Source organism: Brevibacillus sp. HB2.2, assembly GCF_013284275.1.
In the GTDB taxonomy this organism is placed as follows: domain Bacteria; phylum Bacillota; class Bacilli; order Brevibacillales; family Brevibacillaceae; genus Brevibacillus; species Brevibacillus brevis_D.
Map to the genome: position 1 here is coordinate 57,672 of NZ_JABSUV010000014.1, position 57,671 is coordinate 115,342.

The window sequence follows — 57,671 nt, forward strand, 5'->3', positions numbered from 1 at the left end:
CCCAAGCACCAGCCATCCATAATAATATGGTGGAAGCTCCACACCATCTTGTATTTCGACTCACTCAATTTCATAACGGTCATCCGAAACAACAAATCTTTTTCCAGATCAAATCTTTTGCTCCGATCCCGTACAAGAAATTGCTCCACAAATGCTTCTTGTTCATTCTGAGTCAGGTCAGAGATGTCCTCGATCTGAATAGCTGCTTCTCTTTGCTTCAACACGATTTGCAGCGGCTTTTTACTATCTTTATAGTGAAAGACTGTTCGCAGGATATCGAATCTTTCGACCAAGTCGCGAAAGCTCTGATCAAGGAGATCAAGCCGCAACGACTCCTCCATCGTAATCACCGTTTGTTCGAAGTGGACCTCTGATTCAGGATGAAGGATAAAGTGATATAGCATGCCTTCTTGCATTGGTGTCAAGCGGTATATATTTTTAATTTGAACACCATTCAAACCTCATCACCAGCTATCATTGAATTTTTTCACCCAGCAGTTGGGAAAGATGATCTAATTCCTCAATGGACATCTCATCGTATGTGAAATCTGTTGGGCTTTGCTCGACTGTCTCTTTCGATAAGCAGTGCGTTATGATTTCTACGATCTTTTCTCGGTAGGCATCCACGAGGCGCTGAATGGTTCCTTCTTCAAACTCTTCACGATGATACGTAAAAGTGAGAGTTAGCTTGCGATTCACAACCATGCCATTCACATCAAGCGCAAAGGAACGAATGGCGGTCGGACTGATTTCTCGGCCCGGTGACAGGGAAGAAGTCGTTATGCTCCCTGATTCCAAGTCTGTATCAAATTGTCCCAAGTAGTTAAAACTGATCTCGGGCTTTACCTGGAATGTTAACGGAACATCGGCTTGTCCCGCAGACAGGTATTGTAAAATGCTGTATCCAACACCTTTGTTCGGCACACGCCTCAGGCTATCTTTTACCATTTTGATTTGATAGCCGAGGGATTCCGATCGGCTCATATCCAGTACGAATGGATACTGGGCTGTAAACCATCCGACAGTGCGTGAAATATCGATCCCCTTCACGATCTCTTCTCTTCCATGTCCCTCCAGATTCACGAGCACATGCTCTATCCCCGCCCACTCTTTTACCGCCGAACCCAACGCCGTAAGCAACAAATCATTCACTTCCGTGTTATAAGCCTGGTGGCTCTGCTTCAGCAGCTTTTCTGTGAAGGCTTCATCAAGCTCGATGGTGACATCTGTTGTATCTTGCATAAGCAGTGCCCCATTCGTTTCCGCCTTTGCCAGTGGAGAGAATGGCATTTCCTCGACCTGCTTCCAATATCCGATTTCCTGTTGAATTTCGCTTCCCTGTGCATATTTTTGCAATTCTTCTGACCAGGTTTGATAGGAATCGGTTTTCATAGGCAAAGCAGGCTCTTCTTTCTGCAACAATGCGTCATACACTGTATGGAAATCTTCTAGAAGAATCCGCCATGAGACACCATCGACAACCAGATGATGAATCACGATTAACAAGTGATCTCCAGCTTCTGTTCGGAAAAGGCCGAGATTTACCAACGCGGTATCCGTCAAATCGATCCCTTCCTGTATAAGCTGAGCAGCTTGCTCCATCTCCTCTACGTTTTGCGCCGAAAACTCCTTGACCATAATGGGAACCAGACACTCCTCCAGTTTCCGATGCTCCTGGACAATGTCTGACTCATTCATTTGGAATTTCATTCGCAAAGCATCATGATGCTCAATGAGCTTCGTAAATGCTTGTTGAACCAGTTCTGGATCGAAGCCAGCTTCTCTGAACAACATGACCGATTGATTGTAATGATGAGGGTTCTGATGGTTTTGTTCAAAGAAGTTCATCTGGATTGGTGTCAACGCGACTGCTCCCATTACAGGCCCTTGATCAATTTGTCTGGTCAACGTCTGGAGATATCTAGCTGCACTGCGAATACGCGGATTTTGGAACAAGTCTTTCAATCGGAGCTCATACCCATGACTCCTCAATCTCGCAATCATCTGAAGAGCTTTAATGGAGTCTCCCCCAAGCTCAAAGAAGTTGTGGGTCACACTTACTTGCGCAAGCCCCAGCACATCCTGCCAGATGGTGACCATGATTTGTTCCTGTTCATCGGACGGTTCAACGATGTGTTCCTCCACCAAGAGAGAGCGATCAGGAAGAGGGAGTTTTTTCCGATCTACTTTTCCAACAGCCGTAATCGGCATAGCGTCTAGTCGAACGAAGAAAGACGGGATCATGTAATCCGGCAAATCTTTCGCGAGCAGGTCTCTCCACTCATCAGCCGTAAGCTCATGCTCTGTCACAATATAAGCGCATAAGTACTTGCTACCATTTTCCTCTTCTCTGGCGATAACGATTGCTTCCTTTACCTGCTCCAGAGAAAGCAGCTTGCTTTCAATTTCACCCGGCTCGATTCGATATCCCCTGATTTTGATCTGGAAATCCTTCCTGCCCAGGAAATGGATATTCCCATCCGGTAAATAGACAGCCAGATCTCCTGTCTTATACATTTTTTCGTAGCCCGGTTCCGCATATGGATTATCGACAAAGCTCTGTCTCGTTAGCTCCTCGTTATGCAAATAACCTAATCCAAGCGGCATACCTGAGATGTAGATTTCTCCTGGGACACCTATCGGCACTCGTTTTCCGTATGGATCGAGTAGAAGGATTTTCGTGTTAAAGATCGGTTTTCCAATCGGGATGCGATCTTCCTCTCCCGTAATTTGATAGGCAATGCATCCGATACTTGCTTCTGTCGGACCATACAAATTCGTCGGAGATACATACTGGTATATTTTCAGGAATTTGGAAACAGCAGACGGAACAATTTCCTCGCCACCGATAATGATCTTTTTGAGCGATTGTAATTTGCCCTGAAGTTCGAGATTTTCGGCTAACTGATTAACGATCACATTAAAAACAGATGGGACGAAATCAGTTAAAGTAATCTGTTCGTCTTCAATGATTCCAGCCATGTAATCAGCCGAGACAGTCATCCCCGTTGTAGGCAAGACTGTTTTTCCACCATTGGTCAGCGGCCAGAAGAATTGCCAAATGGCACTGTCATATACATGGTTGGTGGTCTGAAGGACAGATTGCGCTGCCTCTTGTCCAAAATAATCATTCATCCAGTTAAAGCGGTTGACGATCCCTCTATGCGGAACGACGACACCTTTTGGTTTGCCTGTTGAGCCAGAAGTAAAAATGACATAGATGGGGTCTTCCGGCGATACGGACAGATTATGATTTTCCACTTCCGTTGTCAGCTGCCCCAGATCAATCTCGACCAATTTCGCTCCCAAATCCGTTTCCGTAAAGGCATGTCCAGATTCTACGAATACGAACTCGCTACCCAGCTCGGCAATAACAGACTGGAGTCGATCGACAGGCCACTGAATGTCCAATGGTGAAAACGCAGCTCCCGTCTTCATTACACCTAATAACGATACGACCAATTCCAGACTTCTTTCCATAAGCACTGGAACATACTTGCCTTTTCCTATCCCGCGCTTCAGCAGATCCGATGCGACTGCGTTGGCTTTCTCGTTCAATTGTTGGTAAGTGATTGTCGAGCCTTGATAGGAAACGGCAATTCGATTTGGATAAAGTCTGGCTGATTCCTCGATGGCAACATGGATCGGGTGTACCACAGGATACTCTCGCTTCGTATCATTACTGAGCTTCTCTAAAAACTGCACTTCTTCCAAAGACATGAGGTCAATCTCGCCCACAAGAATATCCATGTTCGTAGCTATCTGCCGCAGGACGTTTGTAAAATGGCTAATAAAGCGCTCCATCGTGTCAGGCTTGAATAGGCTCGTGCTATATTCGCACTCCACGAAAAAGCCTTCATTTCTCATCTCGACATTCATGACGATGTCTAACTTGGATATTTTCGTTTGGAATGGATAAAGCCTGACCTCTACCCTGTTCCAGTCAAAGGCCGTATCTGCCACATTGTCATAGGAGAACATGGTGTCAAACAACGGATTCCTGCTTGGGTCACGTCGAACCTGAAGCTTTTCTACCAGGTCTTCCAATGGATAATCCTGATGTTCAATCGCCAATAGTGACTTCTCACTTAGCTCTTGAACAAACTCGCGGAACGTCTTGTTGCCTGCTGGATAGTTTCGCAGAGCAAGCGTATTTACAAACATTCCCACTACTTTTTGAATATCGGTGTGGTTTCTTCCTGCCACCGGGGTCCCAACGACAATATCCTCTTGCCCGGTATATTTGGACAGCAAAACGTTGTACGCCGCCAATAGAATCGAAAAGACCGTTACGTTTGCTTCCTTCGCCAAGGACTGCAATCTGCGGGATACATCCACATCAATCTCGCTTTCGACCGTACCCCCTTCAAAACTTTGAAACTGCGGTCGCGGATAGTCCGTAGGCAGATTCATAACAGGTAATTCCCCGCTGAATTCATCTATCCAGAACTTCTCCTGCTTATGCGACTGCCCCGTCGTCTTGATCTGTTTCAACCAAGACGAATAATCCTTGTACTGAACGGTGAGTGGTTCTGGATTTTGCCCGTTATACAGTTTATTTAACTCATCAATCACAATGCTCACCGATGTTCCATCTGCAATGATGTGGTGCATGTCAATCAGGAGTAAATGCTTGTCCCCCGCCAATTTGACCAATTTAACGCGCAGTAATGGTGCCTGGCTCAGTTCGAATGGCTGAATGAACGTCCGAATGAGAGCTTCTATACGTTCAGGACTGTCCTCTTCGCTAGCATGATCGATGGCAAAATGGACAGAGTCATGGACAAATTGTTTCGGCTCACCATTTACGTAGTCGAAGGATGTACGGAACGCCTCATGCCTTTGGATAAGAGATTGGAATGCGTTTTCCAATGCCACAGAATCCAGCTGCCCGGAAAGAACCAAAGCGCCTGCCATGTTATAGGCCACACTCGTTTCATCGAGTGATTGAACGGTGAAAATCCTTTTTTGTGAAGGAGAGAGCTCATAATGCTCTTGTTTTCCAACCGCCTGAATCAACGGCATTTCTGCTTGGGTCGCTTCGGAAATGACGTGGGCAAAGCTCCTGACGGTAGGATTTTGGAAAACAGCTCGCAGCGGAATCTCTACCTGCCACTCCTTGTTCACTTTGGCAAGAAGAATGGCAGCATGCAGCGAATGTCCACCGATCTCAAAGAATCGATCCAGAACGCCAACTCGCTCGATCCCCAAGACCTCTTGCCATATTTCTGCAAGTTTTCTCTCATTTTCTGTCGCTGGCGCTACGTATTCCTCGGATACCAGCTTAGACAGATCGGGTTCTGGCAAAGCATTTCGATCGATTTTGCCGTTTGGCGTCACAGGCAGCTCTGCCAATTGGATGATAAAGGTCGGTACCATGAACTCAGGAAGGGACTCGGCTAAGAACCCCTTGATTTCGGATGGACTTACTCCCTCATCCGTCGTGTAATACGCGCACAACACAACGGATTCATCTCCCTTTGTCTTCGGGAGCACAATGGCATTGCGAACCTTTTCATGACGTAACAGCTGATTTTCGACTTCACCTAGCTCCACACGGTAACCACGTATCTTCAATTGGTAGTCCGAACGACCAACAAACTCCATATTTCCATCTGCCATCCAGCGTACAATATCGCCGGTCTTATACATGTTCTCACCAGGACGGAAAGGATTTTGGATGAAGCGCTCACGGGTTAATTCTTCTCGGTTCAGATAACCCCGCGCAACACCTGCTCCCCCGATATATAGTTCACCGTACACACCTACCGGCTGTGGCCGCAATTGGGAATCCAACACATAAAATTCTGTGTTTTGCAGCGGTTTTCCGATCGGAACATTTCCGGTTGTCATTTCAGTATCGCCAGCGATTTCGAAGTAGCTGGAATCAATAGCAGCCTCAGTGACCCCATAGCTATTGATGATTTTGATCTGCCCGAAACGCTCGACCAAACGGACAAACGCCTCGCTTTGGCATGTATCTGAACCAAGAATCAGCAGTTTCAGATGGTTGAGCGGCAATCCATTTTGATAAACGTACTCCATAAAAGGAAGAACAAGAGCAGGTGTCGATTCAAATAAGGAAATTTCATACCGGGTCAACCACTGGTAAAGAACCGGAAGATCAATCCTTACCTCACTTGGACAAATCACCAAATGTCCACCATGCAACAAAGCCCTGCACAAATCCCCTGCGAACACGTCAAAAGAGAAACTCGCCATCTGCAAGAGATTCACATTCATCTGATCTAATTCGTATTCGTACCGCCATGTATTGGCGACACTCACCAGATTGCGATGCTCGATCATGACCCCTTTGGGTTTGCCAGTAGTACCCGAGGTATAAATGATATAGGCGAGATCGTTCGGCCCGGAGATGGCGTCGAGATTGGACGAATCCTCCCTGTAGCTGGTCTCTGCGTCCAGATCGATAATGGCGCCGCTGAAATCTACTCCGCTCTGCCCATTTTGGTTGACCAGCATGACCTTTGCGTAACTGTCTTCCAGCATGAACGAAATGCGGTCCTTTGGATACTGCGGATCAATCGGAACATAGGCTCCTCCCGCCTTCATGACTGCCAGAACAGCGACGACCATGTTAATCGAGCGTTCGGCCAAAATTGCAACGGAGCTATTTGGTTTTACACCCTGATCACGCAGAGTCCGTGCCAAGCGGTTTGCTCTCGCATTCAGCTCCTGATAGCTGATCTGCTCTTCCCCGTAAGAAACAGCGACTTTCTCTGCATGGCGGATTGCTTCTGCTTCAAACCATTCATAGAACGTTGGATGGAGAGGAGCAGGTATTTGCCTTCTCGCTTGATTAAAGTCGGCAACCACCTGATTGATATCTTCACTGGACAAGTACTCCAAATCAGCTAAGCAGCTCTCATTAGACTGCAGAATGAAGTGAAGAATCTTGGCAAAGTGTTTTGCCATTCGCTCAACCGTATCGCGTTTAAACAGATGCGTGCTGTAATCAAATTGGCAAGTGAGCGTTGTCCCATCGTCATGGACATCAAGACTGAGATCAAAGAGGGACACGCCTTTCGGATATTCATACGTCGTCACTTTGAAATCATCTGAGGCCACGTCGTCAAAGGATTCATAATGGTAATCAAACATGGTATCAAATAGCGGATTCCTGCTCAAATCTTTGTTTAGTTGAAGAGCATCAACCAGTTTTTCAAATGGGTACTCCTGATTTTCAAATGCAAGGAGGGCTTGATTTTTCACTTCTTTCAGGAAGTCCTTAAAGGTCTTGCTTCCTGTTGGATAGTTACGGATAGCCAACGTATTTACAAACATGCCGATCATTCGTTCCAAATCAGGGTGTTGTCTTCCCGCCACAGCAGAACCGACAATCAGCTCCCCCTGTCCGGTGTATCGGTAAAGCATGACATTGTAAGCAGCCAGCAGTACCATATACAAGGTCGTGTCAGTTTCCCTAGCCAATTGGAGCAACTGTTTTCTGACTTCCTCACCGATTCCCATAGTCAAGCGGTCACCTTCAAAGGATTGAACCGGGGGTCTTTGGTAATCGACGGGGAGCTTCAGCACGGGGAGTTCTCCTTGGCTAAATTGCTCAAGCCAGTACTCCTTTTGAGCCAAGAGCTGTTCTGACTGTTCCCTCTCTTGCTCCCATGCCACGAAATCTTTATACGTCACGCTAAGCTCAGGCAGTGATTCTCCTCTATACGTATGGAGTAGCTCACGAATAAACAGAGAAACGGAATAGCCGTCCGAAATAATGTGGTGCATGTCCACAGCCACAATGAAGCGTTTGGCTGACACTTGGAAAATTTTTGTTCGGATAAGCGGTGCTTTGCTCAGATCAAATGGCTGGATAAAGGTCCGAATCGCCTCATTGACGTCCTCTTCGGCCAATTGTTCGACCTCAATATCCAATGGCAGATCGTCATGTAAAACTTGCACGACCTCATTATCCTTGATGACAAAGTTGGTCCGGAAAGAATCATGTCTGTGTACAACCTGTTGCAAAGAGTGGATCAGACGATCAAGCTCCAGCTCCCCATCCAATTGTAAGTAGCCGGATAGGTTGTAGGCAGTTCCTCCATCCAAACCTTGGAGGATGTACATTCTTTTCTGTGCGGAAGAAGACTGATAGTAAGGCTGCAACTCGCATGAACGAATGGGTGTAAAAGCTTGATGCTTTGACGAGTCTACATATTTGGCTAATTCACGTATCGTCTGCGATTGGAAAATTTGATGCAAAGGAATTTGCACGTGGCATTCCTTGTAGATTCTACTGAGCATGACAGTCGCTTGTAAGGAGTTCCCGCCTTGTTCAAAAAAATTATCATCCAGATACATCGGGGAGCTGCCCAAGATTTCCTGCCATATGACTCTGATAGTCTCTTCGGTCGGCGTTCCAGCCGGCTCTACTTCTCTGCCGCTCATGCTTCTTTGCCTAGCAAGCCGATCGGATGAATGGATAATTTGGATTTCTCCATTTCCTAGCGGAACAGCAGATTTCGTTGTTCGCTGCCAATGAGACGGGTTTGCATGCTCGAATCCCCCATCTGCCAAATACACCTGTCCGACCGCACCCACAGGGGCCAATTGCTGATACTGATCCAGGACATAGAGAGAAGCTCGTCCCACCTGATCATCTGGCATATCCTGCAAAAGTTCTGTCCATTCCGCTGTATATTTGCCCAGGTTGCCATTGGATTCGCGTTTCATTTTTTCCATCTCGTCTGGCTGTAAAAGTGATAGTGAACGAATTCTTTCCTGATCGTCTTCTGCGATACGATGCAAAAGATTGGCAAAGTAGACTCCCCACTGGCGAAGAATCTCCGTGGTTACTACCCCACTTCGTGCATCCAGATCAACAACAAGCTCTCCGCCCACTTCTGTCACGTTTACAAAAAGATCGTACTTGCTGTAAATGATCCGATTGGGCAGCAGCGTAGCCTTCATTTGAGCGAAAGTCAGATTGTGAAGCGGTCGATCCATATTGAACAACACAGAGAGCTCTGGCAAGTTCTGATGCGGCAAATTTTCAGCTAATGCTGCAAAGGAGTAGGCTTGATGCTTTTCCATCTCCGCAACCGCTTGTTTTACTCGGGACAAATATTCCGCAGCCGTATCATCGCCATCCATTTCCGTGCAAATCGGCAAAAGATTAACGCAGTTTCCGATCAAGGACATTTTGCCGATATGGGATTGACCCGCAGTAGGAATCGCAACCACCATTTTTCTATTGCCAAGAATACGATGAAGGAAGAGGTTAAAAGAAGCGAGCAAGGTAATAAACAGACTGTTCTTGTTTTGAATGCTTCTTTTTCTTGCCTTCCTTGTGATGCTGCTGTCGATCTTGAAAGTAATTCTCTCGCCAGTAAAAGATGGTTTTCCCGTACCTCGTTTCTCCAAAGGAAAAACGAGCTTGGGGATTGGATCAGCGAATTTTTCGTTCCAGTACGCGAGCGCTTCCTGAAACGCTGGTTTCTGCATCTGATCTTCTTGCCAGTTTCGGTAAGCAGAAAACGGTGTAGAAGGCTCGAGCGCTATTGGTAGTTTCTGTATAAGGGCCGAGTAGATATCATCTAGCTCTTTGATAAATACAGCCATGGACCACCCATCCGCAATCATGTGATGGAAGGTATAGGAAGTTAGGAATTTGGCGGGAGCCAGCTTGATGACACTTACCCGATACAGAGGGTCCTCAGAAGACAGCTCAAATGGCGTGCCTGTTTGTTCCTCCAGCAGCTGATTCTTTTTTTCTTCCTGTTCCCCAGACGAAAGGTGGCTCACATCCACGAATCGAACACGTACATCCCTTTTGGGCAGAATCACCTGATACTCTCCGTTGGAATCAATGATGGTTCGCAATGCTTCATGACGATCCACCATGGCTTGGACAGCCTGCTCAAACACAGGAATATCAAGCTCTCCCTCGACCTGTAGTGAGGCTGTCTCGTTAAAAGCCGCCGATGCTTCCACGCGATATTTGACTGCAAACCACATTTGTTTCTGTTCTGGGCTAAGGGGAAGCCTTAGTTCTTCCCCCACCCTTTCCACAAGCGTTGCCTCGGGCTTTTGCCCATCGCGTCTCGTAAAGCTTGTCATTTCGACAACTTGATTTTGTTTGCGTCCTCCATTCGGAGAAGTTGGTGGTGGCTCCGGCAAAAAGCCTCCTCGACGCAGATCATCAATAGTTTCCTTCACTGCTTGGATCAGTCTCTCGATATCCTCATCAGTATGAGCAGTGGAAAGGAAGCAATTTCTGCCCTCCCATATATAAATGCCCTTGCTGATCAGATGATAGAAGAACAATTCGATATCGGTAAACGATACGAAGCGGAACAAGGAACCACAATTAATCATCTGGATTGGAATCTGCTCGTTCTTAAAATACGCGTTAAGCGTTTCTACCAAGTAGAGGGTCTTTTGCGTGATCGCTTCCTGAAGCTGCGGGCCCTGCTCCTTCAAATATTCCAGCGTTGCGATCGCAGCATGCATCGTCAGTGGATGCGTGCAAAACGTTCCGCCCACAAACGTCTTTTTCTCAGCGTTTACCGGGTAAGATTGGTCTCCAAAATTCCAGATTCCCCCATCCACTGCATCCATAAACGCAGCTTTCCCGGCTACAACACCGATCGGCATGCCGCCACCCGGAACTTTTCCATAGGTAACGAGGTCTGCTTCTATTCCATACCATGCCTGTGCGCCACCAAGATGTATGCGGAATCCCGTAATGATCTCGTCAAAAATAAGGGCAGTGCCTGATTGGCTTGTAATCTCTCTGACTTCCTTCAAGAATTCCACCGGCTGCAAATCTGGACGGCGGCTTTGAACAGGCTCGACTAATACTGCGGCCAGTTCATGAGCATGTTTCTTGATCAGCTCAATTGATTTTGGATGGTTGTAGTTTAAGACCAGGACGTCATCCACCGTATGCTGGGTAATACCTGGTGCCATCGGTATGGCCTTCCCATCTTGGGACTCAGGATCAGCAACAGTCAGAATGCCGTCAAATGTACCGTGATAGGAGCCGGAGAATAAGGCGATTTTCGAGCGGCCTGTAACAGCCCTGGCCAAGCGCAGTGCCACCATTACTGCCTCTGTCCCCGAATTGTAAAACGCGACACGCTGCACTCCGGTTAACTCGCTGATTAATTCCGCTACCCTTCCAGCTACATCCGACATTGGACCCAGCGGAGGCAAATCAGATTGAATCTGCTCCTCCAGCTTTTTCATGATAAATGCTGGATTATGACCAAGCAGGTTTACACCGAATCCCATCGTCAGATCGAGATATTCATTTCCATCCAGATCCCACATTTTGGAACCAGCTGATGCTTGCGTAATGATTGGGTAAACCATTTCCTTCCAATAGGAACGGAATCCAGACACATTGCGATTGTTGGCATGCACAAATCGGTGCTCTTGTGTATACTGCTTGGATTTCTTTGTCTTTTCCGTATAGCTTTGAATAAATGCGTTCAGATACTCTCTTTGTTTTGGTGTAAAATTGCCTCGTTCACCGATCATCAGTGGCTGATACGGTATAAATGGCTTCTGACGTTCCTCTTCATTCCCCTTGACCTTGATCGGTGGTTTTGCCTCAGGTTTCTTGATCTCGGGAGCAACAGTCACAGATTCAGCGCTTTGTTTTGGTACAAAGCTTTGTTCCTGATTCAACAGCTCCAATTGCTTTTGTAACAGCGTAGCCATTTGGTTTTGGTGTTCAGATAAGAGCGAAATCTGCTTTTCGATAATGGTTTCAACCGCCCCTGTGCTGATTGGGACTGGCATTTTCGTGGATTGCTCTCTCGGCTCTGATTGTTGAATAGGCTGAACGTCATTCTGTTCCTGTTCCACAACTACATTTGCTTTCGGTTGCTCGATTGCCATCCATTCCATTTGTTTGGCAGAAGCCACAGCCGGGCTACTGGATAGCTCCAGTGCGATATGCGCTGCTAGCTTATCAACGCTGGTAATGGTTTCAAACAACTCTTGAGCCGGAATGACTACTCCAAACTTTTCCTGTATTTCACGATTGATTTGTACGAGCATAATAGAATCTAAGCCTAGCTCAAGAAAATGAAGGGATGGATCAATTTCTTCTACAGCAAAACCCGAAGCTTGATGAACCAACTCTTTCAGAACTTTTGCGATTGGCGCAGTTCCTATCTCTGACACAGTAGCACCTCTATTTCCGCTAATAGTATTCGGCTGTTCCGGAATGATACTGCTCATATCATCTGTAATCCAAGAGCGATGCTGATCGAAAGGATACACCGGCAATGGCATTTTTCTTCTCTTTTTGCCATCCCTGTAGAACGCATCCCAGTCAACCGTGGCGCCCTGTACATACAAATCGCATAAAGTCGTTGCATAGGAATACTTCATCTCGGTACTCGCCGTGTGGTACTTTTCCTGTACATCCCGCGCGGATTGACTCAACAGATGAACGGTTTCTTCTGGAACGCGCTTTTTCCCAGGTGAGTAGACAAATACATCTCGATCATTTTCAAGCCGGACCGCCAATCGGTCGAGCTTTTGTTCGAAATCGCTTCGGCTATGCAAAATGAGCGCAATCCGATAAGGAAGCGTTTCTCTCCCAGTATTTGCCGTATAGCACAAATCAGACAGAGAAAGCGGTCCGCAAGAAGATAGAAACTCCCGATAATTTTGAATCAGATGTTGAAGGGCTGACTCGGATTTGGCCGACAAAGTAAACATTTGCACCTCGTCTGAGACTGTCAGCTCCGCTTCATTTACCGGCACATACTCTTCCAAAATGACGTGGCTATTCGTCCCGCTAAACCCAAACGAGCTAACCCCGCATCTCCGTGGATGTCCATCTGTTTCCCATTTTTCCAGTCTGTTTTGCACATAGACTGGCGACTTTTCAAATGAGAAATTCCGATTGGGCTTCTGGAAATGAACGAGGGCTGGCAGCTCTTTGTGTTTCAATTGCAAAGCAGCCTTAATCAAGCCAGCGATTCCCGCTGCTTCATATAGATGTCCAATATTCGCTTTGACAGTGCCGATTCCACAAAACTGTTTCTTCTGTGTATATTGTCGGAATGCTCGTTGAATTCCGTCCAGCTCAACAGGGTCCCCCAGCTTTGTACCTGTTCCATGCGCTTCTATATAGCTAATCGTTTCTGGGTCTACTTGCGCATCCTTCCAAGCGTCTACGATTAATTCTGCCTGGGCCTGTGAGTTCGGAGCGGTAATCCCGACTGTAACACCGTCTTGATTAACAGCGCTTCCCTTAATCACAGCATAGATGTGATCCCCATCCTCGATGGCTTTTTCCAAAGGTTTTAACAGAACAGAAGCTACTCCCTCACCCCAGCCCGTTCCATCCGATTGATCGTCAAACGCCCTTGAACGGTTGTCAGAGGATTCCATTCCAATTCCAGCCTTCAGCGCTAGCAGGATTGTTTTGACTCCCCCTGCCAAAGCCATCTCACAATCACCGTTTTGGATAGCCTTGCACGCCATATGAACCGCAACTAAGGAAGAAGAGCAGGCTGTATCCACGGTGACAGCAGGGCCGCGCAAATCAAGCAAGTGTGAAATGCGGCTCGCAATGATCGAAGGAAGGTTGCCTACTGCATAAGAGGGCAAATCCTTGGGACTTACCACTGACAAAAGCCGTTCGTAATCGTATCCCAGCTTGGAGAAGCCGACATACACCCCTACTTTTTCCCCTGAAAGCTTGTGGCCTCCATAGCCTGCATCCTCTAGTGTATTCCAAGCATTTTGAAGGAACAGCCTTTGGTTGGGGTCCATTAGCTTCGCTTCTTTTGGGGTGATCGAGAAGAACGAATGGTCAAACTTGTCAATCTCCTCTAAATAACCGCCCTCCACAAGGGTAGGATTGCCCAGCTCGCCTCTTATCAGCGATACATATTGTTCCGTGTCCTTTCGTCTCTGACCATGAAGCTCATGGATACAATCTTTTCCTTCCCGGATGTTTTGCCAAAATTGATCCACATCCTGAGCCTGCGGGAACTTACAAGAAATCCCGATAATCGCGATATCCTTTTGTTTCTGTTGGCTCGTTTCTGTCTCTTTTATGTGATCAGTCGCTTGATCGTCGGGGAAGAGACTGCGAGAAAGCCTGGAGATTGTCGGATAAGCAAACAAATCTGTTACCGCCAACGTAATCCCCATCTCCTCTTCAATCCGCCCTGCTAACTGGGTCAACTGCATAGAGGAAGCGCCTACGTCAAAATAACTATCGTTTGGTCCCAATTTATCGGATTGAAGCACCTCGCGGCAAATGGCTAGCAGTTGTTTTTCCAATTCTTCGCGCAAGAGAGGTGATTTATCGGTTCTTTCCTCTTTTACCTGTTCGGTGGTTCGGCTTTGCATTTCCTCGGAAACCTCGCGAAATGCTCCGGACTGATACTCCCTAGCCACTCTATATCGTTCAACTTTTCCACTCGTTGTTTTGGGGATGCGCTGAATCGGCAAGACCTCGCTTATTCTCCACCCTGTTCGCTCGTTCAAATGCGTTTTCACTTTCTTGGAAAGCTCCATGAAGTCTTCAACACTTTTCCGGTGAAGGATAAACACTAGAATGTCTTCCTCTTTGGTCTCCTCGTTAAATACCCCGCAGGCAACGACCTTCCCAAGCTCGACTCCTTCGACTTCCTCAGCAATCCGCTCAATATCATGCGGATAAACGTTTTGACCATTCACGAAGATGATGTCTTTTTCACGCCCCGTAATGACAAGACGTTCGTTTCGCATAAAACCCAGATCCCCTGTTCTGAGCCATCCATCAGCCGTCATTACATTTGCAGTGGCAGTAGGGTTGTTGTAGTATCCAGCGGTTACATTCTTTCCTCTAATGTGGATATGACCAACCGTATCGCTTGGCAGCTCATGATCCTCGTCATCACATATTCTTACCTCGCAAAAATCAATGGGGTAGCCGACTTCTACTAGGGTGAGCGCTTCTGGATTTGTTTGATCCGTCATCTTGATTGGCTTTCCTATCTGGATAAACCTACGATCCAGAGAAAGCGTTGTAAAATGTAAGTTTTGATCAGGTATGGATACTCCCACAGAGGCCTCAGCCAATCCATAGCATGGGACCATGCTTGTTTTCTTCAACCCATAGGGGCTCATCTGATCCAAAAAATGATGGATCAATTCTGAAGCAATGGGTTCTGCACCATTTAGAATCGAGCGAAGCGTAGACAAATCCCACTCTTCTGCCACTTCTGGTTTAAACCTGGACAACACATATTTATACCCAAAGTTCGGAGAAGAAGTAATTGTTGCCTTGTGCTCGCTTGCTTTCTTCAGCCATAGCGTAGGTCGCCTGATAAACAGTGAGGTATGAATAAAATAATGCTGAACTCCTGCGTACAACGGGGCTAAATGGAACGCGATCATCCCCATGTCATGAGTTAAGGGCATCCAACTTAGAAATGAGTCAGACTCAGTCGTTTCAAGTCTGTTATTAATCGCAAGCACATTATGGACAAGGTTTTCATGCGTCAGGGTAACCCCTTTTGGATCCCCCGTAGATCCAGATGAAAATTGAATAAAGGCCACATGATCAGCAGTAGGATAATAGATTGTGCCCTTCTCTTCTGTTTTCACGGTCTCATCAAGCAGGAAGGACTTCGACTTCAACGATTCCATTTCCGTCAGGTAGTTGTGTTTCCTAAAGAAATCCTCCAGTCGTTTCCAGACACTACCCGTTGTAATGAGATACGGATTGATTAATGTCCGCCAAACCTTTAACAGCTTAAGACGATGCTCTTCGTTATCCCCTACAGAAATAGGAACAGCAATCATTCCACCGAGTAAGCATCCCCAAAAAAGGCAGACAAAAGTTCGAAGATTACTATCTTCAATTTGAAAAACGACCTCATCACCAGGTTTGATTCCACTTTTTTGGAGGATAAATAAATAGCCGAGGGCTTCTTCATACAATTCTTTATAGGAAACAAACACCTCATTCTGGTCTCCCAAAATGAAGGTAACGCCTTTATGGTCCTCGTTCTTCCACAATTCCAGCGCCTCTACTAATGTCTGAACAAAATGCAAAGCGTTGTTCCTCCCTTGTCCCATGTTTGATAGTTTCTAGCTTGCCTGATGAGCATCACCACTCAAAATGCTCCCTCTAGCATTTGTAAAACCCAATACATCGAGCTCTACTTTGATCTCCCCACGTGATACAAGAGATGTGAATTTCCCCATTCTGTGACTCGTTGTACGAATCGCCTGTTTCCCGCTTTCTTTTCCGGGCAGCTCGTATGCTCGTACGGGAAATAAAAAAGTAGTTTTTCGTTCTGAATATTAGGAACCTTTTTCCGAAAACGATAGCGCCACTTACCCGGAAGAAAAAGCTCAGCCGCTTCTTTTTCTTTCAGCACTATGAAATGCAACGACCAGATACACGAGTTTTACTTATATTCCCTTTAATTGATTTTACTTGAAGTGTTAAACTGTAAGAAACCATCGCCATAATGAGATGGGTGATTCTTACCTTTTCCAGGAATGAATGTATCGATCAATGATTTTTTAAAAATGGCTGGTACTTTTGTCTTCTCTAGTAGTGGAATAAGGGCGACGATTAGTTTAACGGTCACGTTTTAGTGAGTATAGCAGGGGAAATTAGTCATTAATTTGCAAATATTCACGTGGGCTAATATGATAGTAAACAATAAGAATATGAGTGAGTTGGGAATATTTTACTATCCCAAATATTAGAAGACAAGCCTTTAATTATTAATTTTTGCAATTTATTTAAATTAATTTCATTACAATATTACTCTTAACTTATCTTGACGTATATCAAAAAGGCTTTCACCCGCTCTTTCTAAAGAGAAGTGAAAGCCTTTTGTTTTTGTTCGATTACTCTACCGAGTAAACCTTTCGGCTGGGAAGCTCCAAGCAATGCAGACGGCCGCCATATACGGCACCTCCGTCAATGCCGATGATTTTATTTTCTCCGTAAAACACATCATGTTTACCGTGCAAATAATTGGTTGGCGTGTGACCAAAAACTACGGTCTTCTCACCCTGGTAGCCTTTATGGAACTCATCACGTATCCACATCAGGAGATACGGGTCAGTCTCTGCAACTGGAGTCTCGGGATGGACACCCCCGTGAACAAAAATATAATCATCGGTTTCATAATAGCTGTCTAAGCCAGCCAAAAATTCCAGATGCTCATTGACTGAAGCAGTAATTTCCAAGGTTTCTGGTGCACCAGATTCCGTATCGGCTGCGGTATGACCATAGCTCGCCAAGGTCTTTTGTGCGCCGTTTCGGAACCATCGTTCGATAAAGACTGGGTCTTGCTCGAATGATTTAACCATCATATGATCATGGTTGCCCATTAACACAATTGCCCCTTGTGCATGGAGTTGTTTTACCTTTTCGACGACCCCCTTCGACTCTGGTCCACGGTCTATATAATCACCTAGCAGGATCAATTGATCGTTTTGTGGATCGTACTGAACTTGCTCTATCAACGATTCCAGTTTCTCCAATTCCCCATGAATATCGCTGATTGCCAACAATCTTTTCATCCTGCACCCTTCTTTCGCTGTCATGTCTTTCTATTGTACGCCCCATTTGACCTGATTGCCAGCATGTCTGCCCCTCGAAAGCTTGCAAACGTGAAAAAAGCCAAGGCCCAAAAATCAGATTAGGCCAAGGCTATTCCATTTCTTCATGCTTATTTATTCGGCAACTCATTCCAGAATGTAATCTCTTCTACGTCCAGACGAGTAGTCGGATGACCAGGCTCTGCCGCTTTACCAACTGCAATCAGCATGACCGTTTCATATTGATCCGGGATTTGGAAAGCTTCCTTGAATTTCTCGCTGTTATAGCCTCCCATTGGCACCGTGTCATACCCTCTTGCCTTGGCAACGAGCATCAATTGCATCGAGACGAGACCTCCGTCTACCAAAGCAATTTCCTTGATGATTGCTCGATCCCGATTTTCATAACGCTTGTTGATGTTGTCGATGAGTGTAGCCTTTACTTCCTCTGTCATGTAGCCTGCTTCTACCGCTTTTTTGTAAATGCTCCCGGCTTGCTTGTAGCCCTCATAATCGGCTAGAACTGCAATGATTGCCGCAGCCTCTACCACCTGCTTTTGGTTAAATGCGATGGGGAGCAGCTTCTCTTTCAATGGCTGTTCATCGATAATCAAAAACCGCCATGGCTGGAGGTTAGAGCTGGAAGGTGCCAAGGTTGCTTCCTTCAGCATTTCTTTTAGTTCATCCCGCGAGATTTTTGCTGTTGGATCGTAATGACGTACGGAACGACGCTCCCGAATGACGTCCTTAAAAGCCTTTTGATCGATGACTTTTTCCATGATTCCATCCTCCAGTGATATGGTTTCCGTTTAGTAAGTTACTAACTTTATTGCGCAATAACTCGTGTTCAAACTGTACCACATATTCCAATTCACTGGCAATCTTTTTGTATGCAAAAACGCTTTGGCGAATCACTCACATCCTGTTATGGATGCGAGCGCGTCACCAAAGCGTTTATTCGTTTATTTGTTAAACCGGAGAAAAGGCGGATAGAACGGCTGGCTGTCTCACGGTGTCTCCATTCGGGAGCTCGACAACGAGAAAGCCACTCGCTTCGTCCCCAGCTGTTTCCCATCTCAATGAAAAAGCTTTGCGGCTAAATGCTTCCTCTTCGTCCAAACAACCAAGCATCGCCTTCAATGTGTCTGACGTAATCGGCACAGGCACAGCTGCTCCTTGCTCTTGTGGAAGAGAGAGCAGCTTTGGCGCGTCTTCGAAATATTGCACAGTATCGAGGAGCAGAGAAACCTGCTGCCAGCTTAGCGGTGAAACAAAGGCTTCAAACGCCATCTATTCATCATTCCTTTTATTTACGATGATCTCCATCGAACAAATTAGCCTGGACATTCGACGTTTTCTGTTGTCCTGCTGTGCCAGATCCGTCTCCTGGGCCTTTTGCCGTCGCTTCGTCCTTCGGTTCATCCGTCGGCAAAATGGTTTCAAAAGCAACTGCTTTTACCCCACCCTCGATCAGTTGTCGGCCAATGCCACCTTGCTCGTTGACGATCACTTGCTCTGTCTCAACAAGGGTCCATTCGTTCTGCGACGTCCAGGCATAAACCGTTTCCTCGAGGAACATCGCAACAAGCTCATGCGGGTTATTTTTTCGTTTACGAATCAACTGTACCCCTTTGCCTGCGCGAGCCTGAAGTGGGATTGCACCAATGGCTGTGCGTTTTACAACCCCTTCAGCCGTCAACAAGCTAAAGGCACGAGAATCGACTTCCTCAATCGGAAGCATCGTGATGACATCGTCGCCAGGAGCAAGTGCGATTGCTTTTACCCCGCTCGACGCTCTACCCGTTGCGCTGACTTCACTTCGCTGGAATCGGATGCCCATTCCATCTTTTGTCGCACCGAGTATCGCTCCAACTTCGTCCGCCACGAATACATTCATAAACTCGTCATCGCCGCCTTTTAGCTTTGCAGCTACCAACGCACTCGAACGATTGGTTTCGTATTCGGACAACGCCGTCTTTTTCATCAAACCATTTTTACTTACATGGTATACATACAGCGGTTGTTTGAAGTTTTCTACGATCGTAAAGCCAACGATCCGCTGATTCTTCTCCAACGGGATGATATTGACGAGAGCCGAACCGATATCCTTCCACTTATCGTCCGGGAAGGCGTTAACCAGTGTGGCGAAGTATTTACCATCCTGGGTAAAGAAGAGAGCAGTGTGAGACGTATTCGTCTCCATGAAATAACGGACACGGTCGCCTTCTTTTACCCCACATGTCTCCAGCGTTCCCCCCACTGATTTGAAGGAGCGCGGGCTTGTCCGCTTGATATATCCTTCGTTCGTCAGGGTTACGATACAATCCTCTGCATTGATTTGCATGGCAATATCGATTTTGATTTCCTCGATCTCGCCCTGGATTTCTGTTAGACGCTCTTCTGCGTATTTTTTCTTGATCTCGTTCAGCTCGCCTGTAATGACTTGAATTAGCTTTTTCTCGCTTGCCAAAATCGATTTCAGTTCCTCGATTTCTTTTGCTAATGTAGCCAATTCTTTTTCCAGCTTGACGATATCCAAACGTGTCAAAGAAGCGAGCTGAATGCTCAAAATCGCATCTGCTTGGTTGTCGGTGAAGCCGTATTTCTCCATGATGTTTTTCTTGGCATCTGCACGGTCTTCCGAATCCATAATCGTATCGACAATCTGACGCAAAATGGACTTGGCGCGAATCAAGCCTTCCACGATATGCTCGCGGCTTTGCTTTCGATCCAGATCATATTGGCAGCGATTCGTGACGACTTCTTTTTGGTGGTCGATGTACGCCCCCAACAAAGCCTTGAGTCCCATCTGACGGATGGTCCCCTCATGAATCACGTTCATGTTGTAATTGTAATAGATTTGCAGATCGGTATTTTTGTACAGGTAGTTGAGAATCGCCTGCTCATCCGCTTCCTTACGAATATCCACTACGATGCGGACTTTTTTCTGCTCGGCCTCTTTGCGACCCGTTTCATCGCGAACCGCCAGTGCCCCCTCGATTTTGCGCTCCATTACAAGCTCATCGATTTGGCCAACGAGCTTTGACTTGACCACTTCGTAAGGGATTTCGGAAACGACGATTTTTTTGATCTTGCCGCCTTTTGGCTCCTCTACATGGGTCTTCCCGCGAATGATGAATTGTCCACGGCCTGTCTCAAACGCCTTGCGAATTCCGGACAGCCCTTGAACAATGCCGCCTGTCGGAAAATCTGGACCTTTGACATGCTGCATCAGCTCATCCAGCGAGATATTCGGGTTCTTCATCTGGGCCACAGCCGCATCGATGACTTCACCCAAATTGTGAGTAGGGATGTCCGTTGCAAAACCAACCGCGATCCCGGCAGCGCCATTCACGAGAAGATTGGGAAACCGTGAAGGCAATACTGCTGGTTGTTGAGCGGAGTTGTCGTAGTTCGGGATGAATGTAACCGTATCCTTTTCAATATCACGCAGTAGCTCATTGGCCAATGCTGACAGTCTGGATTCGGTATAACGCATAGCGGCTGGCGGGTCTGCATCCAAGCTACCAAAGTTTCCGTGGCCTTGAATGAGCACCTGGCGCATTTTCCACCATTGCGCCATCCGCACCATCGTTTCGTAAATCGCCGAGTCACCGTGCGGGTGATAGGTACCCATCACGTACCCGACTGTTTTCGCTGATTTCCGGTATGGTTTATCGTTCGTGTTGCCTTCTTGGTACATGGCATACAAAATACGGCGCTGTACCGGTTTTAGTCCATCGCGAGCATCTGGGATCGCGCGTGAGAGAATAACCAGATTGGCATAGTCCCCAAAGCGCTTTCCCATAATCTCCGCGAAGCTCTGATTAATAATTTGATTGGACAGCATGCTTATTCATCCTCCCCCACTTCAAAGGTGACGTGGTTCTCAATCCACTCACGCCGTGGTGGGACTTTATCACCCATCAAAACGGTTACCAGCTTCTCACAGTGAGCGAGGTCTTCCAGTTCAACCTTAATGAGCTTGCGCGTCTCAGGGTCCATGGTTGTTTCCCAGAGCTGATCGGCGTTCATCTCACCCAATCCTTTGTAGCGCTGCACTTCAGCACCGCGTCCAACCTTTTTCAACGCCTGTTCCAGCTCATAATCACTCCAACAGTAGATCGCCTCAGTCTGCTTGCCCTTGCTTTGCTTTTTCACCTGATACAAAGGCGGTTGCGCAATATACAAGTGACCAGCTGCAATCATCGGGCGCATGTAGCGGAAGAAGAAGGTCAAGAGCAGCGTTTGAATGTGCGAGCCGTCAACGTCCGCGTCAGACATGATGATGACTTTATCAAATGCACAGTTTTCGATGGAAAACTCTTCGCCAATATCGGTTTCAAGCACCTCGAGGATCGTACGGAACTCTTCATTCGCCAATACCTCGGATAGCTTTGCTTTTTCCGTGTTCAACGGCTTCCCACGCAGGCTGAACAAAGCTTGGAACTCTGAATTACGCGCCTGCTTTGCAGAGCCACCTGCGGAATCCCCCTCGACGAGGAAGAGCTCATTGCGTTTGGAGTCTCTGTATTGCGGCGGAGTGAACTTTTCCGAAATCGATTTGCGCTTTTTCGCGGTTTTGCCTTTCTTGTCGCCGCGCAGGGCTTCGCGTTGTTTGCGTAGCTCTTCGCGAATTTCAGCAGAACGCACTGCCTTGTCAATCAGCAGCTTGCCTATTTCCGGATTTTCCTCGAGGAAGAAGCCTAGCTTTTCGGAAACAATCTGTTCAACGATTGCCCGTGCTTCTTCGTTCCCCAGCTTGTCTTTTGTTTGGGACTCAAACTGGACGTCAGCCATTTGCAATGACAATACTCCGAGGAAACCTTCCCGCAAATCGTTTCCAGTCAAGTTCGGGTCCTTTTCTTTCAAGTACCCTTTTTTCCGGGCAAATTCGTTAAAAATCCGGGTCGTACCGTTGCGGAAGCCCGTGACATGTGTTCCGCCATCCGTTGTTACAATCGAGTTGACATAGGACACCAATGTCTCTGCATAGCCGTCATTGTACTGAAAAGCCAGTTCGACATAGATATTGTCCTTTTCTCCTTCGAAGTAAACGATCGGATGGAGTGAATTTTTTCCTTCGTTCAAGTAAGAAACGTATGATTTCAAGCCATCTTCGAAGTAAAACTCTTCCCGTTTCTTTTCAGGTCCACGTTCGTCAATCAAAACCATGCGCAGCTTTTTCAGAAGGAATGCCGTCTCACGAAAACGATCACGAATCGTCTCATAGTCAAAGCGAGCATTGCCAAACACCGCATCATCCGGCAAAAAACGTACCGTTGTTCCTGTGCGTTTGGTGTTCCCCGTGATTTCAAGACCGGTAACCGGTTTACCGACATGCTCCGTTCCATTTGCATCCACAACATATTCAAAGCGCTGCTTATGAATTTTGCCTTCGCGATGGATTTCGACCTCAAGCCATTTGGACAAAGCCACAACGACACTGGAGCCTACCCCGTGCAAGCCACCACTTTTTTTATATCCGCCACCGCCGAATTTCCCACCGGCATGGAGCGTCGTAAAAATAACTTCTGGTACAGGTCGGCCAGTCTTGTGCATACCCGTTGGAATTCCGCGTCCATGGTCCTCTACGCTGACACTGCCATCCTTGTACAAAGTGACGATGATGCTATCATTAACGCCTGCAAGCGCCTCGTCTTTGGCGTTATCTACAATTTCCCACAGCAGATGATGCAGGCCACGCGAGCCCGTGGAGCCTATGTACATTCCAGGCCGCTTTCGAACAGCAATCAAGCCTTCTAAGACCTGAATATCTTCTTCCGTATACGTTAATGTTTGCTGTGTTTCTGTTTCCTTCAATCGCGCTCTCCCCTCTACTCTTCGGACACGTAGAAAAAACGATCATGCCTTTTTTACTGATGGCTAGCGTCGTATTCACTTTTTTTGAGAAACGCCGAGATGATTCAATCCCCTTGAGAGGAACGTTTTCCTAATAAAAGCGAACACTTAATCGCTATTGTACCGTATGGTTCCCATAGTATTCAACGCTAGTAGCAAAATGGGGCAAAAAAGCCACCTCGCCCCTAGCGAGATGGCCGATTCTTCTCAGTATTCCTCGTTTCTCATTCGTTCTGTACATGACAAGCATATTCCATTAATTAGTGTAGCACTAATGGTGAAGATTGGTCAAAATGAAAAACCAAAACATTTGTTTCCCTTTCTCTATTTCTTCCCCCACTGCGTAAATCCTGCTACGATCAAGGAAAATATGTCAATGGGTTTCTTTCTTAGCGTTCACCGCCGTGCCTCAGGTATTTCCATTCATTCGCTCATAAGCTTTGGACATCCTAGTAAGGCATCGATTCCTGAGGCGAAAAAGGGGGGAATACTTTTGATCAGTGCTACCAAGCCGTTTGTCAAATTCCATAAGTATGATGCTGAGCTAGCTTCTGACGTTCATGCACTAAATTCTGCCGGATACAATAGTGATGATATCTGGGTTTTGAAATGGAATCCTGATAAAAATCACTCCAATCAACGAAACAATTTTTATAAATACAGCACCCATTTTGAAAGTGCCGTCGGTCACATTGACAGCATGGCGCATTTCTTTGACAATGGCGGTAAAGAACTCCGTACCCGTCTCGAAAAGCTAGGTCTTACAAAAGACGAATGCTCGGCATTGGTTCGGGAACTGCAAGATACCGACTATACATGCCTTCTCGTTGTACGAGACCTTAAGGATAACATTATTAAAATGAATGACTGATCGACCGCAAGAAAAAGCCACTGCTTGGGTTCTAACGCCAGCAGTGGCTTGTTTCATTCCTATCGGGATTACTTGTCTTCTTTAATCAGTTCGATGCCTTCCAGCACTTCGTTCAGCTTCGCGTAAACAGTGCTCTCCTCGTCCTCTTCCAATGGTACCATTTCGCCGCCGTCCACTTGGAATACGAAGATATCCACTTCTTCATCTTCTTCATCTTCTTCGCTTTCTTCATCTTCCACAGCTTCAGCCAAGGCAATATATTCTTTACCGTTCAGGTCGAACATAGCCAATACTTCGAAATCCCCCAACGGTTCACCATTTTCATCGTCCAATGTAATGATATCGCCCAACTCGAGGTCTTTGTTCTCTTCTGTCAATGTGTTCACGTCCTTATGCTGATATTCGTACTCTGTTCCATCATACCGTTTTTTTCCGGGAGAAGCAAACAGGCGAATAACTCTGCGCCTTTCCTGTCACTGAAAAACAACCTACCACTTGAGGCAGGTTGTTAGCTGATTACTCACTATACTCTTCAAGAACACCTTTTTCAAGCAAAAATGCTTCTTCTGCCTGAAGAATCGTCACGATCGCTTCGCGTTTGACATACATGCCAGCAGATGCAAGACGGCTCTCAATCGCACGAAGCAGTTCTTCAAAATCAATGATCTGCACTTGTTGATCGCTCACAAAAAAACCTCCCTTTTCCCACGCACCTTTTTCATTGTACACGAACAGGTCGTTTCTTCCAACTCCACCATTTTCGGCGAATTGGTTTTAACAAATAAGCGCTCCAGATGACGAGCACAAAAGAAAGAATCACGTACACACATGAGAAAAACAACCACGGTGCAAAAGTGATGTCATCGGAATGATCGAACGACTCGCCTAAAATATCGAACAACACGATGATAGGGTTCATCCCTGCCAACATCTGAAGCTCATACATGCTCCAAACATTCGAATTGACGTACCGTTCCGGATGCGCCTGTTGCAAGGACTCACCGATAAAAAAGAACAGCAAGCCAGTACCTACCACAAAAAAGAAGGCAATACCGTATGTGGTGACCGTCGAGATCGACGTTCGTTTAATCCAAGTAGAACAGAACAACCCCAGCGACCCGAGAAAAAACATATTCACCGCGAGAAAAAGGACAAGCTGGGCCATTTGTTCCGGGGAGACGCTTCCGTACAGCATCACGATACTGTACAAAGGCATCGAGGCAACCAACAGTAGCGTAGAGAACGCCAAAGACGTAATGAGCTTGCTTAAAATAATCGTGCGCGTCGACAATTGGGTCGTCAGCAAAATATGCAAGGTCTGGCGTTCTCTCTCCCCACTGATCGCTCCAGCAGTCAGGGCAGGTGCCACAAAGCAAACCATCGCGTAGTGTATCCCCGCAGATATCAGAAACAGATCCCGGTTATCCCCTAACGATTCGGCCTTTAAGGGATCCATGAGCAAAAAGCCCATCGGTATTCCCCCCATGACAAATAAGTAAATCGCTAAAATGAGCATGGTCTTTCTCGAGCGGAATCTTTCCCGCATTTCTTTTACCAAAAGAGGATTGAACAAGAAGTCGCTCACTCCATACCGACTCCTTCCGTAATCGCTAAGAAGACGTCTTCTAAATCTTTCTTGGAATCACCATAGTAGACGACTGCGACCTGCTCATCCAGCAGTTCTTGAAGCAATTCAGCTTTTTGTTGCTCCGTCCCTTGAAAGTAGAAGCGAAAGCCTCCCATATAATCCGTCAATTGATGCACATACGGAGAGCTCGCTAACAGAAGTCCCGCTTTGTCCAAATTCCGCAGGGCTCTTAGTTGCATACGGCTTTGGCCTGTGTCCCGATTACTGACCTCGTGCACGGAGCCATACGCAATTAATCTGCCTTTTTCAATGACACCAATATCATCACACAGCTCGGCTAGCTCCGGCAAAACATGGGAGCTGATAATAATCGTCTTACCCATTTCGCGTAGTTGCTTCATAATTTCGCGCAATTCGATACGAGCACGCGGATCCAGTCCTGACGCCGGTTCATCCAAAATCAGCACGGCCGGATCATGTACGAGACAACGCGCTAACCCTAGACGCTGTTGCATGCCTCGAGATAATGAGTCGACGAAAGCGTCTGCTTTGTGAGACAAATTCACTAGTTCTAAAAGATCACTTACGAGTGCCCGTCTTTTGGAGGCAGGAATTTTGTACGCTCCGGCATAAAACTCCAAATACTCCACCGCTGTCAAATTGTCATATACACCAAAAAAATCGGGCATGTATCCCACTGACTGGCGCACACTGGCAGGGTCTTTTCTTACATTGTAGCCACAGACAAATGCTTCCCCTTCACTCTGTTCCAGAAGGGTAGACAAAATGAGCATCGTGGTAGATTTCCCAGCGCCATTTGGACCAATAAAGCCAAACACCTTTCCTGGTTCGATGGAAAGGTTCAAATCCGTCAACGCTTGCAAATTGCCGTATCTCTTTCCTAAATGAACGGTTTCGATTACCATTTCCGCACCCCCTCTACCTGGAAAATTGGCTCTGGTAGAGCTAATCGTGACGTTCCATTATGGGAAAAACGAAGCAATAACGATTGATTTGGCGTCAACACTTGTTGGAGTTCTTTGTCGAGGACAAGTCTAGTCCCACGCTCAACAGGTATCCACCTACCACTCTTTTGGTGGAAGTATTCTATCCGGAAAGGCTTAAATGAACTGTGATTCAGTGGTACCGTAATTCGCTTCATATTGATCGCGGCTTTGTCTGCACGTAGCTCAAACGTAATGCTGCCCTTTCCAATCTGCCAAATGTATCCAGTACTATCGAAGTCCCCTGTCGTTTCATACATCTCTGCATCAAGCAAGCCATATGGAAAAGTCACGATGCCTTGTTCATTCGGCTGGAATTGAATTGGCTGCTGAATGACATTCCAGTAATGTGCTTGGTGAGGCACCTGCATTGTCATCAGAGGAAGAGGCTCTGTCGTTGTACCGATGATACTTACCTGATTTCCCTCTTCGTACTCAACGACTCTTTCCCTCATTTCTTTGATTCGCTCTTCCAACGTTTGCAATTCGTTTGATGCTTGTGGTTTTCTTGGCATAAACAGGGGCTCAAGCACACTGTCAATCTGCTTTTCTTCTCCCTTTTTCAAAGGCCCAAGAGGAATTCGCTGAAAACCAATTTCAATATAAGTTTGATCGTAGGCAAACTCCGTATTGTTTTTCACGTGCCCTTGCACACGATTCTCATTGATTCGCAAGGAAGCATCAAAAGCCCCCATGTCGTGCTTTACCCCGATACCGATTGCCTGTTTGGGTGTCAAATAGGGTAGATTACGGAAAGAGAGAAGCTCCTCGCCATTCATTAGTCCCTCTGGTCGATAATCATTTCGTCCTACTGTCAAGGGCAGAGCAACGATCGAAGGTTCAAGCTGAACATCATAGTCGTTCTGATCCACCCCTAAAAACGTTGCGGCTGAGCGAACATGAGCCAAAGACTCATCTAATATATCGATCTTGGTTACGGCGTAGCTAGAACTCGTTTTCACAACAGCAGGCTTTCCAATCGCGAATATAGCGACGGTCAAGAAAATTCCTCCCAACGGGATGACTCCCCACGCCCATTCAGGTTTTCTCATTCTTCTTAGAATGAAGTATGTCAATGGTGCGAGTACAATTACGTATCCGCCCCATAACGCTACCATCCAGGTTGGCGGAGGAGTTTGCACTTCAGGAATCTTCTTGCTCAAGTCTAGAAAAGGCCGGGTCATTTGATCCATAAAAAGCTTCTCTTCAAAAATCTTCTTGGCGCCATGCTGGGTCATTGCATTCTGCCACAGCTGTGGATTGAATTGCCACGATGCCAACGGCTCTGCTGTCACATCATAGTTGACAAATAGTAGCAACCCTCTGCCGTATGGTTTTGACACAAATAAGGGCAAGTCACGGTTGTATACACCAATACTGCCTTTTGGCGCAACTTTTGCAATGTCATACTCACTAAGTGCTTGCTGCAGATCGATATTACCAGCTTTTCCGGCTTCCACAGGGAGAATATCAGCAAACCGCTGGATCATCCCATCTTGATTGGGACCTGCGGAAACAACTACGATTCCTCCCAGCTGGATCCACTCCTTGATCGCAGCCATCTGCTGATCATTTATTGTAGAGCCACTATTGCCTGCCAGCGCTAACATGTCTATGTTTTCGTAAATCCATGATTGGTCAGGTAACATTTGTTCCGTTAGATTTTGTACGGACAAGGGACGATTCATTTTGGATTGAGACTGATTGACGGCAAGGAAATGAAACGCATTGCCCTCCTCGCTAATCACCCCAATTGTGCGTCCGTCTGTTGGATATGAGATACGCAGCTTTTCACTTTTGACAACTTGACCGTTTTGCGTAACCTGAACGTACCAATCATCGAGCAATATTTGGGTAGGCATATCAAAGTATACGGTTGTACTCTTTCCTTGCTCTAGCTTTATCGGACGCCGAAGTTTCAATTCATTATTTTTTTTGACTTGTCGCTGCGATAACTCTACAGATCCTGTGAAATCCTTTTCCTGGCTGGTTACCTTTACGTTTAGTCTCATCCATGATTCATATTTGACGATACCACTTAAGGGTATTTCGAATTGTATGTCTACGTTGCTCTCTGCCATAGCTGGGCGTATCGAAAAGCTAAGCCATGTGATGACAAAGATTAACACCCATTTCCATCTCATGCTTGTTCCTCCGCTCATTTTCGTGACGCCAAAGAGATAACCAGTTGTTGCAGTTGATCATGGCGTGAGATAAGCAGTAAGTGCTTACCTTTGTTTGCCCAGTTTCCTTTGATCAGCTCTTCCGATGACTGGTTTCGCAATGGTAGCTCGCGTGTCACAAAAGGCTCTACACCCACGTTTACTTCCATCAGTGTTCCATCGGGGTGTGTATAGGTCAATCTCGTATCGGAGCTCCACGATGCCCACTGTCCCACTGCAAGCAAGGTAACTTTCCCTGTTCGCATTTCCATCAGCTGTACTTCACCGGCTTTATTGAAGGCAAGCAAGCTTCCATCTGGTGACCATTCAGGCTGAGAGCCTTCTACAAGCTTCCACTCTTGGAACGAAACTGTGCTGCTCACCCAAATTTCGTCGACGCCATTTTTCGAGCGAGTAAAGGCAAGCGAATCATCGTGTTCAGACCAGCTTGGTGAAGAATACACGACCCCTTCTTCTTCCTTCAGCAATCGGCTGCTTCCTATGCTGTAGCTTGTCGGCATCTCCACAATCCATATTCGCGATAATTTTTTATCTTGCTCGACGACAGCGATTTTCTTCCCGGAATTAGACCACGCAACCCCCGTATATTTGCCTTCGGTTGGCGGCAATTTGATCGTGACTGGCTTTAGTTCCGCGTCGATTGGAATGGTTTTCAGCTCTGTATTGTTATGGATATAAGCGAGCTGAGTGGCTTTGCTATCAATATCAACAAGCTCCACGGCCGCTTGTGCTGGCAGCGTAAGTACTTCATGCTCTCGAACGGCAAGAGAGGAATTGTTCCACCACACAAATCCGCCTATGGCAAGGATGAGAGCAGCAACAGCGATTCCACTCCAAACCAACTTCCCAAGCTTTTTAGGAGCGGCATTTGGGGCCTTAGTCTGTTTGGCTTCGAGATCTCTCATTTTCTGGAGCAATTGTTTTTTCAGGTCTGATTTCAGCTGATAATTGACTGGAACCGAACCTCGCATCTGCTTCAAATGGGCTAGGAGCTGGGTTACGGTCTGATCATCCGATTGATGATCCTGGGGGTGCTTCTCCTCTTCTCTCATTCGGAGTCCCCCCTCTCATACATCTTCTGAAGTTTTTGTAATCCGCGATAAGAAATCATTTTGATACTCGATTCTGTTTTGCCGAGCACCTCAGCTACCTGACTGATTTTGAGGTCAGCAAAGTACCGGAGCATCAACACGTCTCGTTGATCCTGAGACAACAAATCCAGACGATCACGAAGCAGACGAATCTCTTCATTCGTCAGCGCCTGTCGTTCCGGCTGCCATGTGTCGTCCGGCTCTGCTCCTAGAAAATCCTCCTGGTCAACCGGAAACTCCCTGTTTTTCCGCATAAAATCCACATATGTATTGTGAGCAATACGAAAAATCCACGATGCAAATGGACTTGTTCTGCTATATTGCTCGAATTTTTCTAGCGCTTTTAAAAAGACCACGGTGGTCAAATCATCGGCATCCCACGTACTTTGAACCCGGCATCGTAAATACCGGTTGACGCGATCAAAATATTCGTCATATAGTTCCGTAAATGGACGAGATTCATAATAATCTCCGGATGATGGCCCCGATGGTTGCTTCATAGCCATTCCCATTTGCGTTTTCCTCGGTTTCTTCCAGACTGAAGCATGTTCTCAGAATGGACTTTCTCCACTGCATTCTGAGACTACTCTAACTAAGTAATACGTATTTCTTAGGAAGAAAGTTTCATAATGTGGCAAAGTTTTTTGAATTATTTCCCTAATGCGGCATCTAATGCTATCTGAATGTCTTGAACAGCCTCGATTCCGACCGATAACCGTACCAGTCCCATCGTGATTCCCGTTTCCTTGCGCTGCTCTTCAGAAAAAGCACGGTGAGACGTCGTAACTGGATGAGATACACTCGTCTCCACACCTGCCAGAGACGGAGCCAGCTTGATCCAGTCAAGTGCCCGGTAAAAATCGTAAATCTTCGTCTCATCTCCCAGAGCAAAGGATATCATTGCTCCCTGTTTTTGCCTTGAAAAAAAGAAGGTCTCCGTAGGACTTGGGTAATACACCCGTGCAACTGCAGGATGATCACGAAGAAACGCAGCAATCTGACTGGCATTATCGCATTGACGCTCCATTCTCACTGCCAGTGTTTTCAAACCCCGCGATGTCAACCAAGCCTCAAAAGGACTGAGGGACGCACCGTAGTTGACTACGATCTCGGTAGCACGCTTGATTATCGCCTGTGATCCAACCAAAACACCTGACGTCACATCGCTATGTCCACCTATGTATTTGGTTCCACTGTGCACGACAAGATCTGCTCCGAATGAAACGGGTTGTACCAAATACGGGGTCGCAAACGTATTATCCACCATGACGGTTAAGCCAAGTCTTTTTGCTTCCTTGATCCAGTATGGCAAATCTACAACCGTCAATAGCGGATTGGTGATGCTCTCCACGAAAAACAGCCGCGTCGTCGGGCGAACGTGATCAGCAAGCTTTGTCGTTTGCCCAAGCTGGATGCATCCAAGCTCGATTTCAAACCGCGACAGCTCCTTATGCAGTAGAGCATAGGTACCCCCATAAATTTCATGGGATGCCAGAACGTGATCGCCAGGGGAAAGAACGGCAAGTAAACCCGCCATGATCGCTCCCATACCGGAGGCAGCACTGACACCTGCCTCGGCGCCTTCTAAAGCTGCAATTGCATGAGCTAGCTCAGTCTGGTTGGGATTTCCATTTCGGGTGTACAAGTATTCACCTTCGCCGCCGTAGTATTGTTCTACTTCTTCCAAGCCTTCGAAGGCAAAAACAGAGGTTTGATAAATCGGTGTCGTTTTGCTCTTTACTCCCTGCAAAGGGTCATGTCCGATATGTACCGTTTTGGTCTCAAATCGCTCTGCCACATTGATCACCCTTTTCTCCCAATCATACCACGCGAGATTGGAAAGGAAACTAGCGGATTGGCAAATGCTCGACGATTTGTGTTATAATTCGAAACCGAACCACCCAACGATATGATACAAAGGAAGGTGCATAAGATGAGAAAAATGATGACAACTCTGTTCACATGTCTGACGGCAATCGCCTTGGTTACGGGTTGTTCTACAGGAAGCAATCAAGCCGCTCCTAATCAACCGACTACGCCAGCAGAGAAACCAGCATCCAAAGAGCCAGCTAACCCACCGGGTCCAACCGGAGAGAAGAAATACGAGAAGGCTCCGGCTATGCAGATTGACAAAGCAAAAGATTATCAAGCAAAAATATCTACTTCCATGGGAGACATTACGATCGATCTGTTTGAAAAAGATGCCCCCATTGCTGTCAACAACTTCGTCTTCCTCGCAAAGGACAAGTTCTATGACGGCATTAAGTTCCACCGCGTCATCAAAGACTTCATGATTCAAACAGGCGATCCATTGGGATCTGGCATGGGTGGTCCAGGTTACACGTTTGAAGACGAATTGAAAAATGGTCATAAATATGAACCAGGCGTGGTTGCCATGGCGAATTCCGGTAAAAACACAAATGGTAGCCAATTCTTCATTGGTTCTGGACCTGACGTGACAGGATTGGACAACTCTCCGAACTACACGATTTTCGGAAAAGTCACGGGTGGCATGGATGTTGTTCAAAAAATTGCCGGAACAAAAGTAAAGAAAAACCCACAAACGGGTGAACCAAGTGTTCCAGAGCAAACGATTACCATTAAATCCATTGCAATTACAGAAAAATAAGAGCAGCCTGAAGCTGCACACGAAAGCCACTTCCTCAACGGGAAAGTGGCTTTTTTACCGAGGAAGCATCTGTTCATGAAAACACTTTCATAAGGAATGTTATTTTGTAAATAGTTCTTTGGTACCATTTCCCTCTTGAACCACTCCAGTAAGACCGATAGACTTGCAAAAGACCTGATTCGCTTCCGCAATCAAAACGCAAAAAGCGAAAAGGAGTGGTTCACACCATGTTGTCACGAGAAGCGCCAACGCGCTTTTTCTTCTTTTTGAACAGTTTTGGATTGATGCTGTTATTCTTATTTGTCACACCGACAAGTGCAATGGCACCACAACCGGTACCAATCCTCCCTGTTCTCGATAGTACAACGTCGCCATCGGAACAAGTTTCAAAGAAGGAAAAGAAATCAACCCTATCTGCTACAGCAGTAAAACGCGAGTCTGTACAGGTTAGTCGTGATAGTCGCCCCAGAGTAGTTCGCAATGGAAAAGTGAAAGTTTCGGAGAGGGATATGGAACTGCTCGCCCGGTTAGTTTATGCGGAAGGCCGGGGAGAACCGTATGAAGGACAGGTAGCGATTGCTGCCGTTGTATTGAATCGGGTTGCTTCAGATGATTTTCCACATACGGTACGGGAGGTTATTTATGCTCCCAATGCGTTTTCGCCTGTCCATGACGGCAATTTGACACATAAATTAAATGAAAGTACGAGAAAAGCGGTTCAGGACGCAATAAATGGAAAGGATCCGAGCAACGGTTCCCTGTACTTCTTTAACCCGGATACAGCTAAATCCAAGTGGATTTGGTCACGTCCTGTAACGGTTGAGATCGGTAACCATCGTTTTGCTCGTTAACCCGTTACTCACAGAAAAAAGATTTAATAATACTTTATTTTTATTTAATTGATGTTTTACTTTTGCTTGCTATGTTGTACGTGTAAGCACTTTTTCAACGCATTGAGAAAAAGTTCGATTATCTTCTTTGGATGACTTTTTAACGTAAGCATGTTTAGATCGATCATTCAATCTGAGTATGCCTACGCTAATAGCTTTGATTGATTGACTGTTTTGGGTGAGAGCAAACCAGTCATAGAACAATCAGTCGTTCTTTTTCTCAATCGCCCCCAATAATTAGGCATTCCCAACTGGGAGTGCCCCTTTTTTATTTTCAAACCCGTATACAGACATAACACCTTGTCTTTTGCTACAATATACCTGTATGGAAAGGGGGCAGTCCGTTGCGTTTGTACAGTCAAATGACACTCGCAGAGCTCCAGGAGGAAATGGAGCGCCTGCACGTAGAAGCGAAAGAGAAAAAGAAGCTTGGTGATCACTCACAGCTTGCTATCATTACACAAAAGTACTTTATGGCGAAATCGTACTATTTAGGAACAAGTGAGTTCCGAATCGGCAGCAAATACAGCGTGCCTGATTACGATCAGCCGTTTACAATCGATTATTTCAACGGCGTCTTTGCTTGGGGACGTTTCCCTGATTCGGACGAGCAGACAGGTTTTCCAGTAGGAATGCTCGAACTATGGTTCGACTAGAAAAAAGAGATCGGCACTCGCACACTTGTGCATGCCGATCTCTTTTTTCTTGCCCGGGCACATGCCGCAACAGATGGATATACTAAGAAAAACGAAAGGGAGCCAACCCGCATATGGACTGGATTTCTATCATCCTTTTGGTACTTCTTGCGCTCGGTGTTATCGGAAACAACGCAACCGTATCCATTGCCGTTGCGATTCTTCTTTTAATGAGGCTCCTATCATTGGAACGATATTTCCCTCTACTCGAGCAGCATGGATTACAGCTCGGGATCATTATACTGACGATTGGCATCATGACTCCGCTGGCAAGCGGCAAAATTAATCCTTCGTCTATCTTGGAGATTTTTACAAATTGGCATTCGCTGCTGGCCGTCGCCGTCGGTATGTTTGTGGCCTACCTAGCGGGAAAAGGAACGGTCTTGATGTCCCATAATCCATTGATCGTTACTGGCCTTTTGCTAGGTACAATCGCTGGTGTCACTTTTTTCCGAGGTGTTGCAGTCGGTCCTTTAATTGCAGCAGGGATTCTCGCCTTTATCTTGCAATTTCTACCGAAGTGATTAACTCCAGCGCTCTTTTAGCTGAAGACCGTAGGCCAAAATTTGTTGTGGCGTAACCATGCGGAAGCCTTGCTGTGCACGATAATCAATCGTAAGCAGATCAGATCCGATATAGGCGATCGTTTCGCGATCTAGCAGAAACGTCAAAGAATCGACCTGGTAGACTTTATCCTCGGGACCTTGGCTATCCCACCACAACGCATACTCTACATTCATCCCGCAACCACCGACTAACTCACCGTTGATCCGAATGGGCTTATCTGTACTGGCCATACGTTCTTCCGCCTCTTTTGTCACTTTTACTATCATGTTTGATGCCACCCTTCTCATGATTTTCCAGCATGTTGAATGCATCATCTCTTTCATGATAGCATACAATGCTTGAAAGGCAGCAGAAAGGACGATCATCTATGAACATCTACGAACAAGATGGGATTTTTGTCGCGGAAACGGAGTTCCAATCGGAGCTCGTTGTCATTTTTGCGAATACGTGGGAGGAAGCCAAGGAAAAACTACTCGTTCGGCTTCTCGTACTAGAAATGATTGGTTGAATAAAAAGCGGGTCGCCCAGTGGACCTGCTTTTTTCCATGTGAAAAAACAAGGAGCTACCCATACATGACAGATACGACCTTAACGGAAATTTCCGAGCAACACCTGGTTGCTCACATCAGACAAGCAACGACCAAAGCCAATCGTAACAATGTCACCCGCACACAAGCATACCTCGCCTTTTATCTCGAGCATCAAGAGGTTCACTGGGCGTTATTGGCCCATCTGGTCTCACGAAATGGCGGGTGGAACATGACCGATTTAAAAGGAGAATGGCTACCGCTTATTATGGACGCACATGCAATTGAGCCGTTTTTTTGGTTTTTGGAAAGATCTAACTGGCTGATTTTTCAGGATGCCTATCCGCAATTGCTTCTGTATGCGGAGATGAAACGAACGGGGACAGATTTAACAAAGCTTTTGGCACCACTTGGTGTTTCAGTCTTTATGCAATCGTATTGGCAAGAGTTCCTCGCAACCAAAGAAAGCGCGCGCCTTACACATGCTCTCATCGTCAATGAACAGCAATATATCGAACAACGTGTCGTACAGAAGCCGTTTACACTAAATCGCATTTTCAGTTCGTTTGCATTCGTTGCTCAATCTGCTCTCTCGATGAATCAAGTGCTCATTCCCTATAAAGCGCATTCTACTGATCGCCGGCTTAGTTTGATCGGGTTACATGTTCATCATTTTCCCGACATCAGAAACCGCATTCAGATCGGAAAAACGTTGTATCAGCAATTGTTTGGGGATTCTTTCCGCTCCGAAAAAATGGTCTCCTACTGCTCTCGTATTCCTCATACTGGCTCCCGAGCAGATTATTGGCCGCATTTGTTCACCCCTCATCATACTCCTTCCACCACAGATGATGCGTATCAACTACGCTTGGATGGACATGAGTTGCTAGAAGGAAGCCCGAAGATTTACAGCCCCCGTCTTCAAGATGCATGGGCTGATTATGGACACGATCCGGCAGATGGGGTAGATTGGTTTCGAGATGAAAATTGGCACAAGGTCGTGAATGAACCCGCTTCACTGCCTTCCATCGACAGTGATTCTTATGTGCGTTCGCTGCAATGGATCGAATACGGAGTCAAACTCGTCTCAGCAATCACGTAGCTTGGAGAGGAGGTCAGCCTCATGGAAAAATGGATGCAAGAAATGGCGTTGAATCAAACAAGTTTTTTGCTATCCTGCCAATTGCCGAGTGGTACCTTTCGCCTTGGCCCCCAACGTGACCAAATCAATCCGTACTTTACTAACCTCGGAATTGTTTCCCTCATCCGTATGAAGGAGGTAGAGGCTGTTCGGGGTCATCTCGATTGGTATTTACAAAACCTGAATGCGGACGGCTATATCAATGATTTTCGTCTTGAACAGGACAAAGAAATCGATACCGGCACAAATGATAGCGAAGATAGCTACCACACCACCTATTTTAGCCTGCTAGCAGAATGGATACGAGCAACGGGGCATATGGACTGGCTGTATGCCAACCACGCTACACTCTTATCCCTTCTCCGAGCAGTTGCCCGCCTTCAACAGAAGGACGGTCTGACCTGGGCGAAGCGTTCGTATCGGGTCAAATATTTGATGGACAATTGCGAGGTGGCCAAAGGACTGGCAGATGCTTCGTATTTATTTTCGTTGATCGGAGATGTGGAGGCTGCCGAGGAAGCGGCTTCACGTGCGAGAGCCTGTGTGCTCGGCATCCGTGGAATGTACAGTCGAATTCGTAAGTCGTATGCCATGTATGATCGCACGTACCCCGGCTGGCGAAAATGGTACCCGGACGTTACTTCCCAAGCGTTTCCTATTGTCTACAGCATGACAGATGCCAATACGGCTTCGCTACTCTACCAAAGGATCACAGACGCTTTCCCGCACTTCGATACGTTTCAGACTGGTGATTTATACCCTTGGATGACGATGGGGGTATGCGCGCAGTTGATGGGTGATAAAACACGGGTGAGGACCATGCTCGTGACCGCTACAGATTTGTACATACACGGTCCGAGGTACCCGTACTGGCTGCTTCAAGATGCCGGACGCTATATCGAGTTACTACTTGAAGTGGCTTCATGAGGTTCAGATAGGAGGTCCTTTACCCAACGATAGCAACGCTCGAGCTGTTCGTCTGTAACTTGGTCGGAACGATGCTCGAACATGATCTTTACGTGCGGGTTTTCCTTCCGGATGATTGTCAGGTAGTCCTCAATCGGTGCCCACCCTTCTTCTGGTTTCCATTCGGGAAGAACGGGAAAGTGAACGAATTCAACCCCACTCGCGGTCACCTTCATACTCTTCAAATGAATGCTAAACGAATATTTCGTATACGTTTGGATGACCTGACGCGCATCGAAAAACGGGTCGATTTTTTCTTGCAGGAACAATCGGCCCGTATCGAGACAGAGCTTGATCGTTGGGTATTTCTGCAGCAAGTCCTCTAAAAATTTTGTCTCATACACATATCGGTTGAGTGCATCGAATTCAAGGACTGGTGTGAAGTGAAACTCCTTGCCTTTCTCAGCTAACCACGCAAACACCTGCTCACTACGTGATTGAAACTCTGCTTCTGTGTAGACTTGCTCCCAAACAAAATCTCGCGAATCATGAAAACGCCAAACATTCCAGTCGACGCGATCATCCAAAATGACAGGCTTCGGATAGTGGAATAAGACATAGGTTGGCGAAAGGAATGCCATATACGCCAGTTCCCTCTCTATCCTTTGAAACGCCTCTGCTCTCGTCTGATCATCAGCATCCATGAATAGAGCATCCCGCAGCTCGGATTGACCTGCACGCAGTGGAAAATGAACACCGACCGCAAATCCTTTTGCTTGTGATTCGCGCTGCAAAATTCGGATATCCTCCTCCGACTCAAATAAGCATGCCTCTATTCCGTAAAAGCCCTCTTTAAAATCTCGTGCGTATTTTGCCTGATCAAAACCTCCGTATTGACCAATCATGAAATTTTTCATTCGAGGGTTTCCTCCGATTTTCCACCGTATAGAAAACGCGGGAAGTCTATCCCCGCGCTTGCTCTACTTTCTTTCAATTTTTGTACCCGAGTCGTGCGTCACTACGAGAAATGGGGTCAATTCCCCTTCCTCCCAATAAAAAGGCAAGACAGAAATCGGCACTTGCCCTTTGGATGCAAAATCATAAGTAAGACGAGCTAACAGATGGGCTCCAGCTTCTCCTGCCATATCCGCCACAATCAGCACATCCTGATGCGGAATCGCGACACCAAGCGAGTCTCCTTGCTTTTTCTGATCCATCTCCGCCAGAAATGAATCCAGCAAAATTCGGCTTGCCGCATATCCGTCTGTCGGACTAATAAAATGGATGTGCTGGCCCCCTACTTCTTGTGACTTCACTGAAAAGGGGAGCTTTCGCAAGTTTTCCATCGCGTATGCATGAAGCTGCTCGCTCGTCCAGCCTGCTTCCTGCAACATCCTCTTCTCAATCAATGCGTAGCCTTCCCCTTGATCTAGCGCGTACAGGACGTACGTATCTGCTGTATGTTCCTTCACAACCCAACGCTCCGGGTACTTGTTGATCATCGAGGCATGGCGCAAAACCGGATAAATGTAATGCTCTTGACCGATTACTTTCAGTTGTCGATCCAACTTACTCACTCCCTTCCTCGTTTATTACCAAGGTGGATTATCGTCGTCCTCCGTTGGCGTGCTCATTGGGGTATACGCAACGTTTTGGCTTCGCTCTTCGATTTCTTTCACGATGTCCGTCAATGCCTTTGGCTTTAAAAACTCAACAGGGGACATGCCACGCTCGAATTGTAGCTGCTCGCCTTCTAACAATACCAAATAACGCCCGTTTACTTTCGCGATATGCAGGTTGGTACCGTAATCCGCCAATAATGTGCGGATCTGCATATGGTCCAGCTTGAACTTCAGCTCGACCTCTGGTTGGCGATCTGTAATGATTTGCATCGCTTCCATCACAGTCTCATGCTCCCATTTTTCTGCGAGCTCCCGCTTCGGACTTGCGGCAATGAGTTCGATGGCTTCCTCTTCCCTTACCCGTTCTTCCGACTCTTCGGGATACGTATATTCAATGTGCTGTCTTGCCAATGAAATGACTTCTTCAGAAACGATCTGCGTCATCGTTTGCGGATACTCGATAAAACGCAGAAATTCCTCGAAATACCGTGCGTGGGAGAACTGATGAATTTTCACGTGATAAGGATCATTCATTCCCGATTCGATCATATACGGATACATCAGTGATTTCATGTTTTTGGCGTTAATCGCCATGCGTACGTTCGATATGAGGCTCTTCTCGTCTGTGATGACTGCTGTTTTTTGTTCGAAATCGCATTTTAAAATAAAGACATAGCGTTCATCAATCAAATCCAGCCTCGTCCGGACCACAATCATGACCCCGCCTCTCACCTGAGAGGTTCGCAAATACGACTGAATCAACTCCTGGCAGGGCTCCTTGCTCTCCCCTGGTGTCTCCGCTGCCAACAATCGATTCAAGAGGGCATAGTTAGGGTTCGAGTCCAATGGATGTCCAGGCTCCAGCACAAATTGACCCAGTTTTGTCGGCGTGCCTTCTGTCTTCGGATTCATCTCGACTTTTCTTTTCGCAATCCGGGCGAATTCCCCATCGAGAAAATCTTTCAGCTCGCTTTTCTGATATTCATCATGGCCCAAATAGCGCGTCATCCGCACTTGTTTTATGCCATCCTCTTCTTCAGGCTGTTCCATCAGATAAAAGGATAACCAATCAATTGTAAAATTCATACCCTTCGCTCCCGTCTGCATGTAACGAACTGATTATAGCAAACCTATTGAAAAAAAGGTCAGCTTTTTCAAATCATGATAAGATGAAGGGAGGAGGGGAAAATCAGACAATGTGGACTCGTATGAAGTCATGGTGGAACGAAAAAATACGCGATAAGCCATATCGGCCCGGCCACCTGGCAGGACACTATGAAATTACAAAAGTACTGGGGATGGGAAGCTACGGGATTGCATATCTCGCAACGCACAACCCTACAGGTAATCAGGTTGTGCTGAAGCAAGTGAAACCAAGCCTGCGTCACACACCAAAAGGAGAAGCCATGCAGGCCTATGAAAAAAAGGTGCTGATGTCCCTCTCGCATCCGCAATTCCCTCGCTGTCTGGATTCCTTTACTTACCGGCAAGACTCGTTTATAGTCATGACTTATCTAGCAGGCCCGACACTCGAAGACATGTTGTTTGATCAAAACATCGTGGCTGATGAGCAAAAATGCGCCGAATGGATCCGCCAAATCGGGGAGCTCGTGGCCTACCTCCATATGCAAAATGTGATTCACCGCGACGTACGGATTCCCAACGTCATCTGGAAAGGGGACAAGCCGTACTTGATTGATTTTGGCCTCGCCAGGTTCGTTGGTGATCGACCGACATACACGGCTGATACCTTGTCCGCCTACCCGTCTGAAAAACAATTGAAGCGTGAAGTCGCTCCTTCCAGTGATTTGTACGCATTGGGACATTTCTTTTTATTTTTGCTCTATTCCGGATACGAATCGGAACCAGACGCACCAGAAAAAAGCTGGGAAGAGGAGCTTTCTTTATCTCCTCCGATTCGCATGATGATTCGGCGTTTGTTACAAATGGACGCCCCTTATGAGAGCGTTCAGGACTGGCTAGAAGAGCTAGATCGCTATTTGATCCACTCCCATAAAAAAAGAGCAGGGCATCCGTAGACCTCACGGATTCTCCCTGCTCTTCTTCGTCCTTCATTCGGCAATCGGCTCTTGTTTCGCCTGTTCCATCTTTTCCTTCAGTTCCCCTGCTTCCTGGCGCAGCACTTGTCGCTCGTGTTTCGTCAGAACTTCTCCACCAACTGTGCCGTTTACCAGCAAATCCTCTTCATATAACCGATCTTTGCGCATGGAAACCTCCTGCAGACAAGTTGTGTGCTTCTTGTCCTACTTTGTTCCAAAGCTGCCCTTCTTATGTGCACGATTTTGATTTTGATTCCGCTTGGCAGGGCTCGCATTTTTAGCTGGAGCTCCTGGCTTTTGTGTTGGCGCTGGCTTTCGTACAGGACGCGGATCTTCCAGCGCTCCGTGGGTCATGAATTTTTCAGCGATAGGCAAGCCTGTTTGCTTGGAAAATTTTTGGATGATGAACTGTTCCTGTGGCGTAACGATCGAAAATACCAGTCCGGCACGCCCCATTCGCCCAGTTCGACCACTGCGATGAATGTACGTATCCGCATCAGATGCAGGATCATAATGCACAATACATTCCACACCTGGAATATCAATGCCACGTGCCGATACATCTGTCGTAATCAACACGGGGAATGCTCCGTCCCGGAATTGTTGCAGGGTGCGGGCACGCTCTTCTTTCGTAGCATCACGGTGCAAGAGTCTGCACGACAAATTGTGGTAATTGAGCTTCGATACAATCTCGTCCACTTTTTCGATTTGGTTGACAAAAACAATGGAGGAGCGAACATTGACGAGGCGCAGCAAACGACGGAGCGTATCCACCTTTTTGCGTGGATCGGTGACCAAATACATGTGTGCTACTCCTGCGGCCCCTTCTGGTGCCGCTGCACGAATAACGGCAGCGTCTTTTGTAAAAATCTCAGCCGTATGTACGACTTCCTCTGCGATTGTCGCTGAGAATAACAGTCGTTGCGTATCACGCAGTGTTTTTTTCATAACCTCTTGGACTGGCTTGCCAAAGCCTGCATCCAGCATACGGTCTGCCTCGTCGACAACAACTGTCTTCACTTCATGGACCTTTAGCTTGCGCTGCTCAATCAGCTCCAACAGTCTTCCTGGTGTTGCTACGATCAATACAGGCTTCTTTTTCAGTTTCTCGATTTGGCGTTTCACATCGACACCGCCAATAATAGACATCACAGCCGTGTCCTTCCCTGGCAGAAGGCTTTCTGCTTCCCGCGCAATCTGAACAACGAGCTCATGCGTCGGTGCAAGTACAATGGCCTGTACATCTTTTTGCTCCATATTGACTTTCGATAAAATCGGCAATAGATAAGCAAACGTCTTGCCTGTCCCTGTCGGTGACTCCACCAAGGCATCTCGACCAGCCATAATCAACGGAATGGCTTCACTCTGTACCGGTGTCGGTGTTTCCATTTTTCGCTCTCGCAATATAGTCAACAGCGGTGCGCTAATTTGTAAATCTGCAAACGTGGTGCTCACAAAAACCCTCCTGGCATAAAGTGGTGCATTGGGTAAGCTTACCACACTTTGCAGGTAGAATACAGAGGTAAGCCAGTCCTCGTGAGTCAAGGTCATTTTCGAGATAAAAAAACAGGCGAAATCCGCATTGGACTTCGCCTGACCTTCCTTCTACCCGTTATTGGAATCGAAACGGGTTTCCTGCTTCTCACCCTGGTCTTGACGGTCCCGGCTGGTGGTTTGGTTACGTGTCCCTTTTGGACTTTCCATGTACTCCTCTACTTCCTTTTGAAACTCCGCATCATAGTCACGCACACCTATCACCTCCTACTCTTATTTTGACCAGGCTGATCACATATTATTTTCCTGAAACCTTTTTCCTGGTCATGCGTCTCTTCATATAGGAATGATAACTCTAGTACATTTTGTTAGATGGATGTGAATCATGAATGGAGACGTTGTCTCGGACTCGCTCACGCAAGCGAGCCAAGCGCAAAAGACCATGGCGTTGGGTTAAGAAATGGATACTTGGCACAGCCTTAACCTTTACAACCTTGGCTCTACTGGGAATTATTTTTTTATTTGGAACGAAAAACGGCGTAGAATTACGCGAGTGGGCGGCAGGTACTTTGTTGACAACCCAGCACGATTACTGGGCCCCTTATACATTTTTACCCGATGAAAAACTGAAAGAACTAAAGCAGCAAATTACACATCCGACCGTTATCAATTCTGAGGATACAGGCTCAGCCACGGCAGGACCTACTATTCTGCCGAGATCGAATCTGGTAACCGTCACACTTCCAGAGAAACCAAAAGAGCTAATCGAGATCGAGGAAATTGATGTCTCGAAAGGCAGTTATTACTTTAAAGGAAAAATCATGTACATTAGCGACCCGAGCAGAGTACGGCTCGTCGTCACGAATCGCAAGGACCGTGGAGATTTGCTCGATGAGTTTGTAAAGAAAACAGGAGCCATCGGGATCGTCAATGCGAGTGGATTCGCAGACCCAGACGGCTACGGCAAAGGAGCACGAGCTTACGGCGTCGTTATCCACGAAGGAAAGATTTTGCAGGGCTACAACCCGAGAAGCGGAGAAACTGCGTTAGGGCTTACCTATGACGGTAAACTGATTACAGGCAGCTACTCGGCCGAACAACTCGTGAAGATGGGCGTGCGTGACGCTGTGAGCTTCCGTCCGCAGTTAATTGTAAACGGGAAAAATATGTTTGAAGGAAAGCCTGCCAAGAGCTGGGGCATTCAGCCGCGTACCGCGATTGGACAAAAAGAAGACGGGACAATTGTATTTGCAGTCATTGACGGTCGCCAACCCGGGCATTCCATCGGGGCGAGCATGAACGACATGGCGGAACTATTAGCTGAGCGGGGTGTGGTTACGGCAATGGCCATGGACGGAGGTTCCAGCTCTATGATGCTCCACAATGGTGAGGCCATCACGAAGACGTCTTCTCCCTATCATCGAGGCCGCTATTTGCCAAATGCGTGGGCAGTTTTTTAGAAAACGGCAGGGTTGATTTTGAGGAGGTTTCAAATTCTTGGACAAATTGTTTCACTATAGTGAAGACCCAGCCATTACGATTTTTCAGCCACGTGCGCATCCCTCTCACCCCACACTTGCTCCGGCTGTATGGGCGATTGATGCAGAACGAGCTCCGATGTATTATTTACCGCGGGATTGCCCGAGGATTTGCTTCTACAAAAAAGCAAATTCTGAGCCGGCAGACGTCGAGCGCTTTCTTGGCTTGACGAGTGCCAAAATGGTTATTGCGATCGAAAGCAAATGGTATCCCGCGGTTTCACAAACTACGCTGTATGAATATACCTTCTCTCCAGAATCTTTTTATAGCTGGGACGAAGGTGCAGGCTACTATTTGTCAGAAGTAACTGTTTCGCCACTAGACGTAAGGCCATTAGATGACCTTGTACACTGTCTTAGCCGATCGGATATTGAATTGCGAATCACCCCTTCGTTGATGCCGCTCCGAGATTCATTGCTACAAAGCAGTCTGCACTATTCCATGATCCGTTTGCGGAATGCGTCGCTCACATAAAAAAACAGGCAGTCTCACCTGATGGTGGCTGCCTGTTTTTGCTTTTACAATTTAATCGGTGTTTTTGCCTGCTCCAAACTCCATTTCTCAACATCCCACGTTTGTGTAACCCAATCCTCATAAAATTCAGGTTCGTGGCATACGAGAAGGACGGTCCCCTTGAACTCCTTCAAGGAACGCTTGAGCTCTTCCTTGGCGACGACATCCAAGTGGTTCGTCGGCTCGTCAAATACCAGCCAGTTGCTTTCGCGCTGCAGTAATTTACAGAGACGAACTTTTGCTTGCTCGCCCCCGGACAGAGCGTTCATGTTACGATTGATATGCTCATTTTTCAAGCCACAACGTGCCAGCGCTCCGCGAACCTCATGGTTATTCATGGACGGGAACTCATTCCATACATCGTCAAGTGCAGTAATTGGCTTCGCCTTCACTTCTTGCTCGAAGTAAGCAGGATGGAGGAAATCGCCTTTCTCCAGCTTTCCACCCAGCGGAGGAATCACACCCAGCAACGTTTTCAGCAGGGTAGACTTACCGACACCGTTCATTCCGACAATCGCTACTTTTTCACCGCGCTCCAGCTTCACACTAAGCTTTGGCAGCAATGCATGCGAATATCCGATCTCCAGGTTTTCAGCCTCGATGACAAAACGGCTACTTGCCCGGGATTCCTTAAAGATAAACGAAGGTTTCGCAGCCGTTTCCGGCTTGTCGATGCGATCCATTTTATCGAGCTGCTTTTGACGGCTCTTCGCGCGGCCGGTAGTAGACGCACGTGCCTTATTGCGCGCAATAAAGTCTTCCATTTTAGCGATTTCTTCCTGCTGCTTCTCAAATGCGTCAAAGTGCTGACTGCGTTTTGTCTCAGACTGTGCCAGGAAGGATTCGTAGTTCCCTGTGTAACGATTCAACTTGGTAAATTCCAAATGATAAATCACATTCACGACTTCGTTCATGAAGGTCGTGTCATGGGAAATCAGCATGAAAGCGTAAGGATATTCCTTCAAGTAGTTTTTCAACCAGACGATATGCTCTTCGTCCAAATAGTTTGTCGGCTCATCCAGCAACAGAACAGTTGGTTGTTCCAGCAGCAATTTTGCCAAAAGAACCTTGGTACGCTGACCACCGGAGAGGGATGCAACATCGCGCTCCAAACCGATTGCACTCAAACCCAAAGCGTTGGCAATTTCATCTACTTTTGCATCGATCAAATAAAAGCCGCTCGTTTCCAGCTTGTCTTGAATTTCGCCCATGCGCTCCAGCAATTCTTCCAGTTCCTCTGGAGATGCCTCAGCCATCTTTTCACCAATCGTCATCAGTTCAGCCTCTTGCTCCAACAACGGCAGGAAGGCATCCTTGAGTACGTCACGAATCGTTTTCCCAGCTTGCAGCTTGGTATGCTGGTCCAAATACCCGTATTCGATTTTGGGCATCCATTCAATGCGACCGTTATCAGGCAAGTTTTGACCTGTCAAAATCCCCATCATCGTTGATTTTCCGGTACCATTTGCGCCTACGAGTCCTACACGGTCATTTGGTTGCAAACGGAAAGATACATCGCGAAACAAAACACGGTCCCCAAAGCCATGGGACAAATTCTCTACGATCAAAACACTCATGCTCTATTCTTCCTCCTGATCTGTTTCCTCTATGAGGCTTACAACAAAATTCTTTCAAAAAAAGTAGGAGCGTACCTTGCCACATAAGATTCGCCCGTAAATGCCAACTCGTCCAACCTGACACGCATATCCTGAAGGTTGATGCTTTCCCCGGCGATATTCAAAATCGCGGCTCTTGTCATCGCCCTCAGAATCGTGACTTCTTTTGCCAGCTTGTCACCAAACAGCTTTCCGCTATGCACAATCTCTGAGCGATGATTGTACGATTTTTTTACAAACTGTGCAATCTGTTCACGCTGCAAGGCAGTTTCTCCAAAATAGTACGCCATTCGGACACGCAATTTATAGGTAATCTCGCCTTTTTTGCCATCGGGAACGAACAAAGATTCTAATGCAATCCACAGATCCAACAACTGATCCTCGTAGTTTTTCTTCTCCAGCGAGAGCGCATAGCGACGAAAAGCAAGGGATGGCAGCTTCTGTTCCACTAATGAAGTAAAAATACCCGCCGTTTCATCATCAAATGAGTACTTGTCACCATCAAGCGATCGCTTCAAATACGTAATACCATACATATTGCCATTGACCGTGATGATGTAAGGAATCGAACAAGTCCCCGTTGTGCACGCTAGATTCAGCTTATTTTCGATTTCTTCAATCCACACCCGATCATCCGTTACTTTCATCTCTTCGTGATCCCCAACTAAAAATAAACTGCTGGGATCTACACGCAAATCAAAGGTTCGCTTGTTCTCGTCCATCTCATTGCGTAAAAAACGAGAAGCGATCTCATATGGCCTCTTTGCGCCGGATATGAGCGTGTACGAATTAGGCAAATCGATCCGAACGGGCTGTGCTGTTGTTGAATTGAATACGGGGGCGATTAAAACTGGCATAGTTCTCGCTCCTTCCAGACCAGCAGAGCTCGTTTATTGTTTACATAATAAATATTATGTTCTATAAACAGTATCGTGCCATTCTGTAATTTTGACAACATATCAATTCCTTCTAAATGTGGACATGCTTCCTTACCATACGAGTTTGGAACAACCTCATTATAGAATACCAGCATTTCCTATGATTCGTCATCATGTGTTTACGCCAAACTAGGTAAAGAAGGAGTTGATTTTATGGAAAAGGACCATATTCTAGATGAAAATCCGCATCAAACTTACAATAATGTAGCCCGCCCGCTAGAACAGACTGGCGAACCCCAGCCCGGCTCAAAAAAAGTGAAGCAGCAAAATCATTCTCGCTCCATTCAAACACGCGAAGGATAATGAATGGCACCTGGCTCCATTGCAGTCAGGTGCCTCTACCCTTCCTTTTTTTTACATCAAAAATGATTGAATTGTCCCACAAGGATGCACTATGATAAATTTAGTATCCTTGATGGAGGTTAAGTGAAGATGATCACCATTCCACTTCCGGGCAATCATAGCCCTCTTTCCAATTTGATCAGCTATAGTGTTTCTCCGCTGTACGAGATGGCTGCTAGTTTGTATACACTTGCCCAAGAGACACCTCCCGAGCGATTTGCGCATTGGACGGAAGAAAAAGTAGAGCAGTTTGAGTCTGCCCGTCTTTTAAAAGAATGGGGCTATTTTGTCCCCCTCTTTCGATATGGGATCCCTGACTCATTTGACCCCTTACATACAAAAGGTGTAATGGCTGTCGATGATCAATATGAGTACTTCGTAACACTTCCCACCGATCATTTTGTGCGCAGTATAAAACCGATCTTGGAGGAGTGGATATTGCATCACGATGCTCCTGTAGTTGCCTTCGATTTAGAAGAAGATGCCGATTATGTGAAAGGCCGTTTTAGCCTGTTCGTTTCATCTTATTGGCAGCTATTTTTTGAGGCGAATTGGGAGGCGATTGCTCCAAAATTTGTTCGTGAAGCTGAACGGATTTATTACTCTTTACAAGGAATCAAATCCCTTACTACCTATCTGCAATCCATTTCTCCCACAATTACTTATGATACAGAAACCCATCGGCTTACCTGTCCGAGTAATGGTCCTAGCTATGATGCGCAGCATCTGATTTTATATCCTAGCTATTATTATGCCCAAGAGCCCACGCTTACGAAAAAAGGCTGGAATGCCCATTTGCTTTATTCCATCTCGGAAGTACCCACTCAACCAAAAACGCCCTCATGAAGGGCGTTTTTCATGTTGCATATGTGCGACAATTAATTTATCTAATTGTTGGCTGATTCTCACGATTTCAGGGTCAAGAAAATTGTAACCTGCATCTTTTGCTGCGCGCTCTAGTTTTAGTCGCAAGTCATCAATCATCCGACTCGTAATTTCCATGCTGCAGACCTCCACCTAACGTTGTCTCCCACTATTTTACATTATTTAAGATCAGGTGGAAAGGGGAAGATGTGGAAGAAAAAGCCTTGCACCCATTTCCGGCACAAGGCTTTTTCCACTTCTTATTTCATGACGTGGATCGGACGACCCAGAGCCAATTCAGCAGCTTCCATTGTTACTTCACCCAGTGTTGGATGTGCGTGGATGGTCAGCTCGATGTCTTCGAGTGTTGCGCCCATTTCAATCGCCAATCCGATCTCTGCGATGATGTTGGATGCTTCTGGACCAACGATTTGCGCACCCAATACGAGATTCGTTTCTTTTTCTGCAATCAGCTTCACATAACCTTCGCCTGCATTTACAGACAGAGCGCGACCGTTTGCTGCGAATGGGAAACGACCTACAATATAGTCGATGCCTTTTTCTTTTGCTTCTTTCTCATTGATTCCAACGCTTGCGATTTCTGGATCGCAGAATACAACCGCTGGAATCGCCTTGTAGTCAACTTCTGCAGGATGGCCAGCAATCGCCTCAGCAGCAACCTTACCTTCGTAGGAAGCTTTATGAGCCAATGCAGGACCTGCTACGATATCCCCGATCGCGTACACGTTAGGAATGCTCGTGCGGCCTTGCTTGTCGACAACGATCAACCCACGGTCAGTCATGTTCATGCCGATATCGCGAATACCGAGTTCATCTGTATTCGGACGGCGTCCAACAGTAACGAGTACGTATTCTGCCTCGATTTTTTGTTGCTCGCCTTTTACTTCTGCAGTTACGATCACGCCGTTTTCTGTCTCTTCCATTCCTTGTGCCAATGCTTTTGTATGGATGGTAACGTCGAGCTTTTTCAGCTTGCGTTCCACCAAACGTGGCATGTCTGGCTCAAATCCTGGCAAGATTTGATCGGAACCTTCCAAAATCGTAACTTTTGTACCAAACTTCGCGAACACAGTACCAAGCTCGATACCGATGTATCCGCCGCCGATTACCACAAGGCTCTTCGGCAGTTCAGTCAAGGACAGCGCTTCAGTAGAAGACATTACGCGTTTGCCAAACGGGAATGCAGGCAACTCGATTGGACGCGAACCAGTTGCAATGATGCAATGCTGGAAGCGATAACGGTTGACATCATAACCGTGGAATACACGCACTTCATTTTCACTTACAAACAGCGCTTCACCAGGGATTACCTGGATTTTGTGGCCTTTGAAGAGGGAGCCTACGCCGCCAGTCAGTTGCTTCACGATGCCGCTTTTCCACTCTTGTACTTTGGCAAAATCCACTTTTACATTTTCCATGGTGATACCCATGGATTCTGTATGTTGTGTGTGCTCATATGTGTGTGCAGCGTGGATCATCGCTTTGGAAGGGATGCAACCTACGTTCAGGCACACACCGCCCAGCTCAGCTTTTTCCACGACAGCTACTGTTTTACCAAGTTGAGCTGCACGAATCGCTGCAACATATCCACCTGGACCGGCACCGATTACGAGTACGTCAACCTCTGTAGTAAATTCACCTACTACCATTGTCTCTTATCCCTCCATGACGAGCAGCGTTGGGTTTTCAAGGAGCTGCTTCACGTAGTTGACGAAACGCTGTGCAGGTTCGCCATCAACCAAGCGGTGGTCAAAGCTCAAGGACAGGTGCAACATTTGACCTACCGCAATTTCTCCATTTTTCACAACCGGTTTTTCGCTAATGCGGCCAACACCCAAAATTGCTACTTCTGGATGATTAATGATTGGCGTGAAGAACATACCGCCAGCAGAACCGATGTTTGTGATGCTGAAAGTAGAACCTTTCAACTCATCTGCAGTTGCTTTGCGGTCACGTGCTTTCTTCGCCAGCTCGCCGATTTCGCCTGCGATTTGGAAAATGGATTTGCTGTCAGCGGATTTCACAACTGGAACGAGCAAACCATCTTCTGTCGAGGTAGCGATACCGATGTTGTAGTACTTTTTGAAGATGATTTCTTGTTTCTCATCGTCGATAGAAGCGTTGAGTTCTGGGAATTTCTTCAGACCAGCTACAACTGCTTTCACGATCATAGGCAAGTAAGTCAGCTTCACACCGCGCTCTTCAGCAAGTGGCTTCGCATCTTTACGCATAGCGACAAGCGCTGTAACATCCACTTCGTCGAAGATAGTAACGTGTGGTGCTGTGTAAGCGGATTTCACCATTGCTTTCGCGATTGCTTTACGCATACCTTTCAGCGGAACGCGCTCTTCCAGCTCGCCTGCTGTAGGTGCGTGGTGAACAGTTGGAGCCGCTGCTGCTTGTGCTACACCTGTAGCTGCTGCAGGAGCTTCAGTAGCTACTGGAGCTGCCGCTGCTTGTGCAGTTGGTGCTGCTGCTCCACCAGATACGAAGCGATCTACGTCATCGCGTGTGATGCGACCCAATTTGCCTGTACCAGGTACGTTAGCCAATTGAACGCCTTTTTCGCGAGCGTATTTACGAACGGAAGGTGTAGCCAACACTTGCTTACGGTCAATCGGTGCCGCTACTGCTGTTGCAGTTGCTTGTGCCATTGGCGTTTCCAGTGCTTGGTTCGCATTTGCGCTCACTTGGGAACCGATGTCGCAGCCTGGCTCCATTTTTTCTGCAGCTTGAGGCGCTGGTGCCGCTTCAGCAGCATGGGAATCGCCATGACCATGGTCTGGCAGGTTCGGAATTTCGCCTTCTACGTCAAACTCGATCAGTGGATCGCCGACTACGGAAACCGTACCCTCGGTTACTTTCAGCTCGATAACTTTCCCTTTAACAGGCGACGGTACTTCTACAACCGCCTTGTCATTTTGTACTTCCATGATTACTTGGTCTTCTTCTACGGAATCTCCTGGCTGTACGTGCCATTTGACGATTTCGCCTTCATGGATACCCTCGCCGAGCTCCGGGAGTCTGAATGTAAAACGACTCACAGTATCTCCTCCTTATAACACTTCGCCATAGTAGTAAGCCTATATTTCCCAAAAGAAGGCGGAAAGCTTTCAACTTTTCCGCCATTATGTCTGTTTCTCAATTAAAAATCGAGGACTTGTGTCAGACCATCTACTACGCGTTTTACGTCAGGCAGCCATACATCTTCTGCTTGAGCAAACGGGTAAACGGTATCTGGTGCTGTAATACGCAGTACTGGTGCTTCGAGGTGCAGGATCGCACGCTCGTTGATTTGCGTGATGATTTCTGCCGCAACACCAGACGTTTTTTGTGCTTCTTGAACAACAATCGCACGGTTTGTTTTCTTCACAGAAGCTACGATGGTATCGATATCGAGTGGGCTGATGGTGCGCAGGTCGATTACTTCTACTTTTGCTCCACGCGCTTTCTCGATTTCTTCTGCTGCTTTCAGGCTGGTATGCACCATCGCACCATAGGTGATGATGGTAACATCGCTACCTTCTTTTACTACGTTTGCCTTGCCAAGTGGAATCGTGTACTCTCCTTCTGGAACTTCTTGACGGAAGGAACGGTACAGCTTCATGTGCTCAAGGAATACAACTGGATCGTTGTCGCGAATCGCGGAGATCAACAGTCCTTTTGCATCATATGGGTTGGAAGGGATAACCACTTTCAGTCCCGGAGTTTGCAGCATCAAACCTTCCAAAGAGTCCGCATGCAGTTCAGGCGTTTTTACACCGCCACCAAATGGGGAGCGGAATGTAATAGGGCTCGAGAAGCGACCACCAGAACGGTAACGCATACGGGAAGATTGGGATGCTACAGCATCAAACGTTTCAAATACGAAACCGAAGAACTGAATTTCTGCTACTGGACGGAAGCCGTTGATGGAAAGACCGACAGCCAAACCGCCGATTCCGGACTCAGCGAGTGGCGTATCGAATACGCGCTGCTCACCGAACTCAGCTTGCAGACCTTCTGTTGCACGGAACACCCCGCCGTTGTTACCTACGTCTTCACCGAAGACAAGAACGGTTTCATCGCGCTTCAACTCTACGCGCATTGCATCCGTAATGGCTTGAACCATTGTCATTTGTGCCATGGCTTATTTCGACTCCTTCGCCAGGAATTCTGCCTTTTGCTCTTCGAGTGCAGGCGGCAGTGTCTCAAACATTACATCGATCAGTTCGGAAACTTTCATCTTAGGTGTTTCGTCCGCTTTTTTGATTGCGTCCGCAACAGCTGCTTTCGCTTCTTCGATGACAGCTTCTTCGTCTTTTTCGCTCCAGAGGCCTTTTGCCTCGAGGAACTTGCGGAAACGGATCAGTGGATCGCGCAGTTCCCACTCGCTTTGCTCTTCACCTGTACGGTAACGAGTTGGGTCGTCACCAGCCATGGTATGAGGACCATAGCGGTACGTCATTGCTTCGATCAGAGTCGCACCTTCGCCATTTACGCCGCGCTCTTTTGCTTGTTGAACCGCGTAGTAAACCGCGAGAATGTCCATACCGTCAATGCGTTCGCTAGCAATACCAGCCGCTACTGCTTTGACTGCGATATTTTCAGAAGCCGTTTGTTTTTCGAACGGCAGGGAGATCGCATAACCGTTGTTTTGGGAGAAGAAGATAACAGGCAGTTTGTATACACCTGCAAAGTTCATACCCTCGTAGAAATCACCTTGGGAAGTTGCACCGTCACCAAAGTAGTTGATCGCTACTTTCTTTTCACCGCGCAGCTTGTAACCCATTGCAACACCTGTTGCTTGTGTACATTGAGCCGCGATGATGATTTGTGGCATCAATACGTTTACACCTTCAGGAATTTTGCCACCCTCGATGTGTCCGCGGGAGTACAGGAATGCCTTGTGCATAGGGTAACCATGCCATACCATTTGTGGAATATCACGGTAGCTAGGCAGGACAAAGTCTTCTTTGGAAAGAGCGGCCTCAGAACCGATCATGCTTGCTTCTTGACCAGCTACTGGTGCATAGAAACCAAGACGACCTTGGCGGTTCAAGCTGATTGCGCGTTGGTCCCATACACGGGTAAATACCATTTTACGCATCAGTTCACGCAATTCATCATCGGAGAGCTTAGGCATCAAGTCAGGACGAACAACCGTACCATCCGGGGCAAGAATTTGCAGCGGGGCGTTGTTCTCTGTTTGTTCAACAGCAGTGGATACGCTCATCACATTCACCTCGTCACTAGAATAAGGGGCTTCCTTTTCCGCGTTGCCCTTTGTCATCTATCTGAGCATCTGCTCGATAAGCGACGAATGCCATTCGCGGGCGGAAGTGACCCTGATAAAATCCAGAAGAAAGTTGCATGGTGCAAGAAAGGGCTTACAGCGCCGTTTGCAACACCCTGTTATATTGCAGTCAAAATACCTGTTTAATGTGTTACAGTATTGATATTACAGGGTTTATTTCCTCTCTGTTATCATTTACTATATAAGCTGTATCAGTTTTTTTCAAGGCTTAGTTTTTTATTTGAGCAATCAGGGAGTGTGAATCGATGTCTGATTATGTAAAGCGAACCATCATGAAAGAAGAAGTGCCTAGCATCCACGTGGACACTCCCCGCTCGGTCAAAGTATACCTACCGCCGGGGTACAATGAGCTTCTTTCTTACCCTGTTGTGTACTGCCAGGATGGGAACGACTTTTTTACGATGGGACGAATCGCGACCATCTCCAATCAACTGATTCTGGAAGAAGGTATCGAACCCTACATCGTTGTCGGTGTCTCCGTCGATCGCAACAAGCGCACGAGCGAGTATTCTCCATCGGGGTCGAGAAATGCAGCCTATCAGCGCTTTTTCACCGAAGAACTGATTCCTTACATAGAGGAGCGTTATCCTGTGCGCCGTGATCCTGGTTCACGCATACTGGCAGGAGATTCTTTGGGTGGAACTGTTTCTTTGCATCTCGCATTGGAACATCCCGATCTCTTTCCACAAGTACTCGCGTTGTCCGGGGCGTTTTTCCAAACAACACTCGATCCACTTTTGAATCAGGCCAGTCTTTCCTGGCTGCGAATCTGGATGGTCGTCGGCCTCGAGGAGACTGCTGTAGAAACAAGCGCGGGTACCTTCGATTTCGTGCACTGGAATCGCGAGGCAAAACAGATTCTTGAGGACAAGCAAGCAACCTTGTCCTATCGAGAAAAACCAGGGAATCATGTCTGGGGTTTGTGGCAAAAAGAGCTGCCAGATGCCTTGCGCTACTTCTTCCCACCTCCCCGTCTGTAACCATTACGAGCCATTGATTTCTTTGATGTCCTCGTATCCGTAGTACCGGCCATCCACCAGGAAAATACCTTGGTGGTTGGCTTTTTCAATTTCGCCCGCAACCTGATTGGCGTCGTTTAGGACGATGTTGACAATCTTGCTCTCGTCCCGTTTCATTTGATTGAGAATGCGTTCTCGCTCTTTAGCCGAGATCATATCCATCCCTCTTTTCCCCTATGTTGGATAGCTATAGTATTTCATTGGCGGCTCTGAATTACACACAACTGAGTTTGCCGAGTGGAACCAAAAAAAGCCTTGCCGCTCTCCATGTTTCCGGATACGGCAAGACTCTTTTTTATTGTTCGATGGTTGTATATTTAAAATCCCTACCACCGAATGGGTTGATCAAAAATCCTTTGACTTTGTCAGTTTTTATATACGGTCTTGCGCCATAATACACTGGGGCAATCGGCATTTCCTCCATTAAGATGGTCTCTGCCTCACGCATGATCGCATTACGCTTCGTCGAATCTTTTTCCAAGTAACTTTGGACGATTAACTCCCGGTATCTGTCGTTTTCCCAAGCAGCGTCGTTCGTACCCACGGTTTTGTCTTTGAATATTTCCAGGAAATTGATGGGGTCGTTAAAATCAGCACCCCAATTTCGGTAGGCAAACTGATAGTTTTTGGAGCGCTTGTTTTGTAAAAATACTTTTTCCTCCAAGCCACTGATTTTTACATCAACACCCAAGCTTCTTTTCCATTGATCTTGAAGCACTTCAGCCAGCTTTTTCTGACGATCGTCACCTGAACCATAAGTGAATGTCACGGTAGGCATCGTCGAAAGTCCCAGTTCCTTTAACCCTTCAGCCAATAACAGTTTCGCCTTCTCTACATCCTCTTGAAAATAGTCATTTCCGCTAAGTTGCATGGAGGGCGGAACCCATGCAAAAGCCGCAGGCACCCCTGTCTGCACAATTCCGTCTACCAAAGGCTGCCGTTGGATCGAATACGAGAAGGCTTGTCGAATCTTTTTATTCGTAAATGGGGACACGGTTGTATTAAAGGTAACTGCAACTGTGTTCGGATACGGCGCCATTACGATTTTTCCTTCCTCCTGCAAGGCGGGAATCACGTCGACGGGCAACACGTAGCTTGGATGCCCTCCCCAATCCAAATCACCAGAATCAAACAACGCTTGAGCGGTATTGGTATCGGTAATCATGCTCCAGACGATCTTGTCGAGCTTCACGGCATCTTTGTCGTGATAATTCTCGTTTTTCACAAGAACCAATTTGTTTTTATGCTCCCACAGCTCCATTTTGAATGGGCCGTTGCCTACGTAGTTGTCTGGAGACGCTGCCCAATCTGGATGTGCCTCCAAGGTCTTTTTATGTAAAGGAAACAATGTCGGGAAAGCCGTCAATTCATAAAAAAACGGAGCTGGCGAATTGAGCTTGACCTCTAATGTAAAATCATCTAGTGCTTTAACCCCTACGCCTTCATGCGTTCCTTTCCCTGTGTTAAACTCCTCTGCCCCTTTAATGAAATAAAGCATATAGGCATATTCGGACGCTGTCTTCGGGTCGAGATTTCTTTTCCAAGCGAACTCAAAGTCATGGGCGGTTACCGAATCTCCGTTGCTCCATAACGCATTTGTTTTCAATTTGAATGTGTACGTCGTCAAATCCGCGGAAACCGTATAACTGTCGGCGATAGCGTTAGCTATTTTCCCATCCGATCCATAGCGAGTCAGTCCTTCAAAACAGGCAGTAATGACATCAAAGGAGGTACCATCGGAAGCAAGTCCGGGATCCGCTGTCGGAGGCTCTCCACCGTCTGCGTTCCAATTCAATACCATCTCTTTTCCCGTTGTCTGCACTGTTTGAGATGCCTGATCATTTGGTTTGTTCGTTACCGCCGTTTCACTTGTACTACATCCCGTAATAACTTGAAGCAGCAAGAAACAGCTCAAAATGAAGCTCATCCTCTTTCTCATCGAGACAATCCCCCTTGATTCCATTCGATTCCATACACCAGTAAATACTATCGCTTTATCACACTACTATGATAACGCAAGTGTAGGAGAAACAAATCAGACGGTATGGCGAAAAACAGATCGTGTATAGACTCTTATTTTGTACAAATTGTCTAACTATTTCGAATTGATGGTTGAAGCAAAGAAAAAAGCCAGTCTTCCCTTCGACTGGCTACAAGCGTTTGATACAATTACACTGTTACCAATAATTCCTCTACTGCTTCTACAACGGTCTTGATATGTTGATCGCTAATGTGTCGATGCGTCGTAAAGCGAATGACATACTCGTCAAAATCGACCGCGAGCACTCCTTTTTCCTCCAAACGTTCCAAGAAGGCGACAGCTGTTTGTCCAATCGAGCCCGTATTCACCAGCACGATATTCGACTCGACTTGCTCCACCTGAAGCGATAGCTGGCGCAAGCCTTTCGCCAATTGCTGTGCCCGTTCATGATCTTCTGCCAATCGTTCGGTCATTTGTGTCAGAGCAATGATGCCCGGCGCTGCCAAATACCCTGCCTGACGCAACCCCCCGCCTAATTTTTTTCTCCACCATCTCGCTTCTTCGATAAACGCACGTTCACCAGCCAAAATGGAACCAACTGGAGCACTCAGCCCTTTGGACAAGCAAATCTGAACGGTATCGGCATAAACGCTTAGCTCACTGACTGCAACACCTTGTGCCACAGCCGCATTGAAGAGACGCGCACCGTCCAAATGAACGGGAACACCGTGTTTTTGCGCGATATCATAGACGCTCTTCATTTGCTCAACAGAGATTACCGCCCCGCCCGCGCGATTATGTGTATTTTCTAGACAGATCAATTTTGTACGAGGAAAATGGATATTGTTGCCCCGAA

The 57,671-nt window shown here is 46.8% G+C and carries 46 protein-coding genes (2 of these 46 cut by a window edge); 14 read left to right on the forward strand and 32 right to left on the reverse strand.

Features of this window, described 5'->3' with window-relative positions; genetic code table 11:
- From HP401_RS12395 to HP401_RS12425, 7 genes are all read right to left on the reverse strand, one after another.
- Window positions 1-458: the start of a non-ribosomal peptide synthetase gene (locus HP401_RS12395; protein ID WP_173605215.1), read on the reverse strand. Its footprint begins 4,267 nt before the window's first position; the window shows 458 of its 4,725 coding nt (coding positions 1-458); the start codon lies at window positions 456-458; the stop codon falls past the left edge of the window.
- 16 nt (window positions 459-474) lie between these two features.
- Window positions 475-16,047 (reverse strand): non-ribosomal peptide synthetase/type I polyketide synthase, encoded by a 15,573-nt coding sequence (locus HP401_RS12400; protein ID WP_173605216.1) that lies wholly within the window; start codon window positions 16,045-16,047, stop codon window positions 475-477.
- An 810-nt stretch (window positions 16,048-16,857) separates the two neighbouring features.
- Window positions 16,858-17,538, reverse strand: coding sequence for a metallophosphoesterase family protein (locus HP401_RS12405; RefSeq protein WP_064199171.1), 681 nt, complete (start codon window positions 17,536-17,538; stop codon window positions 16,858-16,860).
- A gap of 149 nt (window positions 17,539-17,687) precedes the next feature.
- Complete coding sequence (locus HP401_RS12410) at window positions 17,688-18,335, reverse strand: nitroreductase family protein (RefSeq protein WP_173605217.1); 648 nt, start codon at window positions 18,333-18,335, stop codon at window positions 17,688-17,690.
- Between the two features lie 190 nt (window positions 18,336-18,525).
- Window positions 18,526-18,846, reverse strand: a complete 321-nt coding sequence (locus tag HP401_RS12415) for a hypothetical protein (protein ID WP_173605218.1) — start codon at window positions 18,844-18,846, stop codon at window positions 18,526-18,528.
- Window positions 18,847-18,862: 16 nt separating this feature from the next.
- Complete coding sequence (gene parC, locus HP401_RS12420; RefSeq protein ID WP_173605219.1) at window positions 18,863-21,406, reverse strand: DNA topoisomerase IV subunit A; 2,544 nt, start codon at window positions 21,404-21,406, stop codon at window positions 18,863-18,865.
- A 2-nt stretch (window positions 21,407-21,408) separates the two neighbouring features.
- Window positions 21,409-23,379, reverse strand: a complete 1,971-nt coding sequence (locus HP401_RS12425; protein ID WP_015891554.1) for a DNA gyrase/topoisomerase IV subunit B — start codon at window positions 23,377-23,379, stop codon at window positions 21,409-21,411.
- A gap of 532 nt (window positions 23,380-23,911) precedes the next feature.
- Between HP401_RS12425 and HP401_RS35610 the strand changes: the two genes are divergently transcribed.
- Window positions 23,912-24,289, forward strand: a complete 378-nt coding sequence (locus HP401_RS35610; protein ID WP_016743484.1) for a YflT domain-containing protein — start codon at window positions 23,912-23,914, stop codon at window positions 24,287-24,289.
- A gap of 68 nt (window positions 24,290-24,357) precedes the next feature.
- Here the strand turns inward: HP401_RS35610 and HP401_RS12435 are convergent, their stop codons facing one another.
- The 8 genes from HP401_RS12435 to HP401_RS12470 all read right to left on the reverse strand — a co-directional run bounded on the left by HP401_RS12435 (window position 24,358) and on the right by HP401_RS12470 (window position 31,962).
- On the reverse strand, window positions 24,358-24,666 hold the full coding sequence (locus HP401_RS12435) for a DUF1292 domain-containing protein (RefSeq protein ID WP_173605220.1): 309 nt from the start codon (window positions 24,664-24,666) through the stop codon (window positions 24,358-24,360).
- Window positions 24,667-24,805: 139 nt separating this feature from the next.
- A complete protein-coding gene (locus HP401_RS12440; RefSeq protein WP_016743483.1) occupies window positions 24,806-25,018 on the reverse strand; it encodes a hypothetical protein in 213 nt (70 codons plus the stop codon).
- The gene (locus tag HP401_RS12445; protein WP_173605221.1) at window positions 25,008-25,874 is read right to left on the reverse strand and encodes an ABC transporter permease; all 867 of its coding nucleotides are present in this window, start codon (window positions 25,872-25,874) and stop codon (window positions 25,008-25,010) included. Before HP401_RS12445 ends, HP401_RS12440 begins: the two co-directional genes overlap by 11 nt.
- A complete protein-coding gene (locus HP401_RS12450) occupies window positions 25,871-26,803 on the reverse strand; it encodes an ABC transporter ATP-binding protein (protein ID WP_064199165.1) in 933 nt (310 codons plus the stop codon). The genes HP401_RS12445 and HP401_RS12450 overlap by 4 nt, the downstream gene beginning before the upstream one ends.
- Window positions 26,797-29,025 (reverse strand): hypothetical protein, encoded by a 2,229-nt coding sequence (locus HP401_RS12455; protein ID WP_173605222.1) that lies wholly within the window; start codon window positions 29,023-29,025, stop codon window positions 26,797-26,799. The genes HP401_RS12450 and HP401_RS12455 overlap by 7 nt, the downstream gene beginning before the upstream one ends.
- A gap of 14 nt (window positions 29,026-29,039) precedes the next feature.
- Window positions 29,040-30,116 (reverse strand): TolB family protein, encoded by a 1,077-nt coding sequence (locus tag HP401_RS12460; protein WP_173605223.1) that lies wholly within the window; start codon window positions 30,114-30,116, stop codon window positions 29,040-29,042.
- On the reverse strand, window positions 30,113-30,667 hold the full coding sequence (locus HP401_RS12465; RefSeq protein WP_015891561.1) for an RNA polymerase sigma factor: 555 nt from the start codon (window positions 30,665-30,667) through the stop codon (window positions 30,113-30,115). Before HP401_RS12465 ends, HP401_RS12460 begins: the two co-directional genes overlap by 4 nt.
- Before the next feature lie 137 nt (window positions 30,668-30,804).
- Window positions 30,805-31,962 (reverse strand): trans-sulfuration enzyme family protein, encoded by a 1,158-nt coding sequence (locus tag HP401_RS12470; RefSeq protein WP_173605224.1) that lies wholly within the window; start codon window positions 31,960-31,962, stop codon window positions 30,805-30,807.
- A gap of 126 nt (window positions 31,963-32,088) precedes the next feature.
- Here HP401_RS12470 and HP401_RS12475 point away from each other — a divergent pair, with 126 nt between their 5' ends.
- The 4 genes from HP401_RS12475 to HP401_RS12490 all read left to right on the forward strand — a co-directional run bounded on the left by HP401_RS12475 (window position 32,089) and on the right by HP401_RS12490 (window position 34,893).
- Window positions 32,089-32,784 (forward strand): peptidylprolyl isomerase, encoded by a 696-nt coding sequence (locus HP401_RS12475; protein WP_015891563.1) that lies wholly within the window; start codon window positions 32,089-32,091, stop codon window positions 32,782-32,784.
- Window positions 32,785-33,011: 227 nt separating this feature from the next.
- Window positions 33,012-33,635: a cell wall hydrolase gene (locus HP401_RS12480; protein WP_173605225.1), complete on the forward strand. Its 624-nt coding sequence runs from the start codon at window positions 33,012-33,014 to the stop codon at window positions 33,633-33,635.
- 383 nt (window positions 33,636-34,018) lie between these two features.
- Window positions 34,019-34,330, forward strand: a complete 312-nt coding sequence (locus tag HP401_RS12485) for a YfhH family protein (protein WP_015891565.1) — start codon at window positions 34,019-34,021, stop codon at window positions 34,328-34,330.
- A 113-nt stretch (window positions 34,331-34,443) separates the two neighbouring features.
- On the forward strand, window positions 34,444-34,893 hold the full coding sequence (locus HP401_RS12490; protein ID WP_173605226.1) for a DUF441 domain-containing protein: 450 nt from the start codon (window positions 34,444-34,446) through the stop codon (window positions 34,891-34,893).
- Here HP401_RS12490 and HP401_RS12495 read toward each other — a convergent pair whose 3' ends face one another.
- Window positions 34,894-35,202 (reverse strand): iron-sulfur cluster biosynthesis family protein, encoded by a 309-nt coding sequence (locus tag HP401_RS12495; RefSeq protein ID WP_254457061.1) that lies wholly within the window; start codon window positions 35,200-35,202, stop codon window positions 34,894-34,896.
- Window positions 35,203-35,303: 101 nt separating this feature from the next.
- Between HP401_RS12495 and HP401_RS12500 the strand changes: the two genes are divergently transcribed.
- The 3 genes from HP401_RS12500 (at window position 35,304) to HP401_RS12510 (ending at window position 37,531) form a co-directional block, all read left to right on the forward strand.
- Window positions 35,304-35,444 carry a hypothetical protein gene (locus HP401_RS12500; protein ID WP_016743472.1) on the forward strand — a complete coding sequence of 47 codons (141 nt, stop codon included), beginning with the start codon at window positions 35,304-35,306 and terminating at the stop codon, window positions 35,442-35,444.
- 65 nt (window positions 35,445-35,509) lie between these two features.
- Entirely contained in the window at window positions 35,510-36,565 is a 1,056-nt protein-coding gene (locus tag HP401_RS12505; RefSeq protein ID WP_173605228.1) for a DUF2515 family protein, read from the forward strand.
- Window positions 36,566-36,586: 21 nt separating this feature from the next.
- Entirely contained in the window at window positions 36,587-37,531 is a 945-nt protein-coding gene (locus tag HP401_RS12510) for a hypothetical protein (protein WP_173605229.1), read from the forward strand.
- Here HP401_RS12510 and HP401_RS12515 read toward each other — a convergent pair.
- The 3 genes from HP401_RS12515 to HP401_RS12525 form a co-directional block, all read right to left on the reverse strand.
- Window positions 37,498-38,427 carry a TIM barrel protein gene (locus tag HP401_RS12515; protein WP_173605230.1) on the reverse strand — a complete coding sequence of 310 codons (930 nt, stop codon included), beginning with the start codon at window positions 38,425-38,427 and terminating at the stop codon, window positions 37,498-37,500. The two genes, HP401_RS12510 and HP401_RS12515, sit on opposite strands and share 34 nt — an antisense overlap.
- A 63-nt stretch (window positions 38,428-38,490) precedes the next feature.
- Window positions 38,491-39,087 carry a DUF1444 family protein gene (locus HP401_RS12520; protein WP_173605231.1) on the reverse strand — a complete coding sequence of 199 codons (597 nt, stop codon included), beginning with the start codon at window positions 39,085-39,087 and terminating at the stop codon, window positions 38,491-38,493.
- Window positions 39,088-39,102: 15 nt separating this feature from the next.
- Window positions 39,103-40,218, reverse strand: a complete 1,116-nt coding sequence (locus HP401_RS12525) for a DUF3900 domain-containing protein (RefSeq protein WP_015891573.1) — start codon at window positions 40,216-40,218, stop codon at window positions 39,103-39,105.
- Between the two features lie 110 nt (window positions 40,219-40,328).
- Between HP401_RS12525 and HP401_RS12530 the strand changes: the two genes are divergently transcribed.
- Window positions 40,329-41,171, forward strand: coding sequence for a serine/threonine protein kinase (locus HP401_RS12530; RefSeq protein ID WP_087349046.1), 843 nt, complete (start codon window positions 40,329-40,331; stop codon window positions 41,169-41,171).
- A gap of 33 nt (window positions 41,172-41,204) precedes the next feature.
- On the opposite strand, the gene HP401_RS12535 is transcribed toward HP401_RS12530, so the two are convergent.
- The 3 genes from HP401_RS12535 to HP401_RS12545 form a co-directional block, all read right to left on the reverse strand.
- Window positions 41,205-41,360 carry a hypothetical protein gene (locus HP401_RS12535; protein ID WP_007718860.1) on the reverse strand — a complete coding sequence of 52 codons (156 nt, stop codon included), beginning with the start codon at window positions 41,358-41,360 and terminating at the stop codon, window positions 41,205-41,207.
- A 36-nt stretch (window positions 41,361-41,396) separates the two neighbouring features.
- Entirely contained in the window at window positions 41,397-42,647 is a 1,251-nt protein-coding gene (locus tag HP401_RS12540) for a DEAD/DEAH box helicase (RefSeq protein ID WP_173605232.1), read from the reverse strand.
- Window positions 42,648-42,797: 150 nt separating this feature from the next.
- A complete protein-coding gene (locus tag HP401_RS12545; RefSeq protein WP_015891577.1) occupies window positions 42,798-42,941 on the reverse strand; it encodes a hypothetical protein in 144 nt (47 codons plus the stop codon).
- Window positions 42,942-43,075: 134 nt separating this feature from the next.
- Between HP401_RS12545 and HP401_RS12550 the strand changes: the two genes are divergently transcribed.
- Together HP401_RS12550 and HP401_RS12555 are read left to right on the forward strand one after the other, a co-directional pair.
- A complete protein-coding gene (locus HP401_RS12550; protein ID WP_173605233.1) occupies window positions 43,076-44,146 on the forward strand; it encodes a phosphodiester glycosidase family protein in 1,071 nt (356 codons plus the stop codon).
- A 37-nt stretch (window positions 44,147-44,183) separates the two neighbouring features.
- Window positions 44,184-44,699: a DUF6886 family protein gene (locus HP401_RS12555; protein ID WP_173605234.1), complete on the forward strand. Its 516-nt coding sequence runs from the start codon at window positions 44,184-44,186 to the stop codon at window positions 44,697-44,699.
- 44 nt (window positions 44,700-44,743) lie between these two features.
- On the opposite strand, the gene HP401_RS12560 is transcribed toward HP401_RS12555, so the two are convergent.
- Window positions 44,744-46,315 (reverse strand): ABC-F family ATP-binding cassette domain-containing protein, encoded by a 1,572-nt coding sequence (locus HP401_RS12560; RefSeq protein ID WP_064202620.1) that lies wholly within the window; start codon window positions 46,313-46,315, stop codon window positions 44,744-44,746.
- A gap of 38 nt (window positions 46,316-46,353) precedes the next feature.
- Entirely contained in the window at window positions 46,354-47,211 is an 858-nt protein-coding gene (locus HP401_RS12565) for a HEPN domain-containing protein (protein WP_142496709.1), read from the reverse strand.
- Between the two features lie 234 nt (window positions 47,212-47,445).
- Between HP401_RS12565 and HP401_RS12570 the strand changes: the two genes are divergently transcribed.
- Both HP401_RS12570 and HP401_RS12575 read left to right on the forward strand, forming a co-directional pair.
- On the forward strand, window positions 47,446-47,595 hold the full coding sequence (locus HP401_RS12570; protein WP_015891582.1) for a hypothetical protein: 150 nt from the start codon (window positions 47,446-47,448) through the stop codon (window positions 47,593-47,595).
- A gap of 129 nt (window positions 47,596-47,724) precedes the next feature.
- Window positions 47,725-48,480, forward strand: coding sequence for a hypothetical protein (locus tag HP401_RS12575; RefSeq protein ID WP_064202622.1), 756 nt, complete (start codon window positions 47,725-47,727; stop codon window positions 48,478-48,480).
- Here the strand turns inward: HP401_RS12575 and HP401_RS12580 are convergent.
- The 5 genes from HP401_RS12580 to pdhA form a co-directional block, all read right to left on the reverse strand.
- Entirely contained in the window at window positions 48,475-48,636 is a 162-nt protein-coding gene (locus HP401_RS12580; RefSeq protein ID WP_015891584.1) for an aspartyl-phosphate phosphatase Spo0E family protein, read from the reverse strand. The genes HP401_RS12575 and HP401_RS12580 overlap by 6 nt on opposite strands.
- 122 nt (window positions 48,637-48,758) lie before the next feature.
- Window positions 48,759-50,168 (reverse strand): dihydrolipoyl dehydrogenase, encoded by a 1,410-nt coding sequence (lpdA, locus tag HP401_RS12585; RefSeq protein WP_016743458.1) that lies wholly within the window; start codon window positions 50,166-50,168, stop codon window positions 48,759-48,761.
- A 6-nt stretch (window positions 50,169-50,174) separates the two neighbouring features.
- Entirely contained in the window at window positions 50,175-51,563 is a 1,389-nt protein-coding gene (locus tag HP401_RS12590; RefSeq protein WP_173605235.1) for a dihydrolipoamide acetyltransferase family protein, read from the reverse strand.
- Between the two features lie 101 nt (window positions 51,564-51,664).
- Window positions 51,665-52,645: an alpha-ketoacid dehydrogenase subunit beta gene (locus HP401_RS12595; RefSeq protein ID WP_015891587.1), complete on the reverse strand. Its 981-nt coding sequence runs from the start codon at window positions 52,643-52,645 to the stop codon at window positions 51,665-51,667.
- Between the two features lie 3 nt (window positions 52,646-52,648).
- Window positions 52,649-53,734: a pyruvate dehydrogenase (acetyl-transferring) E1 component subunit alpha gene (pdhA, locus tag HP401_RS12600; RefSeq protein WP_016743455.1), complete on the reverse strand. Its 1,086-nt coding sequence runs from the start codon at window positions 53,732-53,734 to the stop codon at window positions 52,649-52,651.
- A 326-nt stretch (window positions 53,735-54,060) separates the two neighbouring features.
- Between pdhA and HP401_RS12605 the strand changes: the two genes are divergently transcribed.
- On the forward strand, window positions 54,061-54,795 hold the full coding sequence (locus tag HP401_RS12605; RefSeq protein WP_064202625.1) for an alpha/beta hydrolase: 735 nt from the start codon (window positions 54,061-54,063) through the stop codon (window positions 54,793-54,795).
- Window positions 54,796-54,798: 3 nt separating this feature from the next.
- On the opposite strand, the gene HP401_RS12610 is transcribed toward HP401_RS12605, so the two are convergent.
- From HP401_RS12610 to ltaE, 3 genes are all read right to left on the reverse strand, one after another.
- Window positions 54,799-54,996 carry a hypothetical protein gene (locus HP401_RS12610; protein ID WP_015891590.1) on the reverse strand — a complete coding sequence of 66 codons (198 nt, stop codon included), beginning with the start codon at window positions 54,994-54,996 and terminating at the stop codon, window positions 54,799-54,801.
- Between the two features lie 133 nt (window positions 54,997-55,129).
- Window positions 55,130-56,773 (reverse strand): peptide ABC transporter substrate-binding protein, encoded by a 1,644-nt coding sequence (locus HP401_RS12615; protein WP_173605236.1) that lies wholly within the window; start codon window positions 56,771-56,773, stop codon window positions 55,130-55,132.
- Window positions 56,774-57,003: 230 nt separating this feature from the next.
- Window positions 57,004-57,671 carry the 3' portion of a low-specificity L-threonine aldolase gene (gene ltaE, locus HP401_RS12620; RefSeq protein WP_173605237.1) on the reverse strand. Its footprint extends 358 nt past the window's final position, so the window shows 668 of its 1,026 coding nt (coding positions 359-1,026); the start codon falls outside the window, past its right edge — the gene reads right to left on this strand; the stop codon is at window positions 57,004-57,006.

Bases quoted from the DNA above. Each gene is read 5' to 3' on its own strand.
- HP401_RS12490 (WP_173605226.1), top strand. From the start codon at position 34,444: ATGGACTGGATTTCTATCATCCTTTTGGTACTTCTTGCGCTCGGTGTT.
- HP401_RS12515 (WP_173605230.1), bottom strand. From the start codon at position 38,427: ATGAAAAATTTCATGATTGGTCAATACGGAGGTTTTGATCAGGCAAAA.
- HP401_RS12455 (WP_173605222.1), bottom strand. From the start codon at position 29,025: ATGAGATGGAAATGGGTGTTAATCTTTGTCATCACATGGCTTAGCTTT.
- HP401_RS12615 (WP_173605236.1), bottom strand. From the start codon at position 56,773: ATGAGAAAGAGGATGAGCTTCATTTTGAGCTGTTTCTTGCTGCTTCAA.
- HP401_RS12580 (WP_015891584.1), bottom strand. From the start codon at position 48,636: ATGGAAATTACGAGTCGGATGATTGATGACTTGCGACTAAAACTAGAG.
- HP401_RS12510 (WP_173605229.1), top strand. From the start codon at position 36,587: ATGGAAAAATGGATGCAAGAAATGGCGTTGAATCAAACAAGTTTTTTG.
- pdhA (WP_016743455.1), bottom strand. From the start codon at position 53,734: ATGAGCGTATCCACTGCTGTTGAACAAACAGAGAACAACGCCCCGCTG.
- HP401_RS12410 (WP_173605217.1), bottom strand. From the start codon at position 18,335: ATGGAAAAAGTCATCGATCAAAAGGCTTTTAAGGACGTCATTCGGGAG.
- HP401_RS12560 (WP_064202620.1), bottom strand. From the start codon at position 46,315: ATGAGTGTTTTGATCGTAGAGAATTTGTCCCATGGCTTTGGGGACCGT.
- HP401_RS12460 (WP_173605223.1), bottom strand. From the start codon at position 30,116: ATGAGAGAAGAGGAGAAGCACCCCCAGGATCATCAATCGGATGATCAG.
- HP401_RS12495 (WP_254457061.1), bottom strand. From the start codon at position 35,202: ATGATAGTAAAAGTGACAAAAGAGGCGGAAGAACGTATGGCCAGTACA.
- lpdA (WP_016743458.1), bottom strand. From the start codon at position 50,168: ATGGTAGTAGGTGAATTTACTACAGAGGTTGACGTACTCGTAATCGGT.
- HP401_RS12505 (WP_173605228.1), top strand. From the start codon at position 35,510: ATGACAGATACGACCTTAACGGAAATTTCCGAGCAACACCTGGTTGCT.
- HP401_RS12465 (WP_015891561.1), bottom strand. From the start codon at position 30,667: ATGGGAATGGCTATGAAGCAACCATCGGGGCCATCATCCGGAGATTAT.
- HP401_RS12575 (WP_064202622.1), top strand. From the start codon at position 47,725: ATGATCACCATTCCACTTCCGGGCAATCATAGCCCTCTTTCCAATTTG.
- HP401_RS12475 (WP_015891563.1), top strand. From the start codon at position 32,089: ATGAGAAAAATGATGACAACTCTGTTCACATGTCTGACGGCAATCGCC.
- HP401_RS12570 (WP_015891582.1), top strand. From the start codon at position 47,446: ATGGAAAAGGACCATATTCTAGATGAAAATCCGCATCAAACTTACAAT.
- HP401_RS12525 (WP_015891573.1), bottom strand. From the start codon at position 40,218: ATGAATTTTACAATTGATTGGTTATCCTTTTATCTGATGGAACAGCCT.
- HP401_RS12550 (WP_173605233.1), top strand. From the start codon at position 43,076: ATGGAGACGTTGTCTCGGACTCGCTCACGCAAGCGAGCCAAGCGCAAA.
- HP401_RS12565 (WP_142496709.1), bottom strand. From the start codon at position 47,211: ATGCCAGTTTTAATCGCCCCCGTATTCAATTCAACAACAGCACAGCCC.
- HP401_RS12500 (WP_016743472.1), top strand. From the start codon at position 35,304: ATGAACATCTACGAACAAGATGGGATTTTTGTCGCGGAAACGGAGTTC.
- HP401_RS12610 (WP_015891590.1), bottom strand. From the start codon at position 54,996: ATGGATATGATCTCGGCTAAAGAGCGAGAACGCATTCTCAATCAAATG.
- HP401_RS12535 (WP_007718860.1), bottom strand. From the start codon at position 41,360: ATGCGCAAAGATCGGTTATATGAAGAGGATTTGCTGGTAAACGGCACA.
- HP401_RS12415 (WP_173605218.1), bottom strand. From the start codon at position 18,846: ATGGCGTTTGAAGCCTTTGTTTCACCGCTAAGCTGGCAGCAGGTTTCT.
- parC (WP_173605219.1), bottom strand. From the start codon at position 21,406: ATGCTGTCCAATCAAATTATTAATCAGAGCTTCGCGGAGATTATGGGA.
- HP401_RS12605 (WP_064202625.1), top strand. From the start codon at position 54,061: ATGTCTGATTATGTAAAGCGAACCATCATGAAAGAAGAAGTGCCTAGC.
- HP401_RS12450 (WP_064199165.1), bottom strand. From the start codon at position 26,803: ATGGTAATCGAAACCGTTCATTTAGGAAAGAGATACGGCAATTTGCAA.
- HP401_RS12595 (WP_015891587.1), bottom strand. From the start codon at position 52,645: ATGGCACAAATGACAATGGTTCAAGCCATTACGGATGCAATGCGCGTA.
- HP401_RS12480 (WP_173605225.1), top strand. From the start codon at position 33,012: ATGTTGTCACGAGAAGCGCCAACGCGCTTTTTCTTCTTTTTGAACAGT.
- HP401_RS12530 (WP_087349046.1), top strand. From the start codon at position 40,329: ATGTGGACTCGTATGAAGTCATGGTGGAACGAAAAAATACGCGATAAG.
- HP401_RS12405 (WP_064199171.1), bottom strand. From the start codon at position 17,538: ATGAAAAGATTGTTGGCAATCAGCGATATTCATGGGGAATTGGAGAAA.